The organism is Paenibacillus sp. MAHUQ-45, from assembly GCF_058133325.1.
This window is the reverse complement of the sequence record NZ_JBYUPV010000016.1, coordinates 1-55,734: the sequence shown is the minus strand read 5'-3', so window position 1 is coordinate 55,734 and position 55,734 is coordinate 1. Positions and strand designations below refer to the sequence as shown.

60 protein-coding genes and 1 riboswitch are annotated in these 55,734 nt (G+C 50.2%); of the genes, 49 read left to right on the top strand and 11 right to left on the bottom strand.

The window, feature by feature from the left end:
• The first annotated feature begins 171 nt into the window (after positions 1–171).
• A complete protein-coding gene (locus tag AC3Y23_RS25945) occupies positions 172–3,252 on the top strand; it encodes a DEAD/DEAH box helicase (protein WP_379204595.1) in 3,081 nt (1,026 codons plus the stop codon).
• Positions 3,253–3,279: 27 nt separating this feature from the next.
• A complete protein-coding gene (locus AC3Y23_RS25940) occupies positions 3,280–3,999 on the top strand; it encodes a hypothetical protein (RefSeq protein WP_379204593.1) in 720 nt (239 codons plus the stop codon).
• Between the two features lie 993 nt (positions 4,000–4,992).
• Here the strand turns inward: AC3Y23_RS25940 and AC3Y23_RS25935 are convergent.
• Together AC3Y23_RS25935 and AC3Y23_RS25930 are read right to left on the bottom strand one after the other, a co-directional pair.
• Positions 4,993–5,688, bottom strand: coding sequence for a GTP pyrophosphokinase (locus tag AC3Y23_RS25935; protein WP_379204674.1), 696 nt, complete (start codon positions 5,686–5,688; stop codon positions 4,993–4,995).
• 236 nt (positions 5,689–5,924) lie between these two features.
• Entirely contained in the window at positions 5,925–6,293 is a 369-nt protein-coding gene (locus tag AC3Y23_RS25930; RefSeq protein ID WP_379204591.1) for a hypothetical protein, read from the bottom strand.
• Between the two features lie 137 nt (positions 6,294–6,430).
• On the opposite strand from AC3Y23_RS25930, the gene AC3Y23_RS25925 reads away from it, so the two are divergent.
• Genes AC3Y23_RS25925 through AC3Y23_RS25910 form a run of 4 tightly spaced genes read left to right on the top strand, consistent with a single transcriptional unit; the run spans position 6,431 to position 9,037 of the window.
• Complete coding sequence (locus AC3Y23_RS25925) at positions 6,431–7,213, top strand: zinc ribbon domain-containing protein (RefSeq protein ID WP_379204589.1); 783 nt, start codon at positions 6,431–6,433, stop codon at positions 7,211–7,213.
• Positions 7,214–7,242: 29 nt separating this feature from the next.
• Positions 7,243–8,043 (top strand): TrmB family transcriptional regulator, encoded by an 801-nt coding sequence (locus AC3Y23_RS25920; protein WP_379204587.1) that lies wholly within the window; start codon positions 7,243–7,245, stop codon positions 8,041–8,043.
• A 40-nt stretch (positions 8,044–8,083) separates the two neighbouring features.
• Complete coding sequence (locus AC3Y23_RS25915; RefSeq protein ID WP_379204585.1) at positions 8,084–8,395, top strand: hypothetical protein; 312 nt, start codon at positions 8,084–8,086, stop codon at positions 8,393–8,395.
• Positions 8,396–8,443: 48 nt separating this feature from the next.
• Positions 8,444–9,037, top strand: a complete 594-nt coding sequence (locus AC3Y23_RS25910; protein ID WP_379204583.1) for a xanthine phosphoribosyltransferase — start codon at positions 8,444–8,446, stop codon at positions 9,035–9,037.
• A gap of 170 nt (positions 9,038–9,207) precedes the next feature.
• Here AC3Y23_RS25910 and AC3Y23_RS25905 read toward each other — a convergent pair whose 3' ends face one another.
• Genes AC3Y23_RS25905 through AC3Y23_RS25895 form a run of 3 tightly spaced genes read right to left on the bottom strand, consistent with a single transcriptional unit; the run spans position 9,208 to position 11,658 of the window.
• Positions 9,208–10,191, bottom strand: coding sequence for a diacylglycerol/lipid kinase family protein (locus AC3Y23_RS25905; protein ID WP_379204581.1), 984 nt, complete (start codon positions 10,189–10,191; stop codon positions 9,208–9,210).
• A gap of 52 nt (positions 10,192–10,243) precedes the next feature.
• Positions 10,244–10,582 (bottom strand): DUF4870 domain-containing protein, encoded by a 339-nt coding sequence (locus AC3Y23_RS25900; RefSeq protein ID WP_379204579.1) that lies wholly within the window; start codon positions 10,580–10,582, stop codon positions 10,244–10,246.
• Between the two features lie 59 nt (positions 10,583–10,641).
• Positions 10,642–11,658, bottom strand: a complete 1,017-nt coding sequence (locus AC3Y23_RS25895; RefSeq protein WP_379204577.1) for a serine hydrolase domain-containing protein — start codon at positions 11,656–11,658, stop codon at positions 10,642–10,644.
• Between the two features lie 463 nt (positions 11,659–12,121).
• On the opposite strand from AC3Y23_RS25895, the gene AC3Y23_RS25890 reads away from it, so the two are divergent.
• The 7 genes from AC3Y23_RS25890 (at position 12,122) to AC3Y23_RS25860 (ending at position 18,266) form a co-directional block, all read left to right on the top strand.
• Positions 12,122–12,310 (top strand): hypothetical protein, encoded by a 189-nt coding sequence (locus AC3Y23_RS25890; protein WP_042123803.1) that lies wholly within the window; start codon positions 12,122–12,124, stop codon positions 12,308–12,310.
• A gap of 459 nt (positions 12,311–12,769) precedes the next feature.
• Positions 12,770–13,819: a cytochrome c oxidase subunit II gene (coxB, locus tag AC3Y23_RS25885; RefSeq protein WP_379204574.1), complete on the top strand. Its 1,050-nt coding sequence runs from the start codon at positions 12,770–12,772 to the stop codon at positions 13,817–13,819.
• A gap of 128 nt (positions 13,820–13,947) precedes the next feature.
• Positions 13,948–15,786 carry a cytochrome c oxidase subunit I gene (ctaD, locus tag AC3Y23_RS25880; protein ID WP_379204672.1) on the top strand — a complete coding sequence of 613 codons (1,839 nt, stop codon included), beginning with the start codon at positions 13,948–13,950 and terminating at the stop codon, positions 15,784–15,786.
• A 7-nt stretch (positions 15,787–15,793) separates the two neighbouring features.
• The gene (locus AC3Y23_RS25875) at positions 15,794–16,420 is read left to right on the top strand and encodes a cytochrome c oxidase subunit 3 (protein ID WP_379204572.1); all 627 of its coding nucleotides are present in this window, start codon (positions 15,794–15,796) and stop codon (positions 16,418–16,420) included.
• 3 nt (positions 16,421–16,423) lie between these two features.
• Entirely contained in the window at positions 16,424–16,747 is a 324-nt protein-coding gene (locus AC3Y23_RS25870) for a cytochrome C oxidase subunit IV family protein (RefSeq protein ID WP_379204570.1), read from the top strand.
• A gap of 110 nt (positions 16,748–16,857) precedes the next feature.
• Positions 16,858–17,766: a cytochrome c oxidase assembly factor CtaG gene (ctaG, locus tag AC3Y23_RS25865; protein ID WP_379204568.1), complete on the top strand. Its 909-nt coding sequence runs from the start codon at positions 16,858–16,860 to the stop codon at positions 17,764–17,766.
• A gap of 35 nt (positions 17,767–17,801) precedes the next feature.
• A complete protein-coding gene (locus AC3Y23_RS25860) occupies positions 17,802–18,266 on the top strand; it encodes a DUF420 domain-containing protein (protein ID WP_379204566.1) in 465 nt (154 codons plus the stop codon).
• Positions 18,267–18,396: 130 nt separating this feature from the next.
• Here AC3Y23_RS25860 and AC3Y23_RS25855 read toward each other — a convergent pair whose 3' ends face one another.
• Positions 18,397–19,008, bottom strand: coding sequence for an HD-GYP domain-containing protein (locus AC3Y23_RS25855; RefSeq protein WP_379204564.1), 612 nt, complete (start codon positions 19,006–19,008; stop codon positions 18,397–18,399).
• A gap of 498 nt (positions 19,009–19,506) precedes the next feature.
• Here AC3Y23_RS25855 and AC3Y23_RS25850 point away from each other — a divergent pair, with 498 nt between their 5' ends.
• The 17 genes from AC3Y23_RS25850 (at position 19,507) to AC3Y23_RS25770 (ending at position 36,719) form a co-directional block, all read left to right on the top strand.
• A complete protein-coding gene (locus AC3Y23_RS25850) occupies positions 19,507–20,235 on the top strand; it encodes an ABC-2 transporter permease (RefSeq protein ID WP_379204562.1) in 729 nt (242 codons plus the stop codon).
• 60 nt (positions 20,236–20,295) lie between these two features.
• Complete coding sequence (locus AC3Y23_RS25845) at positions 20,296–20,691, top strand: GntR family transcriptional regulator (RefSeq protein ID WP_379204560.1); 396 nt, start codon at positions 20,296–20,298, stop codon at positions 20,689–20,691.
• A 17-nt stretch (positions 20,692–20,708) separates the two neighbouring features.
• Positions 20,709–21,638, top strand: coding sequence for an ATP-binding cassette domain-containing protein (locus AC3Y23_RS25840; RefSeq protein WP_379204558.1), 930 nt, complete (start codon positions 20,709–20,711; stop codon positions 21,636–21,638).
• A gap of 2 nt (positions 21,639–21,640) precedes the next feature.
• Complete coding sequence (locus AC3Y23_RS25835) at positions 21,641–22,543, top strand: ABC transporter ATP-binding protein (protein ID WP_379204556.1); 903 nt, start codon at positions 21,641–21,643, stop codon at positions 22,541–22,543.
• The gene (locus tag AC3Y23_RS25830; protein WP_379204554.1) at positions 22,536–23,825 is read left to right on the top strand and encodes an ABC transporter permease; all 1,290 of its coding nucleotides are present in this window, start codon (positions 22,536–22,538) and stop codon (positions 23,823–23,825) included. The genes AC3Y23_RS25835 and AC3Y23_RS25830 overlap by 8 nt, the downstream gene beginning before the upstream one ends.
• Positions 23,826–23,862: 37 nt before the next feature.
• Positions 23,863–24,081 carry a hypothetical protein gene (locus AC3Y23_RS25825; protein ID WP_379204552.1) on the top strand — a complete coding sequence of 73 codons (219 nt, stop codon included), beginning with the start codon at positions 23,863–23,865 and terminating at the stop codon, positions 24,079–24,081.
• A gap of 175 nt (positions 24,082–24,256) precedes the next feature.
• Positions 24,257–25,759, top strand: coding sequence for a spore germination protein (locus tag AC3Y23_RS25820; protein ID WP_379204550.1), 1,503 nt, complete (start codon positions 24,257–24,259; stop codon positions 25,757–25,759).
• Between the two features lie 23 nt (positions 25,760–25,782).
• A complete protein-coding gene (locus AC3Y23_RS25815; RefSeq protein WP_379204547.1) occupies positions 25,783–26,982 on the top strand; it encodes a Ger(x)C family spore germination protein in 1,200 nt (399 codons plus the stop codon).
• A gap of 2 nt (positions 26,983–26,984) precedes the next feature.
• Positions 26,985–27,233, top strand: coding sequence for a hypothetical protein (locus AC3Y23_RS25810; protein ID WP_379204545.1), 249 nt, complete (start codon positions 26,985–26,987; stop codon positions 27,231–27,233).
• A 3-nt stretch (positions 27,234–27,236) separates the two neighbouring features.
• On the top strand, positions 27,237–28,331 hold the full coding sequence (locus tag AC3Y23_RS25805; RefSeq protein WP_379204543.1) for a GerAB/ArcD/ProY family transporter: 1,095 nt from the start codon (positions 27,237–27,239) through the stop codon (positions 28,329–28,331).
• A gap of 210 nt (positions 28,332–28,541) precedes the next feature.
• On the top strand, positions 28,542–28,841 hold the full coding sequence (locus AC3Y23_RS25800) for a hypothetical protein (protein ID WP_379204540.1): 300 nt from the start codon (positions 28,542–28,544) through the stop codon (positions 28,839–28,841).
• Positions 28,838–29,026: riboswitch (cyclic di-AMP (ydaO/yuaA leader) on the top strand. It overlaps the preceding gene by 4 nt.
• A 205-nt stretch (positions 29,027–29,231) precedes the next feature.
• Entirely contained in the window at positions 29,232–29,651 is a 420-nt protein-coding gene (locus AC3Y23_RS25795) for a hypothetical protein (protein ID WP_379204538.1), read from the top strand.
• A gap of 125 nt (positions 29,652–29,776) precedes the next feature.
• On the top strand, positions 29,777–29,854 hold the full coding sequence (kdpF, locus tag AC3Y23_RS25790; RefSeq protein ID WP_379204670.1) for a K(+)-transporting ATPase subunit F: 78 nt from the start codon (positions 29,777–29,779) through the stop codon (positions 29,852–29,854).
• A gap of 58 nt (positions 29,855–29,912) precedes the next feature.
• On the top strand, positions 29,913–31,589 hold the full coding sequence (gene kdpA, locus AC3Y23_RS25785; protein WP_379204536.1) for a potassium-transporting ATPase subunit KdpA: 1,677 nt from the start codon (positions 29,913–29,915) through the stop codon (positions 31,587–31,589).
• A gap of 59 nt (positions 31,590–31,648) precedes the next feature.
• Positions 31,649–33,682, top strand: coding sequence for a potassium-transporting ATPase subunit KdpB (kdpB, locus tag AC3Y23_RS25780; protein WP_379204534.1), 2,034 nt, complete (start codon positions 31,649–31,651; stop codon positions 33,680–33,682).
• A 34-nt stretch (positions 33,683–33,716) separates the two neighbouring features.
• Complete coding sequence (gene kdpC / locus AC3Y23_RS25775; RefSeq protein ID WP_379204531.1) at positions 33,717–34,301, top strand: potassium-transporting ATPase subunit KdpC; 585 nt, start codon at positions 33,717–33,719, stop codon at positions 34,299–34,301.
• A 78-nt stretch (positions 34,302–34,379) separates the two neighbouring features.
• Positions 34,380–36,719, top strand: a complete 2,340-nt coding sequence (locus AC3Y23_RS25770; protein WP_379204529.1) for a universal stress protein — start codon at positions 34,380–34,382, stop codon at positions 36,717–36,719.
• Between the two features lie 77 nt (positions 36,720–36,796).
• Here AC3Y23_RS25770 and AC3Y23_RS25765 read toward each other — a convergent pair whose 3' ends face one another.
• Together AC3Y23_RS25765 and ytxJ are read right to left on the bottom strand one after the other, a co-directional pair.
• Positions 36,797–37,039, bottom strand: coding sequence for a glutaredoxin family protein (locus AC3Y23_RS25765; protein WP_379204527.1), 243 nt, complete (start codon positions 37,037–37,039; stop codon positions 36,797–36,799).
• A complete protein-coding gene (gene ytxJ / locus AC3Y23_RS25760; protein WP_379204524.1) occupies positions 37,036–37,362 on the bottom strand; it encodes a bacillithiol system redox-active protein YtxJ in 327 nt (108 codons plus the stop codon). The genes AC3Y23_RS25765 and ytxJ overlap by 4 nt, the downstream gene beginning before the upstream one ends.
• A 231-nt stretch (positions 37,363–37,593) precedes the next feature.
• Here ytxJ and AC3Y23_RS25755 point away from each other — a divergent pair, with 231 nt between their 5' ends.
• From AC3Y23_RS25755 to AC3Y23_RS25725, 7 genes are all read left to right on the top strand, one after another.
• A complete protein-coding gene (locus tag AC3Y23_RS25755; RefSeq protein ID WP_379204522.1) occupies positions 37,594–38,316 on the top strand; it encodes an SDR family NAD(P)-dependent oxidoreductase in 723 nt (240 codons plus the stop codon).
• Between the two features lie 44 nt (positions 38,317–38,360).
• The gene (locus AC3Y23_RS25750) at positions 38,361–38,996 is read left to right on the top strand and encodes a ThuA domain-containing protein (RefSeq protein ID WP_379204520.1); all 636 of its coding nucleotides are present in this window, start codon (positions 38,361–38,363) and stop codon (positions 38,994–38,996) included.
• Positions 38,997–39,142: 146 nt separating this feature from the next.
• Positions 39,143–40,915 carry a spore germination protein gene (locus tag AC3Y23_RS25745; RefSeq protein WP_379204518.1) on the top strand — a complete coding sequence of 591 codons (1,773 nt, stop codon included), beginning with the start codon at positions 39,143–39,145 and terminating at the stop codon, positions 40,913–40,915.
• Between the two features lie 39 nt (positions 40,916–40,954).
• Positions 40,955–42,037, top strand: coding sequence for a GerAB/ArcD/ProY family transporter (locus AC3Y23_RS25740; RefSeq protein WP_379204516.1), 1,083 nt, complete (start codon positions 40,955–40,957; stop codon positions 42,035–42,037).
• Positions 42,037–43,242, top strand: a complete 1,206-nt coding sequence (locus tag AC3Y23_RS25735) for a Ger(x)C family spore germination protein (RefSeq protein ID WP_379204514.1) — start codon at positions 42,037–42,039, stop codon at positions 43,240–43,242. Before AC3Y23_RS25740 ends, AC3Y23_RS25735 begins: the two co-directional genes overlap by 1 nt.
• A 94-nt stretch (positions 43,243–43,336) precedes the next feature.
• Entirely contained in the window at positions 43,337–43,729 is a 393-nt protein-coding gene (locus AC3Y23_RS25730; RefSeq protein ID WP_379204512.1) for a MerR family transcriptional regulator, read from the top strand.
• A 2-nt stretch (positions 43,730–43,731) separates the two neighbouring features.
• Positions 43,732–44,070 (top strand): thioredoxin family protein, encoded by a 339-nt coding sequence (locus AC3Y23_RS25725; protein WP_379204510.1) that lies wholly within the window; start codon positions 43,732–43,734, stop codon positions 44,068–44,070.
• Positions 44,071–44,145: 75 nt separating this feature from the next.
• Here the strand turns inward: AC3Y23_RS25725 and AC3Y23_RS25720 are convergent, their stop codons facing one another.
• Positions 44,146–45,030, bottom strand: a complete 885-nt coding sequence (locus AC3Y23_RS25720) for a CHAD domain-containing protein (RefSeq protein WP_379204508.1) — start codon at positions 45,028–45,030, stop codon at positions 44,146–44,148.
• 180 nt (positions 45,031–45,210) lie between these two features.
• Between AC3Y23_RS25720 and AC3Y23_RS25715 the strand changes: the two genes are divergently transcribed.
• Complete coding sequence (locus AC3Y23_RS25715) at positions 45,211–46,131, top strand: lipoate--protein ligase family protein (protein WP_379204506.1); 921 nt, start codon at positions 45,211–45,213, stop codon at positions 46,129–46,131.
• Positions 46,132–46,234: 103 nt separating this feature from the next.
• Here the strand turns inward: AC3Y23_RS25715 and AC3Y23_RS25710 are convergent, their stop codons facing one another.
• Positions 46,235–47,023 carry a carbon-nitrogen family hydrolase gene (locus AC3Y23_RS25710; protein ID WP_379204667.1) on the bottom strand — a complete coding sequence of 263 codons (789 nt, stop codon included), beginning with the start codon at positions 47,021–47,023 and terminating at the stop codon, positions 46,235–46,237.
• A 142-nt stretch (positions 47,024–47,165) separates the two neighbouring features.
• Between AC3Y23_RS25710 and AC3Y23_RS25705 the strand changes: the two genes are divergently transcribed.
• The 7 genes from AC3Y23_RS25705 to AC3Y23_RS25675 all read left to right on the top strand — a co-directional run bounded on the left by AC3Y23_RS25705 (position 47,166) and on the right by AC3Y23_RS25675 (position 52,279).
• Positions 47,166–47,609: a MarR family winged helix-turn-helix transcriptional regulator gene (locus tag AC3Y23_RS25705; protein ID WP_379204504.1), complete on the top strand. Its 444-nt coding sequence runs from the start codon at positions 47,166–47,168 to the stop codon at positions 47,607–47,609.
• A gap of 36 nt (positions 47,610–47,645) precedes the next feature.
• A complete protein-coding gene (locus AC3Y23_RS25700) occupies positions 47,646–48,284 on the top strand; it encodes a nitroreductase family protein (protein WP_379204502.1) in 639 nt (212 codons plus the stop codon).
• Between the two features lie 20 nt (positions 48,285–48,304).
• Positions 48,305–48,598, top strand: a complete 294-nt coding sequence (locus tag AC3Y23_RS25695) for a putative quinol monooxygenase (RefSeq protein WP_379204500.1) — start codon at positions 48,305–48,307, stop codon at positions 48,596–48,598.
• A gap of 131 nt (positions 48,599–48,729) precedes the next feature.
• Entirely contained in the window at positions 48,730–49,107 is a 378-nt protein-coding gene (locus AC3Y23_RS25690; protein WP_379204498.1) for a hypothetical protein, read from the top strand.
• A 114-nt stretch (positions 49,108–49,221) separates the two neighbouring features.
• On the top strand, positions 49,222–49,548 hold the full coding sequence (locus AC3Y23_RS25685; protein WP_175372188.1) for an ArsR/SmtB family transcription factor: 327 nt from the start codon (positions 49,222–49,224) through the stop codon (positions 49,546–49,548).
• 112 nt (positions 49,549–49,660) lie between these two features.
• On the top strand, positions 49,661–51,424 hold the full coding sequence (locus tag AC3Y23_RS25680; RefSeq protein ID WP_379204495.1) for a SulP family inorganic anion transporter: 1,764 nt from the start codon (positions 49,661–49,663) through the stop codon (positions 51,422–51,424).
• Positions 51,425–51,580: 156 nt separating this feature from the next.
• Entirely contained in the window at positions 51,581–52,279 is a 699-nt protein-coding gene (locus AC3Y23_RS25675; protein WP_379204493.1) for a DUF1361 domain-containing protein, read from the top strand.
• Here the strand turns inward: AC3Y23_RS25675 and AC3Y23_RS25670 are convergent.
• Positions 52,276–52,596 carry an MGMT family protein gene (locus AC3Y23_RS25670; protein WP_379204491.1) on the bottom strand — a complete coding sequence of 107 codons (321 nt, stop codon included), beginning with the start codon at positions 52,594–52,596 and terminating at the stop codon, positions 52,276–52,278. The genes AC3Y23_RS25675 and AC3Y23_RS25670 overlap by 4 nt on opposite strands.
• Positions 52,597–52,826: 230 nt before the next feature.
• Between AC3Y23_RS25670 and AC3Y23_RS25665 the strand changes: the two genes are divergently transcribed.
• Genes AC3Y23_RS25665 through AC3Y23_RS25650 form a run of 4 tightly spaced genes read left to right on the top strand, consistent with a single transcriptional unit; the run spans position 52,827 to position 55,457 of the window.
• Complete coding sequence (locus AC3Y23_RS25665; protein WP_379204489.1) at positions 52,827–53,372, top strand: DJ-1/PfpI family protein; 546 nt, start codon at positions 52,827–52,829, stop codon at positions 53,370–53,372.
• 31 nt (positions 53,373–53,403) lie between these two features.
• Entirely contained in the window at positions 53,404–54,030 is a 627-nt protein-coding gene (locus AC3Y23_RS25660; protein WP_379204487.1) for a hypothetical protein, read from the top strand.
• A gap of 43 nt (positions 54,031–54,073) precedes the next feature.
• The gene (locus tag AC3Y23_RS25655; protein ID WP_379204484.1) at positions 54,074–54,886 is read left to right on the top strand and encodes a phosphotransferase family protein; all 813 of its coding nucleotides are present in this window, start codon (positions 54,074–54,076) and stop codon (positions 54,884–54,886) included.
• Between the two features lie 28 nt (positions 54,887–54,914).
• On the top strand, positions 54,915–55,457 hold the full coding sequence (locus AC3Y23_RS25650; protein ID WP_379204482.1) for a DUF1697 domain-containing protein: 543 nt from the start codon (positions 54,915–54,917) through the stop codon (positions 55,455–55,457).
• The last annotated feature ends 277 nt before the right edge of the window (positions 55,458–55,734 follow it).

Below are 55,734 nucleotides of genomic sequence, written 5' to 3'. Positions count from 1 at the left end.
ATACGGGCGGAATTGTCTACGGTTGCAGGGGAGGTTCCTTGGAAATCTGCAGAAAAAAAGCAGAAAGGTTTTTAAATCGACGCTTTTTCGTATATGATGAAGAGATGAAGTTCTTTACTTCAAGGATATCTGATCCTTTATATATTTGAATTATTTATTAGGAGATCATCAATGAATAAGCATCTGTATGCAATATGGTTAGGAGACGTTTTATTTTGCTTCTCCGGCGAGACATCTGAGCCGAAGGTAGATGCGTGGACCCGGGTGGTCAAGCGTCTGGAGCTGCAGGGAGGACTGCGTCCTTTTGCGAGTGCAGCGCTGCGCTTGGCGGAAGTGAAATATCCAGTCTTGCCTGTGGAAGGGAAGCCGGTTCGCCGTGCGCTGCCGGGTCGTACCTTTGAGGGGCTGGCCTTGGCGCCCAAAGATGCTTTTGAATTGCTGCTCGCGTGGGACGCGGAGCAGTGTCTGAGCCAGGGCGTAGAGTCTGGAGGCGAGCTGCGCTACTGGGCAGCCGCGGCCCGGTTCGCCCTGGAGCTAATGGGCACGGGCGGGTTCGTTCCCGGTGCTCAGCCGCTGCGCCCGGTTGGCTCACGCCGCCGGGGCGGCGAACAGGCAGCTGCGGCCTGCTGGTCGCCTGCTTTTCGCAAACCGGAGGATAGAGAGTATTTTCTTCAGCTCGCAGCTTCAATGCCGGTATTGGCACTCGGAACGCACACAGCTGAAGCGAGTGAGATAACGTCCCGCGAGGATGCCGGGGCGTACGTGCTGTATTCTTTTTTGCAGGCGATCATGACAACCGAGATCAAGCGGATTATCGCCGGGATGGAGGGGGAATTGTCTCCCTTCAAAGCTAATTATCGGCGCGGCACCTCTCCACTGACGGAACTGTGGTGGAACAGTCTACTGACTGGCAGCCGTGACATTCCGGTGCAGGGGACCCAGGCTGAGGTTGATGAGTTGCTGGTCGGTGTGAATGAAACTGCGGGAAGCGGAGTCCCACATACCAAGGCAGAAGAGGAGCAGAGCGGGCAGATTGGCCTGGGTCTGCGTCTGGAGCCGCCCGGTGAAGACGCGGAAGTTTGGCGATTGTCTTTTTGGGCAGAGAATCGGGAAGAAGGGGAGTTCTGGCTTCCTGCTGGGGTCATCTGGGGTAGCAATGAACAGGAATTTACGCTGTGGGGCAGGCGCTACCGCAACATCCAGCAGCAGTTTCTGGCGGCGTTAGGAAGTGCGGGTAAGGTATCGCCAGATATTCAGGCTGGACTTAATCATCCAGCTCCTGAAGGCGTAGATTTGGAGCCGCATCGTCTGCATTTCTTCCTGAAGGAGACGGTGCAGCAACTGACGGCCCGGGGAATAACGGTGCAGATGCCTTCGCGCTGGAGCCGTGAGGGGCGTCGGCGTGTCGGCATGAAGATGAAGATGCAGCCGCCGGGAGGATTAGATGGTCCACCAGCCGTTGCGCTTGGCATGGAGGAGCTGATCTCCTTCCGCATTGAGGCATCGCTAGGCGAGACCTCGATCACAGAAGAGGAATTGCAGGCACTTGTAGAGGCAGGGGTTCCTTTTGTCCGTTTCCGGGGTGAGTGGGTCGAGGTGGACCCGAAGGAAATTCGCCAAGTCCTCAGATATATGAAGCGTCATGAGAGCGGTGAAATGACTGCTGCGGACTGGATGAGGCTGGAGGCAGAGGATGGCGAAGAGCGGCTCTGGAAAGGGATGTCCGTTACGGGCATGGAAACTTCCGGTCTGCTGGCTTCGATCATGCACGGTGATGTGCTGCGGGGTGAGAACCATCCTGTCCCGCACGACCTTCACGGCACGCTGCGGCCTTATCAAGAGCGGGGCTATCAATGGCTGGCTGCACTGGGCAATCTCGGTTTTGGAGTCTGTCTGGCCGACGATATGGGTCTTGGAAAGACGGTGCAGGTGATTACCTGCCTACTGGACCGCGCACTCACAATTCCTCAGGGAGAAAAGAAGGGGCCGGTACTGATTCTGTGCCCGACCTCGCTTCTGGGCAACTGGCAGCGTGAACTGCAGCGGTTTGCACCTTCTCTGTCGCTACACATCCATCATGGCAGTCGGCGGGTCCGCGGCGAGGGCTTTTTGGAGCTGGCGGTCAGCCACGATATTGTGCTGACAACATATCACCTGGCGGGCCGTGACAGTGAGGATCTTGCAGGCGTGCAGTGGTCAACGGTTGTACTTGATGAAGCGCAGTATATCAAGAACCACCGCACCAAACAGGCGCAGAGTGTCATGAAGCTCTCGGCACCGCATCGGATTGCGATGACGGGGACACCAGTCGAGAATAGGCTTGGTGAGCTATGGTCTATTTTCCACTTTTTAAATCCTGGTTATCTCGGCACCTATCACGCCTTCCGTCAGCGGTATGTATCTGGCGAAGGCGGAGAGCGACTGCGTGAACTGCATCGTCTGGTGTCGCCTTTCCTGCTTAGAAGGCTTAAGAGCGACCCGGATATTTCTAAAGATCTTCCGGAGAAGCTGGAACTCAAATCGTATTGTCCGCTTACGGACACGCAGGCAGCGCTCTATCAAGGGGTCGTGGATGAAATGCTTGGGGTTATCGGAGATCATTCTGGTATGGCCCGGCGTGGTCTCGTACTGTCCTCCCTTACGAAGTTGAAGCAGATCTGCAATCATCCGCAGTTGTTCCGACGGGATGAAGGTAGGGGCCTACGGAGTGAGCCATCCGGTAAAATGGAGGTCATGTTCGAGGTGCTGGACAGTATTGCCGAGCTTGGCGAGTCTGCGCTGATCTTTACTCAGTATGTCGCGATGGGTGAACTGCTTGTCAGCAGGCTGTCACGTCGTTACGGAAAGGCGCCGCTGTTCCTGCATGGTGGGATTTCGAAGCGGGAGCGTGACGAGATGGTACATGATTTTCAGAATGGAGACGAGCCGACATTCTTCGTGCTTTCTTTAAAGGCCGGCGGGGTTGGACTCAATCTGACGCGGGCGAACCATGTGGTGCATTATGATCGTTGGTGGAACCCGGCTGTGGAAAATCAGGCAACAGACCGTGCCTTCCGCATCGGCCAGCACAAAAATGTACAGGTTCACAAGTTAATCTGCCAGGGAACGCTGGAAGAACGAATAGATGAATTGATTGAACGCAAAAAAAGCCTCTCGGAGCAGGTAGTTGGCTCTGGTGAAACGTGGTTGACTGAAATGTCCAACCATGAATTGAAGGAGCTTATTGAGCTGCAGGGGCAGGACTGGATGTAGAGTGGGTAGGGGAACAGGAGGGATCACATGAGGGAGTTATCAGAGCCAAAGCTGAAGCTGGAAGTCTCCCCTGGCAAAATAAATGCGGTATGGGACGCTGATCACCGGGTCAGTCTGGAGGTTCCACTATGGAAGGCGGATGCCAAGAGAGGCATTATACGCATGCTGGCGGATCAAGCCAGTGAAGTGTATGGGCTGCTTCAGGGGCGGATAGCTGATGCGATTCTTGAGACATATCTTTTGCCGTCTGCGGCTGAATTGGAGAAGGGGGATTTTACCCGTCTCCATGAAAGCGAGAAGACCGAACTGCTGAAGCAGTTGAGAGACCAGTTGGCTCATGATCCATGGCTAGCTTTTGGACTACGGGGGATGAGCCAGACGGAGCTGTTGAACGGAGCATTCGCAATTTGGGCAGAGGCGAAGCAGTTGAACGCTGCGGAGGAAGACTCGGCAAAGCCGGACGATCTGGCATCCTTATTGTCCCGGCTTGAGCGGAAAGGACCACCGGTCACCTCCGGGGAGTGGCTGGCCGAGGCGGCGGCCGAAGGTTCCCTGCATCAGCCCGGTACGCTATTCCATGAAATCCCTGACCGTGCTCTCCCCTCCGCACCGGTGACTATGGAAACGGAGGAAGAGTGGGAGCGTCTGTTGCCCCAGACTCCCAAAGCCCGCGAGGGACTGCATCTAGTCATGCGACGGGTGTCCGAAGCTGCTGTTAAGCGGGCGCAGAATATACGCAAGGCATGATATTGCGTTCTGAAAAGGTGTTAGGACTTGTTCTATCGGGGAAAACAGTACATTAGTGTGTGGTAAAGTGCGTTATGTAGTGAATTGCAGTGCGTTGTAGTGAATTGCAGTGCGTTGTAGTGAATTGTAGTGCGTTGTAGTGAATTGCAGTGCGTTGCAGTGAATTATAATGCGCTGCAGTGAATTGTAGTGCGTTGTAGTGAATCGTAGTGCATTACAGTGTATAACACTGCATCGCAGTCTATTGCAGTAATGAACGGCCGCCGCCTTTCAAGCTAAGGCATGTTTTACTGTATTAGATACATTTTTGCCTGCGGAGTAGGTGAGGCGGGGGTTAACAGGAATTTCTCACGTTATTTTGCAGAGTTTGCGAGTTATCCGCTAATTAACAGGAAAATCTCCTGTTAATCATGTAGTTTGGCCGGATGATGGGGAATATTGGGCAAATTAACTGGAGAATTTCTAGTTATATGAATGGAAATAGAGTTTCAATTCTGAATAACGGGAGAAAATCCCGTTATTTTTGGTGTAGGGATAACGAGTGATGAGTAAGGTGCAGACCAGAAGCAAAAAGTAGAAAGTAAGCAGTTAGTTAGAAGTAATAAGCAGTTAGTTAGCGGCAATAAGCAGTAGTTAGCAGTAAAAAGCAGTGGTTAGCGGTAAAAAGCAGTGGTTAGTGGTAATGAGTAGTAGTTAGCGGTAATCAGCAGCGGTTAGCAGTAATAAGTAATGATTAGCGGTAGCAGGCAATCGTTAGCAGTAGCAATGAGAAGCAAGAAGTAGAAATAAGCTGTTAGCAGTCGCAGTCAATATAAAAGAACCTTCGACGCCACTAAGCAAGCTTGGGCATGAAGGTTCTTTTTAGATAACGAAGAGGTTGTTCAATCAACAATTATATAGGAGGCAGCCTATCGAGTCATAGACTCATTACCAAGGCTTAAGATTCTGTTCAATGACTAGGAATGGTGTCAGTCTGCTCAAACAGAACAGGCCTTAAGTCTTACGCAAACTGCTACCGTTGCTGTCGCCTTCGGTGAGTTCCAGGATCTCTCTACGCAGGCGGAGCATTTTTTGATCGAGCTCATCTGCGGCGCGGGCGGCTTCTTTGAGTTCGTCCGCAACATGTGCCGGAAGCTGTTTATCGAATTTATAATACAGAATGTGTTCCATGCTGGCCCAAAAATCCATAGCAAGGGTGCGGAGCTGTATCTCTACTTTTACCCAGCGTGTCCCTTCGAGGAGGATCAGCGGGATAGCGATGATAACATGTAGACTTTGATAGCCGTTCGGCTTGGGATGGGCGATATAGTCCTTGATCTCCAGAACGCGCATATCTTCGCGTACAGTTAAATGATCTACTAAACGGTAGATATCTTTGACAAATGCACAAACTATTCGCATACCGGCGATATCATGAATATAGTTCTCCATGTTCTCAAGGCAAAGATCGTACCCCTTGCGCTCCATTTTTTGAATGATGCTCTTGGGTTCCTTAATTCGGGATTTGACATGCTCGATCGGACTAAATCCGTCCCGAACCTGCCATTCTGTCTTGATGATATCAATTTTATTCTGAAGCTCATTAAGAGCATGACGGTAAAGGGCCGGTAATGCCCTGAATTCCTCAATCTGTCTGGCAAAATCCTCATTGGACTTCCATTGCTGAAGATCCTTTACGTGTACCTGCAACTGACTCAGCGTAAGCTGGCGGCTTTCTTGTTCGTCTTCCACTGCTTCTCTCCCGATTTCGTTATATGTGACTGACTCCATTTTAACCGATCTATATCCCCGGAAGCAAAAAAACGAACACCCAAGGATTCCCTCGGGTGTCCGGGCAGGCGGCTGTTCAAGGATTCTTCACAAACGTTCTGGGCTAAATTACGTATTACTGCACATACAGGCGTTGCCTCCTGCGTATCTATTGTTCAGGGGTGCGCTTTGCCATAACCTTCATCTTGATAAGCGGTGTTCTCCAGCTTGGTTAACACATTAAGGGACTTGATCATTTGTTGGGTGTCGTTGCTGCCATGCTCGTACAAATATCGGTATAAGGCAATGGTCTGGTCATCAAACTCCTGGGCGGCGTCATCGTGATCGGCAGATTTAAACGGAACAAAGGCGCGGAGGAATGTATAGTCATCGTCACTCTCCAGACCCGTTAACAGGTCCTTCAGGATCGTAAGCTCCTCATTATTCAGGTAGACTTCAAATTCATTGGACTCGTTGCGGATATTCTGGATTACGCCATGGGCTGCAGAGACAAAATAACGTTTTTTTGGGTCATTGGCCGGCATTGTGAATCCCTCCATTTTCCGTTATGTTGCCCTGAGTTTCATTTTTTACTATTATACACAGAACGGTAAATAATGAATCTGTGCGGCACATTTGGTATGATAGAAGCACGTTTCACTGTGGAGAAGGAGGAGCATCGATGAACTTATTGCAGCGTATCAAGGACGGTGCCAGCCGGGTTACCGAAAAAGCTCAAGGTTCTGTGGAGATCGGTAAGCTAAATAACCAGATTTCAGATATCGAGCGTGAGATGGAAGTTGAATTTATGAAAATGGGTCGGCTTTTCTACGAAGGATATCGTTTGAGAGATATGTCGGAGGCCGAAGGGAAAATGGTCGAGCTGTCTCGCGTCTGCACAAGACATCAAGAGAGAATCGACGTATTGCGCTCCCGCATAGCCCAGCTGAAGAATGAGCGGCTATGCGCCTGTGGTCAGGTTGTGGCCCTGGACGCCAATTTTTGCCCGCATTGCGGGCGCAAGCAGGAAGAACCGGCTTTTACGTATAAAGCGTCTACCCCGGCAGAGCCGGTGTACACCGTGAACGAGGAAGAGGATGATCATCAATACTATGGTGCTGAAGACTTGACCGATGAGGAGCGGGAGATCGCGCTGAAGATGAGTCCGGCTGTTGTGTATTCTGAAGCAGGACCTGCTGAGGATGAGCTGCCGCTGGATGAGTATGATGAGAGCAGCTCGGACGTTGACCAGGAGCGTCGTCATGCCGATGAGTTGGAGCGTGAGCGAATGCGGCAGCTTGAGCTGGATCGGCGCATCCGTGATTGGAAATCGGGAGAACAGCAAGATCCGGCAGCAACCAGCGAGGAACACGGCGGTCGGGACATGGTGAAATGCCAGATCTGCCGCACGGACCTTCCAAAAGGCTCCATGTGGTGCCCGCGCTGCGGTTCGGAGCAAATTTAGTTTTACAGTCAGCTTAGGGGGACATAAGAATGGAACAGTTGCTGCTGCATCTGCGCAATCTGGGCTTCACAGAGATGGAGTCCAAAATTATGGTGGAGCTGGCGACCAAAGGTCAAGCTTCGGGCTATGAAGTAGCCAAACAGCTCGGAGTATCGAGGTCTAACGTATATGCTGCGCTGCAGCGCCTGACACAACAGGGATATGTGCGATGCGGAGAAGGAGAGCCTGCGCGGTACAGTGTGCTGAATCCGGAGGAACTGTCGACGATGATCTCCGGGCGGATCCAGACCTCTCTCGCTTATATGGAGAATGAAATGCCACGCGGCGGACCGGTAACTCCGTCATTCTATAATGTTGAGGGTGACCGCAACGTGCTTGGTGCACTGATGCATCAGCTGAATCTGGCTGAGCAGGAGATTGTGGTCGATGTTTGGCGGGAGGAAGCAACGCTGCTGCGCAGCGAGCTGGAACAAGCCGAGCTGCGGGGAGTTAGGCTGCTGTGGGCGTTCGACGGCGACAATGCTGCCGGTGCTCCGCCAGCCTGGACGCCGCTTGGCGGGAAGCCGCCGCGCAGTGACGGCCGCAAATTCTCGTTCGTGATCGACCGGAGCTGGTGCATGCTGGGCATGCGTTACAGTGACGGTACGGCACAGGCCGTGGTCACCGAGCATCCGGTGATGGTGGAGCTATTGCTGAATCATTTTACACAAGAAATGGTACTGTTCGAGCTGGAGCAGGATATGGGCGCCGAGTTGGAACAGCGGTACGGTGATCGCTACAGCCACATCTATAGCAAATATGTAATGCATAGCGAGGATGGGCAAGAATAAGGCTGAGCTAAAACGAAATCATGTCAGGGAGGTGAAATGTATGGAATGTATCGTTCATTTTGAAGTTGTGCATCCGGAAGGTCCGAAGCCACTACGCGGGCTGTTGTTTTTGGATGAAGGCGCCATTCCTGGCGAGGCTGAGCTGATTGGCATGTTCAAGGACATGAAATTTGAGGTGCGGCTGGAGGACAGGGAGAAGCTGATTTTTAAACCGGTTAATGCAGGAGCTAACTATTCGGAGATCCGGATTACCGGGTATGACACAGGTAGCGCCAAGGATGAACATAAGGAAGACCATGATTTGAAATCCATTGTGGGCAACCTTATGCCTCAGAAGCCATCCGGGCTGTAGTCTGAGAGGAAGAATGGGTCCACTGCTGTGGGAGAAGGAGGGGTACATATGGAGCTGTTGAGGCGAAAAGTAATCGACGAAGGCATCGTTCTCGGCCAAGGTGTGCTCAAGGTAGATTCTTTCTTGAATCACCAGATGGATCCGGTTCTGATGCGGGAGATCGGGCGCGAGTTTACCCGCCGATTTGCAGGGGAAGAGATCACGAAGGTGCTGACCATTGAGTCTTCCGGCATTGCGCCGGGTATCATGACGGCTTTGGAGCTGGATGTGCCGCTGATTTTTGCCCGCAAGCAGAAGTCATTGACGCTGACGGAGGATATTTATGTGGAGAAGGTGTACTCTTTTACGAAAAAAGAGAGCAATGAAATTACCGTCTCCAAGAAATTCATCGCTCCGGGCGAGCGTGTGCTGATCGTCGATGATTTCCTGGCGAACGGTGAAGCCGCCTTCGGGCTTGCAAGGATTGTGGAGCAGGCCGGTGGCAGCGTGGCCGGGATCGGTATTGTGATCGAAAAATCCTTCCAGCCGGGTTACCGGCTGCTGCAGGAAGCGGGCTACCGCGTGGAATCGCTCGTGCGAATTGCTGCATTGTCGGACGGGCAAATTGCATTTGTAGAAGACGACGAGTTGCTGCCGGGTTAGACGGCAGCAACTCGTCGTAACAAGCCGGAAACCCGGGCAGCTGCCCATGGTTTCCGGCTTGTTCTGCTGCGGCTATTCTGCGCAGCAGCAGAAAGGCCAGCACGCGCTCTATCGCGCGTGCTGGCCTTCTTGTCGTGCCGTCCTATCCGGCACGACGGTGAATCTCCTGCCTAGCCGCTGGCTTGGCAGGATCTCTGCGCCGCGGCTGTGCCCTGCGGCGACAGCACGCGCAGCGCGCCAGGCTCGCAGCGCACGGCGAGCGGCGCGAGGCCGAGGCTCTCGCCGTCGCCAATGGCCTGCCGCGGCTGCTCGAAGGTCACAGCTACGCTGCGTCCGCGCAGCATGGTGACGAAGGGCAGGGTCACATGCCTGCCCTTCAGCACCGTAGGGAACAGCCGCAGGAGCTGCCCGCGACTGCACCCGTGCACGACGCAGACGTCGAGCTGGCCGTCCCCGGCCTCCGCCTGCGGACAGATCTGTAGCCCGCCGCCATAGCCCGGCAGGTTGCAGATCGAGACTAGCCAGGCTGTCTCGAAGGAATGCTTCTTGCCATCGCAGGCTACGCTGACTCGGCAAGGCTTGAAGGTCAGCAGCGTATGCAGGATGCCGATAATATACGCCAATTGCCCGGCTCCGATGGTGTTGCAGAAGCGCTTATAGCGGCTGCTATTCACATTGACCGCCACCTGAGCGTCAAAGCCGCTGGCGACAGCCGTCAAGGTGAACCCATCCTTGCTGGAGAGCAGGTCACTCTCCAGCCAGCGTCCACCAGTGGCGGTCGCTAGCGCCGTCTCCGGGTCCAGCGGAATGCCGAACCCGCGGGCCGTATCATTACCAGAACCGGCCGGAATTATGGCAAGCTGGGTTCTGCTCTGATGAAGAGCACCGAGCACGCTATGAATCGTGCCATCTCCCCCGACAACGACAGCAGCCTCCCAATGCTCCCGCCGGGCTAAGGCCGCAAGCACGGCATGTTCTGCGCTTGCAGCATCCTTGGTGAACAGGGCCTCGTAAGAGATGAGCCGCTGCTTCAGCAGCTTCTCTACGATTCGCCATGTTCGCTGCCCTGTGCCTCCCCCGGAACGCGGATTTATGATAAATAAGTACATTTCTTTTCCCCCAGCTTCAAAGATCCAGTGTAGTCTATTCTCCATTGTAAGGAGTGGAAGAGTGAAAGGGAATCTTTTTTACGCAAGAGGATGGAGATTAAATGTGGCGAAGCTGTTGTTCCGCGAAGGCTCCCGCCCAAGGCAGCCGATACCACCTGCCGCCCAGCGCGTGGTAAACCATCAGGAGCCAAATCACCAGGCCACAGAGGGAGAGAATGGCGGCAATGAACGGGCCGATGAGCGGCAGCAGGCTGCTAAGTACATGCCCAACCATCAACGTGCCGAAGGCGATCAACGATTGCAAGGCATGGAAAAGTACGAAGCGGCTCTTTTTCTCCAGGGCCAGAAAGACGATACCACCTGCAAAAGGGAAGAAATAGCATAGCGCACCCGCGATATTGTCGGGCAGGCCTGTAGATGATCTGAAAGGGGACAAAGGGATCACACTCCTTCTCCCCATCATTCTATGAGAGTGGTGGACAAAGTATGTGATCCTCAGCTCATGGCAGGGATAAGATATTGCTCCATCAGTCTGCGAGGATTCTTCCACTGTCTGACTTTGGTTTCTGCGGTGAAAATCACAGCGGCATCCAGACGTGGCAGCAACAAAATCTGCTGTCCGCCATGGCCATGGGCAAGCTGGAAGGGCTGTCCACTCATCGTCCCGCTCCAGAACTGGTATCCATATGCACCGAAGGCGGGATAGCCGGATGTCTGGGGTTTCAATGCTTCCTGCAGCCATGCCTGCGGGACGATCTCTTCACCGGCCCAGAAGCCGCCGTTCAGCAGGCAAAGGGCTGTCTTGGCCATATCTCTGGCGGTAAGGTATAGGCCGATATGGCCCATGCTATGTCCTTCGGGACTTGAGCTCCAGGCAACATGGGTAATTCCCAAGGGAGTGAAGAAATGCTGGCGGGCATAGCTGAAAGTATCTACACCTGTAGACTCTGAAAGCATCAAGGAGATTAGATGGGAGTCGGTACTCCGATACTGGAAGGTCCCGATACTGTCAGGAAGAATTGGCAGACTCAGAGCAAAGTTCCCCCAGCGGCGGCTGTTGTGAAACTTGCGGATCAGTGGCTCGCCCAGCTTCTTGCCTGTGATCCAGCTGAAGCCAGCGGTCATAGTAAGCAAATGGCGGAGAGTGAGGAATTTGAGCTGGGGAGAAGGCTGGGAGGGAAGATGACGATGCAGCACCTCGCAGAATGGGGTTTCAACACAGGGCATGTCTCCACGCTTGATTGCAATTCCGGTCATTAGGGAGATGAAGCTTTTGGTGACTGAACGCAGATCATTTAGTGACCCGGCCTGATAATGGCCATAATAACGCTCAAAGATGAGCTTTCCTTGACGTACCAATAACAAACTGTGCATTTTGGGATAACTCCGCAGGATGGTCTGATGTGCTTGCTCCAACAGGACACTGTTGGTGTCTCTTTCCTCAGGGAGTGCGGTTTCGATGAAAGGGATTGGGTGTTGGGGTGCATGCAGTATAGGCTGTGGCTGATCCATGGCGGCCCTCTTTTCTTAATCCAGACAGGCTGGCTTACCGAGTAGAAAGATGAATGTATTTTACCCGGAAACAGGCAGGATCACCCTAGCAGAATGACATAAAATAAAAATATTTCCCATAAGCACATTTTACAAGGAAAGGTGGAAGTTACGCTGGAATATGATACAATATAACGATAAGGCCCGAAAGGAGTGATTCAGTAAGTGGCTCTTCGGGTAATTAAAGTGTCGAGGTGCTTTCATTACAGGCATCTCAAGCTCTCAGCCCAAATCACGACGAACCTGCTTCTCCTGCAAGATGATGCATCCAAGGGTAGTAAGTAATGGAGTAGCGTCAAGCGGATAGTGCGAGCTACGTATGTGTAACGGATACTGACTTGCATTTCGGAGTTACGGCGGACTTTTCATCATGCATTCTCTACAACGGAGCATTCATTTTCAATGTTTTGGGAGGGAACTGATCATGGCAAGTAAAGGTCATAACGAAGTTAAGGAAAGTCTACGGGAAATGACACGTATTTTCCGGCCCAAAGATCCCAAGAAATTCGTAAAGGAGTACGTCCGAAAGTATCGGATCACGGGAGGCTATGAAGAAGAGCTGACCATGGTCGTGGAGCATGAACTGGTAAAGATGAATTCATCCGTCTCCTAAATTCAAGAGATTGATCATCACCAGACGTTCTTACGACAACATTCTGAGTAACTACATCCATGAGGATTCTCATAAACCGTGTCCGGCGGCGTGCCGCTTCAGGAAGCGGTTTTTTTTGCGTCCAAACGCTGGTGAAAAGTGGAAGAAAAACCGTTGAAAGCAAGCCCAGCAATGAATACGCGAATTTTCTATTAAACAATTAGACGTATAAATAGTCAAATGAATTAATAGACACAATTTTAATTGTAATCGCTTACACTATAAAATAATGTTTGTATCCGTTTTCATAAAACGTCAATAAATTCAGTAATGACAAGCTTTTCAGGCCTCTGAAAAGACTTTGTGAACTAGCTGTGAACGATTGACAAAACACACCCTTAAACTTATATTAATAGTGATTGTTATAATTGACAGGGAAAATACGGAAAATTATGAAATCGGGAAAAGCGGGGTAGATCAATGATGAAAACGTGGCAGGCTGTAAGGCGACTCCTTCCCATGATCGCAGTTTTTGGACTTATTCTTCTTACCGGTTGCGGACGCGCGGACTTGTCGGCACTCAGGCCGCAGGGACCAGCGGCGGACACCTCGTTTGGACTCATGAAACTGTCGATTACCATTATGATCATCGTGCTGCTGATCGTCTTCTCTATTGCGGCGTTTGTGATGATCCGGTTTCATAGAAAGCCAGGGCAGAACGAGATCCCTGAACAGGTAGAGGGTAGTATCAAGCTGGAAATTCTCTGGACCGTAATTCCGCTGATTCTCGTAGTTGTTCTGGCGGTTCCAACGGTAAAAGCGGTGTTTGCAGCCGGTAATGATCATTGGAATGACAAAAATGCAATTAAGGTAAAGGTAACAGGACACCAATACTGGTGGGAGTTTGAGTACCCTGATTATGGTGTAACTACGGCGCAGGATCTGGTGATTCCCAAGGGAAAGGATATCGCCTTTGAACTGAAGACTGCCGATGTACTGCACTCCTTCTGGGTGCCATCATTATCCGGTAAACTTGATACGAACCCGGCGGGAACGGTTAACCGCTTCAGCTTCAGTGCGCCAAATGAAGGCGTTTACCGAGGCAAGTGCGCGGAGCTCTGCGGACCTTCCCACGGCCTGATGGAATTTAAGGTCAAGTCCGTTAGCGAAGAGGCTTTTCAGAAGTGGATTGATGGCATGAAGAAGCCGGCAGCGGTACTTCCTGAAGATCCAGCGCTGGCCAAGACCTTCAAGGACCAATGTCTGAAATGCCATGCGGTAGGCGATCAGGGGCTTTCAGTTGGACCGAACCTGACCGGTATCGGCTCACGGGAAGCTATAGCAGGGATCTTGATCAATGATGATTCAGGGGTTGAAGGTGCTTCTGTCGAAGAGAATCTGAAGACCTGGCTGCATGATCCAAAGAGCGTGAAGCCGAATAATCTGATGCCAAACCCCAAGGACTTGGGACTGACCGATGAAGAGATTGACGGCATTGCCCATTACCTGGCTAATTACAAACTGAACTAGTCCTTTCACTCATTAAACCAAGCAGCAATTTTGAAAAGGGGGTACGAATCTTGGCTCAAGCAGCTCCTGTCCTGAACCATTCCAAGCCGTTGAAGCATGGTCACACCGTCAAGCGGCACACCGGACTGATGGATTGGATCACCACCGTCGATCACAAGAAAATTGCAATTCTGTATTTATGGGCCGGAGGTTTGTTTTTTGGCATCGGTGGCTTGGAAGCAATCCTGATCCGAATTCAGCTCATCAAGCCGATGAACACCTTTCTGAACGCCCAGCTCTTCAATGAGCTGATTACGATGCACGGAACTACAATGATCTTCCTTGGCGTTATGCCGATTATCTTCGCCCTGATGAATGCGGTTATTCCGCTCCAGATTGGGGCACGCGACGTTGCTTTTCCTTTTCTGAATGCGCTTGGCTTCTGGACTTTCTTGTTCGGGGGCTTGCTGCTCAATCTAAGTTGGGTCATGGGCGGTGCGCCTGATGCTGGCTGGACGGCTTATGCACCATTGTCTACCAGCACGTATAGTACGACACACGGGGTAGACTTTTACACCATTGGCTTGCAAATCGCGGGTCTGGGCACCTTAATTGGGGGCATTAACTTCCTAGCGACGATTATCACAATGCGTGCGCCAGGGATGTCCTACATGCGGATGCCGATGTTCGCTTGGACTACATTTATTACTTCCGCTATTATACTCTTCGCTTTTCCGGCCATTACGGTGGGCCTGGTACTGCTGACCTTTGACCGAATTCTTGGAGCCAACTTCTTCGAGGTGGGTGCAGGCGGTAACCCGGTGCTCTGGCAGCATATCTTCTGGATTTTTGGACACCCCGAAGTGTACATCCTGATCCTGCCTGCGTTCGGGATTATCTCCGAGATCATACCGACCTTCTCGCGCAAGCGTCTGTTCGGTTACAGCTCGATGGTCTTCGCTACGATTCTGATCGCCTTCCTCGGCTTCATGGTTTGGGCGCATCATATGTTCACTACAGGTCTTGGACCGGTCGCGAACGCACTGTTCTCGGTCTCAACGATGCTTATTGCCGTACCTACCGGAATCAAAATCTTCAACTGGCTCTTCACGATGTGGGGTGGTCAGGTGCGTTTTACCACGCCTAATCTATTCGCAGCCGGCTTCATTCCAACCTTTACAATGGGCGGTGTCACCGGGGTCATGTTGGCCTCTGCACCCGCTGATTTTCAGTTCCATGACACATATTTTGTCGTCGCCCACTTTCACTATGTTATCGTAGGCGGTCTGGTGCTCGGCCTGTTCGGTGGGCTGCATTACTGGTGGCCGAAGATGTTCGGACGCATGCTAAGCGAGAGACTCGGCAAGTGGACGTTCTGGACCTTCATCCTTGGGTTCCACATGACGTTCTTTGTGCAGCATTTCCTTGGACTAATGGGCATGCAGCGTCGGGTCTTTACATACCTGCCGAACCAGCAGTTCGATCTTCTGAACCTGATCAGTACGATCGGTGCGGGTCTGATGGGTGTGGGAACGATTATCTTCCTGACCAATGTATTCCTGACTTCCAGAAAGCCTGTGGGTGCTCCAGATGATCCGTGGGAAGACGGTCGTACGTTGGAGTGGAGCATTCCTTCTCCGCCACCAGAGTATAACTTCAAACAAACGCCACTAGTACGCGGTATTGATGCCCTGTGGAAAGAAAAAACAGCCGGACATAAAGGGATGACGCCTGCGGAGCCGGTCGGTTCCATTCACATGCCTTCCGCAACGGTATTGCCGTTCGTCATGTCCGTGGGAATCTTCATTGCGGGACTTGGGTTTATGTTCAGCAAGGATGATTTCGGCAACGCGTTTATGAGCTTTATTTTCAATAATTATATTGTAACGGCAATCGGGCTTCTCATTACATTCGGGTCGATGGTGCTGCGTTCCGTGTTCGATGATCACGGCTGGCATATTGAACCTGAAGAGCTGGAAGAGGGGTGAGGATGGTATGACAACGGCACACGCAGAGGCGGCTAACGGCACGCTTCCGCACGAACCGGAAAAAGCGACCCTGGAGGGACGCAATAAAGTGCTCGCCTTCTGGTTATTCCTGGGCGGGGAAGCGGTACTCTTCGGTACCTTGTTCGCCACCTTCCTGGCCCTGCGCAATCAGACCAATGAAGGCCCGACGGCGAATGAGCTGTTTCATCTGCCACTGGTTGCAGCGGCCACGTTCATCCTGCTAGTGAGCAGTCTGACGAGTGTATTCGCCATTCAGGCGATGCACCGGAATCGTCCGGCTGTGCTGCGGAACTGGCTACTGCTGACCGTCTTGCTGGGACTCGGTTTTTTGGGGTTGGAAATTTATGAGTTCAGCGAATACGTTAGACATGAAAAGTTCGGAATGACCACGAGCGCATTCAGTTCTGCCTTCTATACCTTGGTTGGGTTCCACGGTGCACACGTTGCCTTTGGGATTGTCTGGATCGGAATTTTGATTGCTCAACTGGCTCGCAAGGGACTGAATGTGATCACTGCGCCGAAGATTTATGTATCCGCCATGTACTGGCACTTTATCGACGTGGTCTGGGTATTCATCTTCACAGTGGTATATCTGCTCGGAAAGGTGGGCTAGCTCATGACGACAGATCAACATACACCGCAAGGCGGAGTCAAGCACCGCTACCGGCATGAAGGGCCACAAAAGCATATTGTGGTATTCATCTTCTCGATTGTACTGACCTTGATTGCTTTCGCAGCAGTGGCTGCAGGAGGGGTCAATCCGGCGTTTGCGGTGATTCTCCTGTTGATAATGGCAGTGCTGCAAGTGTTTGTGCAGATGGGGTACTGGATGCACTTGAAGGACAAAGGGCATATGCTGCCCATCCTGTTCATGATCGGTGGTTTTTTTGTAGCGGGTACTTGTATTATCATGTCACTCTACTGGGTATGGTGGGACTAAAGGGAAGTTGCGGAAGAGGCGGGCAGTTCATGCCCCCTCTTTTTGGCATTATGGACACGCGAACGATTACCTTATACCCGCTTTCCCTGCCAAGGAGGCATAAATAAGAGATGCTAGGATTACAGTATTTTAGCTTTGCTGATTTATGGAGCCCGTTGTTTTTGGCGGGGATGCTGCTGGTTACAGCAGCCTATTTTGTGTTGATTGGACCGCTGTCGTCACGGTTTCCGGGTGCTGCGCCGGTATCCTTCTTCCGTAGAACACTGTTTGTATGCGGGATGGTGGCGCTGTACTTGGCTCAGGGAGGACCGGTTAGCTTACTGGGGCATATCATGTTTTCTTTTCATATGTTAAGTATGGCTTTGTCTTATCTGGTTGCAGTTCCCCTGATCATGCTAGGGATTCCCGTCTGGATTTGGCGGGCTGCCCTGAAGGTCAACCCTTTGCGGGGGCTGTCGTTTCTGGCGCATCCGGTGGTGGCGGCGCTGCTGTTCAACGGATTATTCTCGCTGTACCACGTGCCGGTGATTCACGACTATGTGATGCTGCATTTTACGGTTCACCGTCTCTATTATATAATTCTCTTTCTGACAGCTGCCTTGATGTGGTGGACCTTGATTAACCCATTACCGGAACACAAGATGGCCTCGGGACTCGGAAAAATCGGCTTTATCTTTCTTAATATGGTGCTCTTGACGCCGGCTTGTGGACTGATTATTTTTGCGGACCAGCCGCTCTATGCCACGTACAGTGATCCTGATGCTTGGGCCAAGGCTATGGGCTACTGTGTATCCGGTGATTCTGCTACGCTCTTGAAGGCATTTGGGGGTCCAACGTTCTTCGGATGGCTGTCGCCTAAGGTGGATCAGCAGGTAGGCGGCATTGCCATGAAGTTCATTCAGGAATTTATTTTTGCCTCTATGCTTGCTTATGTGTTCTATCATTGGTATAAAAAAGAGAACGGGAAAGACGATGGGGAAACATCCGAGACCTCCTCCAAGCTGGAAGGGGCCGTTTGAACCGTGCATAGCTGGCATTGCCAAGGAGGATAATCATGGATATTTTTACGTTGTTTCCAACGATCAGTACATCGTTCATCGTAATTAGTGCGGTGCTGGTGGCGATTGGCTGGGGACTCATCATTAAGGGCAAACGCGAGGCGCACAAGAACACAATGATTGCTGCCGCTGTCGCTGCTCTGCTGTTCTTTATCGTGTATGTATCAAGAACGCTGTTTGTGGGAAACACCTCATGGGGTGGACCGGACGAACTGAAGACCATTTATCAAGTGTTTCTGATCTTCCATATTGTGCTCGCCACTGTGGCTGCCGTATTCGGGTTAACTACGCTTACGCTGGGGTTCAAGGCGAAGTATGCCAAGCATCGCAAATGGGGAAGAGTAACATCAGTAATCTGGTTCATTACCGCCATTACGGGCGTAACGGTGTATGTACTGCTGTACATGCTGTATCCGGGCGGTCATACGAAGCCGGTATGGGAAGTCATTATGGGCGCATAGACGCCAGCGGAACAGGCCTAGCGGATTTGTATGTTTCCTGCCCGGAAGCATGCAGCCCCAGGCCTGTTTTTTATCAGGCAGAGATTATGTACACTCTTTATGAGACCGCTCTCCTACTGAATGGTCCTAGCTATACAGTCAATTGCAGATCTGTGAGTAGCAGGAACTGATCTACGATCTGACTGTCAAACTGTGTTCCGGCGTGAGCGCGGAGTTCATCCTTAGCCTGTTGGATGGAGGTTCGTTCCCGATAAGGGCGAAAGGATTGCATGGCGTCATAGGCATCAATAACCGAACAGACCCGAGCAAGAAAGGGGATGTCCTCACCTTTCAGTCCGTAGGGGTAACCCTTGCCATCCCATCGTTCATGGTGATACCGAATTACGTCGGTCACACTGCTGTCTATACCGGGGAAATCCTTGGCAAGCTCGGCTCCGAGCAACGGGTGCAGCTTCAAGACATTCCACTGTTCCTCCGTTAAGGGTTCTTGCTGGTCAAGAATCTCCACGGGAATAAGAGACTTGCCGATGTCATGCAGAAAGCATCCTCTTATCAGAATGTTTTTCTCTTTCTCTATTAGTTGCATGGAGCCCGCTAGTTCCTCTGCCATCATGGCTACTCTAATGGAATGCCTGTGCGTTTCCGGATGTTTGTCCCGCAAAGAATTCATCCAAATGCTCACATGGGCCTCTTCTGTTAGAGCAATTTGCACCTTTTTGACTAGTGCGGCTAATTCCCCCAACTTATTCTCCCTCCTCAACCTCTTGGCAACCCCTCACCTGATCAGTAGTAAGTGTGCCAACTGTACGAAAACAAAACAAATACAGCAGAAAAAAAGTCGTACAATATGGCTTATGCGACATTTTTAGTGCCAAATATAGGTCTGTTTCGCATTTATGCATACAAATGATACTATGTAAGTATTATAGGTCATTTGTATATTACTGTATAGTAATTATAAGAGAATTATTCGATTTTTTGTCTAAATTTGTCACATCATATAACAACCGTAGACTTTAACAATTCAGATTTATCAAATAATAAAGGTGCGAACCGGACATGGGAGTGTCCGGTTTTTTATATGGTCAGGAGGATGGGCTGTAAATTATTTAGAAATAAAGGTTGACGATGGAAAATAAAGGACATATACTGTGTATATAGATATATACAGTAAGCACAGGCAACACAGTGCATAACTCATTGCTCTTCAAATTGAGATGCTAAAGCGAGGTAACTGTTTATGAGGACATTTAAGCAGTCTTGGTTCATTATCCGGGGCGATTTTCGTGGGGCTAAGTTAAAGATCTTGTTCCCGGTAGCATTTTCGCTTCTTTTTATGGGATATCTGGGCGGTTTGGCAACACTGGTTCTGAATGACTCGCTGGGTGGGAGGGATCGGAATGTCATATCAGATTTCATACTGCTGACTTTAGTTCCGATACTAGGATTCACATATTCCCGCAGATCCATGAAATATTGGAGCGAGGATTCCTACACCAAGATGCTCATGTATCTGAAGAGTCTCCCTATCCCGCTGGAGGTTATTGTGAACAAAAGAAAGATCCAGTCCTTCCTGTCCTTCGGCATGAATGGCATCCTGTTCTTCGGACTTATCTACGCCTTTGGTGAACATGTTCAAGCGAACTTGAACTGGATTCAATATCTTTCCTTCGCCTTTACCTGGATTGGTTATGGTTTGATGATTGCAAGCGTGTATATCTACATTGAGTTCTTGTTCAGTGGAAAAGCCTACAGCTGGCTAACCATGCTCATCATGGGCCTCTCGCTGGCGACAGCGGTGATCATCAGGATATCGGGTGGCAATTTATTCATCTTTACCATAGAAAGCTCGAAGGAATGGGGCTTGTTATCTCCGGTGATGTGGGTGATGCTGCTGGTGGGGTTGGTCGCCCTACAGGTAATCTCTAAATGGACGCTACACCGGCTGAAAAGGCGGAACTTCATATGAAAAGGCTAAAATTGCAAGGAAGCATTTCGGCTTGCCGGAATGAAAAGCGGGGTGTAAATCGTGTGGATACCGGTGCAAATTGATGAGAACAGCGCAGAGCCGCTGTATCACCAGATAGAGACACAGCTAAGGTCGCTGATTATTAGCGGGGTGATCGCAGAGGGAACATTGCTTCCCTCGATACGTGAATTTGCCGGAGATTTGAAATGTAGTGTCATTACTGTTCGCAGGGTCTATCAGGACTTGGAAAATGAAGGGCTGCTGCGGACGCGGCAGGGTACAGGTACCTTCGTCTCTAATGTCGGGGAAGGTGCGAGAGAGAATTATAAGCGGGATGCTGTGACAAAAGCGCTGGAGACCGCGGTGGATGTTGCGCATTCGGTCCAATGCACGAGGGAAGAGCTTGTCGAGCTGTTTAAGGAAATCGTGGAGCGTAAATATAAAAGTCAGGAATGAAAGGTGGAAGGACTGAAATGGCACAATTGGCAATTGAGCTGCGAAATGTAAGCAAAAAAAGGCGCAATAAAACGATTGGACCGCTTAATCTGGGCCTGCCGCAGGGACATATCATCGCGCTTGTCGGTCAAAATGGCTCCGGTAAAAGCACTTTGCTGCAAATGCTCCTCCAACTGACGCATCCCGAGGAGGGTGAAATTCTCTGGTTCGACAAAACCCATAGCGAAGGTATACCGCTGGAGGTGCGCCAGACTATAGCTTATGTGCCAGAGAACTCACTAACCGAAGAGAATCACTGGAGTGCCGAGGAGGCCGCAGCCTTCCGCAGTCACTGGTACCCACAGTGGGATCAGCTTTACTTTCAGGAACTGATGAATACCTTTGAGGTTCCACGGAATATCAAGCTGGGCAAAATGTCCAAGGGGGAGCGCCGTAAGTTCGAGATTGCTGCAGTTCTGGCTGCAAAGCCTCAGTTGCTATTGCTCGATGAGCCTTCTTCCGGACTGGACCCTTTTGCCTGGAAAGCTATGATAGAGGCCTTGCGCAAATATATGGATCAGCATAACGCGACGATCCTGATCTCCACTCACATTGTCGATGAGGTAAGAAGGCTGGCCGATTATATTGTGCTTATGCACAGAGGCCAACTGCTAGGCATGGCAGATAAAGATAGCCTGTTTGGGGCTTGGAGCGAGGTATGGGTGAACGTGGCGGATGCAGAGGAACTTGCGGAACTGTCTGCCGAGCTGCCAGGAACACTGAATCATGCAATGGATGCCAAAGGGGTGGCCTCGTTCATTACCGGACAATTTGAGCAAATCGAGGAACGCTTGCACCATATGGGCGTAAAGGTACTTAAGAACCGCGTGCTGGAGTTGGATGAGATTTTGGGCTTATGGACACAGGGATATCGTCCAATTCTGGTTGATGACAAGAAAGGGGACTGAAAATGGAAGCTTTGAAGCTGGAGCAAGTAGTGAAGCAGTATGGAGAGAAAACCGCTGTAAATCAAATTAGCCTGAAGGTAAGTGAAGGGGAAATTTATGGATTGCTTGGCGCCAATGGTGCGGGCAAGACAACAACCATGCGTATGGTGCTGGGCCTGATTTATCCCGATGAAGGCAAGATTCTCTACAATGGAAAATCATTTAACAGTGAGCTTCAGCGCATCATGGGCTATCTGCCGGAGGAGCGTGGATTGTATCCAAAGGTGAAGGTTAGTGACCAGATTACTTATCTCGCCCAGCTTCGTGGTATGTCAAGGAGTGAGGCCGACAAGAGCCTACGCTACTGGCTGGACCGCTTCGAAGTCCCTGAATATTACAACAAGAAGATTGAAGAGCTTTCCAAAGGAAATCAGCAAAAGATGGGCTTTATCGCTGCGGTTGTCCATAAACCTCAAATCCTCATTCTCGATGAGGCTTTCAGTGGCCTGGACCCTGTAAATGTCGAACTGCTCAAAGATACCGTTAAGGAATTACGTGATCAAGGTACGAGTATCCTGTTCTCCACACACCGAATGGAGCATGTTGAAGAGCTTTGTCGCAATATCACCATTCTCGATCGCTCCAATACCGTGGTGCAAGGTGAGATCCGTGAGATCAAGAAGGGTTATCCACGCGAGCAAGTGCTGCTTCGCACCCCTGGTGAAGTTTCCGGTCTGGAGTCTATTGCAGGCGTAACGGCTGTGAAACGGCAGGAACGGGGTTATCTGCTAACGATCAGCGAGATTGACGCCGCACAGCGTATTTTGCAGCAGGCCATCGGGCAGGGCGAAGTAGAGCATTTTGAAATCAAGGAACCGACATTAAACCAAATCTTTATCCGGGCGGTGGGTGAATCCAATGAATAAGATGGGGACAATTATCGGCTTTACCTTTAGGAATAAAGTAAGAACGAAATCATTCATGATTACTACGTTGATTATCGTATTGCTGCTCAGTATCGGGATGAATATCCCGTACATGATTAAATTGTTCAAGGGTGATGATAGCGCTAGTGGTACGGCAGGAAGCGCCGCAGTGATTGGACTCGTAGCCGAGGGCGGAAATCCGGCAGCAGAACTGCTTAAGGCTTATAATCCTCCGGCAGGGATTCCGAAAATTACACTGAATTCTTATGCTGCTAGTGATGATCCGGAGCTAAAAAAAGCGCTGGACGATGAGAAGGTGCAGGGTTACCTCTCTCTGGGAACAGCATCCGCTTCAGGTCTGCAAGAAGTAACTTACTTCAGCCGTGATGGCAAGCTGAAAGGGGAAGTGCAGTCCTATCTGCAAGGGGCATTGCAGCAGGTTAACGCACAGCTTATCGCCGGAGATAAACTGACGCCAGAGCAGATCAGCGCGATGAATACGCCGGTAGCGATTGGAACCAAGCAGATTAGCACTACAGGTGAGGTAGAAGCGGAACCATCCCATCCCGCTATCAATTACGTGATAGTATATGTGCTTTTAATCCTGTTCTTTATGTCTATCATGATGACAGGCAATATGATTGCCGCAGAAGTTACCTCGGAAAAAAGCTCTCGTATTATGGAGATTCTGATCACAAGCGCTTCACCATTGGCGCAGATGTTCGGAAAGGTTATCGGGATTTTCCTGGTTGGATTAACGCAAATTGTAATTATCGCCGCGGCAATTGCCGCCAATCTGAAACTGCCGCATAATGCGACAATTATGAGCGACTTTGATTTAAATTTCAGTCAGTTTAATGTTGGTTTACTGACATATGGCATCATCTTGTATATTCTAGGCTACTTCCTCTTCGCCTTAATGTACGCAGCTGTTGGTTCCATTGTCAGCCGTACTGAGGATCTTGGTCAGGCGGTTATGCCGATTATGATGCTGGGCTTTGCAGCTTTCTACATCCCGTTGTTCAGCATCGCTAGTCCTGATACCCTGCTAGTCAAGGTAGCGAGCTTTGTACCGTTCACCTCTCCATTGACGCTGTTGCTGCGAATTGGTGTGGGGAGTATAGCATTGTGGGAAATTATCGTCTCGCTGGCAATTCTCCTGGTCACGACGTTCTTCTTTGGCTGGCTGGCCGCGAAGATCTACCGCACCGGTGTCCTGATGTACGGTAAGCGTCCTAGCATTAAGGAAATCAGAAAAGCAATGAAAGCTTACAAAATTTGATTTGGTTTCACCCATATCCGAAAGGGGATTGATGATAATGAATGCAAAAAACGTTCAGAAGACCAATGAAGAGAAATACCAGATCGGTACGTTCCTGTTCTTTTCCTCCATGCTCTGTTTTTTAAGTGTTCAGATGGACCCCGGAGATTCCGGGCTGCGGCTGGGATTCAAGATCGGAATGGGAATTTTGGGTGCAGTGGGCGCGGTATATGGGCTGTATCAGTACGGAAAGTTGCGTCAGAAAGAGAAACAATAATGATATTTGCTGAATGGATATGAATAGTACGATCCGGAGCCTACTATAATGTGGCTCCGTTTTTTTTACCCTAAAAGCCTCTACTATCGGATCATCCCATGCATTGACGTATACTCCCTTGCCACGCGGGTCACAATAAGGGCAACCTAATTTTGCTAAATGAGAGGTGGCTTCCATGCAACTGGTATCGGATTCCGGGAAATTGCTGGACGCTGATCTGCACAACAATATTCGCTCGATACGGGAAGCATTGGGGGACAGTCCGGATCTAATTGTTCGAGAGATGGTGTTGGCTGACCATTGGGGAGTGGCCTTGCTATACATGAACGGTCTGGCTGATCGCACGATGATCCAGACAGCTGTGCTGAAATCGCTGACGAATCTGGGGGCGTTAAAACCGGAGCAGGAGTCATCCTTCAGGGACGCCCCGCTGATCTATTTGAAGGAAAAAGCCCTTACCGTGGGTGACATTAGCTATCTCAATGGGATAGACACGCTGTTCACACATCTCTTGTCAGGAGATGCCATTCTTTTGCTCGACGGATATGCGGAAGGGCTCCGCATCGGGGTGACCGGACGCGAAGACCGGACCGTGGGCGAACCGACCTCCCAGCCGAGCATTCGTGGACCGATGGATGCTTTTACCGAGAATATTCAAACTAATATCTCACTGATCCGCCGGAGGATCAAGGACCCGCAGTTATGGCTTGAAATCCATCCGATTGGCACAATAACCAAGACCAGTGTCGCTATTATGTATCAGAAAAATATTGTGAGCGGGCAAATTCTTCAGGAAGTACGTAACCGACTGGATGCTATCGATATCGACGGTATTCTGGAGAGCGGCTATATCGAGGAATTTATTCAGGACAAGACCGCCACTCCATTCCCTACGGTATACAACAGTGAGCGCCCCGATACGATCGTGGCGGGAATACTGGAGGGGAAAGTAGCGATAATCATAGATGGTACGCCGTTTGTCCTGCTCGTTCCAGCACTCTTTGTTCATTTCTTGCAGACACCGGAAGACTACTATCAGCGCTCCGACATTAGCACCCTGATTCGGATGATTCGCTTTATGTCGTTTCTGATTGTCTTGCTCGCCCCGTCATTCTACATCGCTATTACAACCTTTCATCAGGAGATGTTGCCCACGAATCTACTGCTGAATCTGGCCGCGCAGCGGGAAGGTGTCCCCTTTCCGGCTTTTATTGAGGCGCTAATGATGGAGATCGTCTATGAAATTCTGCGGGAAGCCGGTATACGGATGCCAAGAACGGTGGGTCAGGCCGTATCCATTGTCGGCACACTCGTCATTGGGCAATCTGCGGTAGAAGCGGGTATTATCTCCGCGGCGATGGTCATTATCGTGTCTATTACGGCGATTTCGAGTTATGTCATTCCGGCGAATACAATGTCCATTTCTGTGCGAATGATCCGGTTCGTATTAATGGGGCTGGCTGCTTCATTTGGGCTATTCGGGATTCTGGTGGGGGTTATTATCCTGGTGCTGCACCTGAATACGCTCCGTTCCTTTGGCGTTCCTTATCTGAGTCCGCTGGCTCCGTTTAATCTGGATGCTCAGAAAGACTCGCTGTTCCGGTTGCCTTGGCCAGCTATGCGCAAACGGCCGAAGATGTACAATCGCAAGAACCTGGTGCGGCAATCACGCAAATAAATAGCTATCGTTGAGGTGCATCCATGAAGCGTATTACAGGGGGGATTTTAGCGGCAGTAATGATCCTTGTGCTGTTGACAGGGTGCTGGAGCCGCCGGGAATTGAATGAACTAGGCATTGTGTCGGGCATCGCAATCGATAAATCTAATGATCAGTACCAATTGACCGTACAGGTGGTTATACCGGATCAGGTGAATGGCCGTACAGGTAAGCAAAATACTCCGGTGGCGGTTTATAAGACGGTGGCACCGACCCTCTTTGAGGCCTTCCGCAAGCTGACAGAAACGAGCCCCCGAAAGATCTATACTGCCCACATCAGGACACTGGTTCTAAGTGAGGAGGTGGCTCGGGACGGCATTGCCAAAGTGATAGATATTCTGGTGCGTAATCCGGAGACAAGACCGGATTATTATGTATTAATCGCTAGGGATGCCTCTGCGGAAAATATTCTGAAAGTCCTGACACCGCTGGAGAAAATCCCCGCGGAGGCGTTATTCTACTCACTGGATACTTCAAACAAGGTTTGGGCACCGGTAGCTGCGGTGACTGTTGACACGTTGATTGACCAACTCATGACTACGGGAATGAGTCCTGTGCTGCCAGGGATTTCCCTTTTGGAGAATGACAGTAGGGATACTAAATCTGAGGATATGAGACTTATCGATCATCCGGTAAAACTGGGGTATTCAGGCATGGCAGTCTTCCGCAATGACAAGCTGATTGGATGGATGACCAAAGATGAAGGTAAAGGCTATAACTATATTAGGAACACGGTTAGCAGCACAGCAGGGCATTTGAAATGTCCGGATGGCAAGTATATCAGTCTTGAAATTATCCGTTCACACACGGAAATGAAAAGCCGCCTGGAGGCGGGTAAACCTGTCATTGAGATCAGCGCCAAAGTGGAAAGCAACATCGGGGAATTGGAGTGCAGTCTGAACATCAATGATCCAATGGTGCTAGAACAGCTGCAAGTTGCTGGAGAACAGGATCTTGAGGATTTGATGAGGCAATCGGTTGAAGCAGTCCAGCGCCGTTATAAAGTCGATGTTTTCGGTTTTGGACAGGTGATTTATAATGCCTACCCCAAGCTGTGGAAGAAGTTAGAGTCACAGTGGGATGATGAATTCCCCCATCTAAAAGTGGTGTACAAGGTGGATGCTCATATTCGTAACACTGGCATGATTGCTAATTCGATTGAGCGCCGGATGAAGGAGAAATAGACATGACTCTTACGACCATTGTCGTCGGTTTTTGTTCCCTTGCCATCGCTGCTTTCGAGCTCCCTCCCTTGATTAAGAAAGGCTGGGCGCGTGAAACATTAATTTTCATAGTCATGCTGGTTGCCGGGGCAATCGTCAGTATTGTGGCTTTAAAAGGAATCCAGACACCTAGTCCGATGCGGGTTCCTGAGCTGATCTACAAACCTTTGTATCGATGGATGGAGTACATTCTACAGGTAAAGGATGATTGAGGCATGGAAAATGGGAGAATCAGCTCCAGACAACTTGCTGTGCTGGTCATCTACTTTATTATTGGCGATATGTTGTTGATTCTGCCCTCACTCACGATATCCGCGGCTAAACAAGATGGATGGATCTCCGGAGGAATAGGCCTCTTGATCGGATGGCCGATTGCCTGGTTTCTGTACCGGTTCAGCCGCCTGTTTCCCAAGCTGACGATTATTCAATACAACCGGCGCCTCTTGGGGAGATGGATTGGGGGGTTGATTTCTTTATTTTACCTGTACTACTATTTGGTCACTACCGCGATGCTGCTTCGGGAAGCCGGTGATTTTCTCACTACGCAGATTTTTACGGAGACGCCCATCAATGCGATTCACTTCATGATGATCATTACGTTGGTGTGGGGGACCAAGAGTGGACTGGAAGCTATTGCCCGGTCGGGAGAGACTTTTTTCCCACTGTATATCTTTTTGTTTCTGGCCCTGTTCTTTCTGCTGCTTCCCCAGGCCGAATTATCCAGACTCCAACCTATAATGGGTGAGGGACTTCGGGCCATTACACATGGTTCATTATACAGCAGTACCTTCACGTTCTGTGAACTGAATGCTGTGCTGATGTTTCTTCCCTATGTAGTTACCAGCAAGACTACGGAAAGAGATTATTTGATCGGGGTTTTCCTTGGAGGGATGGCTATCTGCTCTATTATTCTGCTGGCCCTGCTGGTGATTGGACCGAATCTGGCCTCCAGCTATCTCTATACTACCTATGCTGCCGCACAAAAAATCAACGTGGGGAATTTTCTACAGCGAGTGGAGGCCATACTGGCTATCAATTGGATTTTATCGACATTTTTCAAGACTATTCTGGACTTCTATGCTTTCCTGCTCGGGACCGCTCAGCTCTTCAAGTTGCGTGATTATCGTCCGTTGTCGATTCCTGGCGGCATGCTCGTCTTTGGTTTGGCGTTTGCGATCACGACCAATACCGTATATTTCGATTATATTGTCGACTATTATATCTTCTGGGATTTCACCTGTGCGCTAGTCCTTCCGCTGATGCTTTATATGGTGTACAAATTCAGAAGTAAGGAGATGTTCCAACAGTAAGCTGGGCTGTATTTCTATTCACGGTTTACAGAATGGAATAATAGGCGCTGGGCGTTCCAGTTCTGAACCTGTTGTCGTTCCCGGATACATGTGTAATCGTAATCCGAATCATACGCCGCACGACTTCCTTTTGTAAAAAGAGAAATTATTTCATAGTACCGTCTATCCACGGAATTCCGGCAACCAAGGGAAAGAAAGTGGACTAAAAGCATGTTTATTAGCCGTTATGAGGCATTTATCTTCCTCAAGCCCCTCTTTTCGTATTTGAGCGGAAGACGTGTCAAAATCTTGGAGTTCCGCGCTTTTGGGAAAAACAACCCCGAAATATATAAAAAATTCGATAATCGTGACAAAAACGTGAAAATAGGAGAAATAGAGAGATTGAACATTAAGAAAACGCTACCCAATATGAAAAGGGTTTTCTTTATGCATTATTTTGGCATCCTTGGCGTTTTACAAGAATTCCTGCATGAGAGTATGATTACATCTGTTTCAACCACAACCGAATAGTTGATCCGCTTAATTTCCGTCAAGGAAAGCGGGGGAACCAACAATCGGCAGCCGATGTGAGAGTCGGAAGCCGGTTATGGGGTGAATCCTGTATGGATGCAGCTAGTCATGCATCTGTATGGGTAGGGCGACTCTCACCGCCCGAATCCGTCAGCTAACCTCGTAAGCGTATGGAGAGAGGATGAGTGCAATGTGACCGTTAGCGAGCCACAGAGGAGATCCTTTGTGGTTTTTTGCTGTGCTTTTATAAGCAAAACGCTTGTAAGGCAGCGTCTGGTGACGTGACACAGCCACACACGGCTGTGCCCGAAAATGACGATAGGTCACGTTCCTTTCGGAGATTTTCGTTGCCTCCTTGTTGTTGTGCAAGAGCAGGAGGGGATAAGAGATATGGCGGATCAGATGGAATATGTGCTGGTATGCGCACCTACAAAGGCTGGCGAGCATTTTATCAAGATATTGAAATTCAGAGGCATTCAGGTAGCTGGACTAACGAACAATCAAGAGGAAAAGACCCGTTTAGAGGAATTGGGAGTTGAGAACACTGTTTTAGTAGATACTCGCCATCAGAAAACGTGGTTTCGTCCATCCTTTCCTGTAGGCAAGGTGTATTTGTTCGAGAGCAGTTTCCCGCTGTGTTGTCGTTACATCCAAATGTGCCGGGCCTGGACAACACAGCCCATCTTTGTAATTACCACTTCCTTGAACCCCAGATTGGTCTATACAAGACTGGGCGCAAGTTATGTCATCTATTCCCACAGCGGGGATGCCGTTTTTTTAGTGGACCAAACTTCCTGTGATCAGGGATAACAAAAGGGGCTGGAAACGATGCTGGATCTGTATATGATCGCCGCACTGGCCGTTACGTACGGCTTGTTCTATGGATTTGTACAATGGTGTTCAGGTGTAGTCGAGGATGCAGGGGGGAATGAGCGGTGATTGTGATTATTGCTGTGACCTTGCTGCTGTTCATCTATCTGGTCTATGCGCTGATTAACCCGGAGAAATTTTAGCTATATCTAACGCGAGAAATAAGAACAGAAATAGAAGCCTTGCTAAGGAGGGACATTCATGGGCATTCTGCAAATGGTCGTTGTGATCGTAATCCTGCTGCTTCTGGTGAAGCCAGTGGGCACCTATGTATATCATGTATTTTCAGGTGAGCCTAACCGTACGGATAAATGGTTTGGTCGTACAGAGAATGGCATCTATCGCCTCATTGGGCTGAAGAAGCGCGAAGGAATGTCCTGGAAGAAATATGCGCTCAGCTTTATTTTAACAAATATCGTGCTGGTAGCCTTCAGTTATATCATTTTGCGGGTGCAGCAGGGACTGCCGCTTAACCCGAATGGAATCGCAGATATGGAGCAGACGCTTACGTTCAATACGGTCATCAGCTTTATGACGAACACGAATCTGCAGCATTACAGCGGAGAGACCGGCCTGTCGTATTTCTCGCAAATGGCTGTGATTACGATGATGATGTTCACCTCTGCTGCCAGCGGCTTCTCTGTGGCGATCGCTTTTGTCAGAGGGATCACGGGGCGGGAGTTGGTGGGGAACTTTTTTGAAGACTTTGTAAAAGCACATGTGCGGATCTTTCTGCCTCTCGCATTGCTGGTATCGCTGATTCTGGTCGGCCTGCATGTGCCGCAGACGCTGAAGCCGACGCTTGAGGTCACTACACTTGAGGGCCAGGTGCAGCATATTGCGATAGGGCCTGTGGCTTCGCTGGAATCGATCAAACATCTTGGGACGAACGGTGGTGGCTTCTTCGGGGCCAACTCCTCTCATCCTTTCGAGAATCCAAGTCCGCTTACGAACGTGCTGGAAATTCTCTCGATGTGGATGCTGCCTGCGGCTCTGCCATATACGTATGGCTTGTTTGCCAAAAACAAACGTCAGGGCTGGGTGATTTTTACCGCGATGATGACGCTCTTCGTGCTGCTGCTGGGACTGAACTATTATGCTGAGACCCGTGGGAATCCGGCGATTAACGCCTTCGGTATCGATTCCTCGCAGGGCAGTATGGAAGGCAAGGAGGTTCGTTTTGGTATACCGCAATCCTCCCTGTTCACTACGGTGACAACCGCGGCGACCACAGGCAGTGTTAACAATATGCATGACACGCTGACACCGCTCGGCGGAATTACACCGCTGGCGCTCATGATGCTGAATAATGTGTTTGGCGGCAAGGGTGTCGGGCTGATTAATATGCTGATGTATGCGATTATGGGTGTTTTCCTGAGTGGACTTATGGTCGGCAGAACTCCGGAATTCCTCGGAAGGAAGATCGAAGCCAGGGAGATGAAGCTAATCGCTATCGCGATCCTGATTCACCCGCTCATAATCCTGGTACCGACCGCGGGGGCCTTCCTGACCGAGCTGGGCAAAGGCTCAATTACCAATCCGGGCTTTCATGGCCTGACCCAGGTGTTATATGAATATGTCTCTTCGGCCGCGAATAATGGATCTGGATTTGAGGGACTGGTGGACAATACCTCCTTCTGGAATATAACGACCGGGATCGTTATGCTGCTGGGCCGATACGTCTCTGTGATCGCTATGCTGGCGGTTGCCGGGTCCCTGCTGCGCAAGAACACTGTACCAGAGACGACCGGAACCTTCCGGACAGATAATGGCTTGTTCACCGGCATCCTGATTGGTACGGTTCTGATCATCGGTGCGTTGACCTTTTTACCAGTCATTGTGCTTGGCCCGATTGCTGAGTACTTGACCTTGCGGTAAGCAGTGGCTGTCCATAGCTAGCTTTGCTAGGCAAAGCTTTGAAAGAGAGGGAGAACAAGATGAGTACTGCCAAAAGAAAAAAGCTGCTGACCGGACCGATACTCCTCAGCGCTGTAAAAGATAGTTTTGTGAAATTGAACCCGGTGACGCTGATGAAGAATCCAGTCATGTTCGTCGTCGAGATCGGTACCATCATCGTTCTGTTTATGGTGCTGGTACCCGGATACTTTCATGCTGAGCAGTCGATGGGCTTCAACATTACGGTATTCTGCATTTTGCTGTTTACCGTTCTGTTCGCCAACTTCGCAGAAGCCCTCGCTGAAGGCCGCGGAAAGGCCCAGGCAGATTCACTGAAGAAGACCAAACAGGATATTACGGCCAATAAACTGGTGGGAACAGCGACCAAGACGGTTTCTTCCTCTGAGCTGCGCAAAGGCGATATCGTGGTCGTCAGCCAAGGGGAACTTATCCCGGGTGACGGTGAGGTCATTGAGGGACTGGCTTCAGTAGATGAATCGGCCATTACCGGTGAGTCAGCACCTGTCATCAAAGAAGCGGGCGGCGATTTTGGTTCTGTTACCGGCGGTACACGTGTCGTGAGCGATGAGATTAAGGTGCGGATTACAAGTGATCCGGGGGAATCGTTTCTGGACCGGATGATCTCCTTGGTGGAAGGGGCCAAACGTCAGAAGACGCCGAACGAAATTGCGCTGAACACACTCTTGATCAGTCTGACGATTATCTTTCTGATTGTCGTCGTTACCCTGCGGCCGATAGCGGGATACTTGAACATTGAGCTTGATATTCCGGTCATGATTGCCCTGCTGGTCTGCCTGATCCCGACAACAATCGGCGGACTGCTCTCGGCGATCGGCATAGCGGGTATGGACCGGGTCACCCAGTTCAACGTGCTCGCTATGTCCGGGAAAGCGGTGGAAGCTGCCGGAGACATCAATACGATGATCCTGGATAAGACCGGAACCATTACCTTCGGGAACCGGATGGCGAGTGAATTTGTGCCGGTGGGCCAAGAGACGGAAGTCGATCTAACGGCCTGGGCGGCGATAAGCTCTCTGAAGGACGAGACGCCTGAAGGGCGGTCCGTCATTGAACTTGCCAAGAAGCTGGAACGCAGCTATGACAGCAGTCTTGGAGACGGCGGCGAATTTGTGGAATTCAAGGCCGAGACCCGGATGAGTGGCATCGACCTTCGTGACGGACGCAGTGTGCGTAAGGGAGCCGTTGATTCCGTGAAAAAATGGGTATTGTCAAAGGGTGGACAGATTCCGGGTGACCTGGATAGCCGTTCTGATGACATTGCCCGGTTGGGAGGTACTCCGCTTGCAGTTGCCGTAGACAACCGCATCTATGGACTCATCTATCTGAAGGATACCGTCAAGCCCGGTATGAAGGAGCGGTTCGAAGAGCTGCGGCAGATGGGAATCAAGACGATTATGTGTACCGGTGATAATCCGCTGACTGCTGCTACCATTGCTCGCGAAGCGGGAGTCGATGATTTCATTGCCGAAAGCACCCCAGAGGATAAAATTGAAGTCATTCGCCGTGAACAGTCACAAGGTAAATTGGTGGCTATGACCGGTGACGGTACGAATGATGCACCCGCACTGGCTCAAGCAGATGTTGGGCTGGCGATGAATAGTGGTACTACAGCCGCCAAGGAAGCGGCCAATATGGTCGATCTGGACTCAGATCCTTCGAAGATTATTGAGGTGGTCGCAATCGGGAAGCAGTTGCTAATGACGCGCGGTGCGTTGACGACATTTAGTATCGCGAACGACATCGCCAAGTATTTTGCTATTATTCCGGCCATGTTCACCCTGGCGATTCCGGAGATGGGGGTTCTTAATGTCATGGGACTTGGCTCGCCAAGCTCGGCCATCATCTCTGCGCTGATTTTCAATGCGATCATCATTCCGCTGTTGATTCCTCTCGCTATGCGGGGCGTGTCCTACAAGCCGATGAGCTCGTCCAGACTACTCGGCCGCAACCTTTTTATCTATGGCTTTGGCGGCGTGGTTGTACCGTTCGTAGGCATTAAGCTGATTGATATGATTGTAAGTGTGTGGATCTAGCAGCTGATTATATCAGGAAGAGGATGAGGATGTTATGAAAAACGCTAATGTTTTTATCGTTGTGCGGCTTGCTCTGGTTTTCATTGTTCTGTGCGGTGTGGTCTATCCACTAGCTACGACAGCTATTGCCCAGGTGCTCATGCCTTCCCAAGCTAATGGCAGTCTACTTAAAAATGAAGCTGGTGACGTTGTTGGCTCGAAACTGATTGGTCAGAACTTTACAGATCCGCGTCTGTTCCACAGCCGGGTATCTAGCATCGAGTATAAAGCCGAGGCTTCTGGCTCTAACAACTATGGACCTTCCAATCCAGATATGCTAAAGCGTACGAAGGATTTTATCGCGCAGTGGCAGAAAGACAACCCCGATGTTGCCTTGAATAAGCTGCCCGTGGATCTAGTGACCAACTCGGGATCAGGGCTTGACCCCCATATCTCCCTGGCTGCGGCGGCTGTGCAGATTCCACGAATCAGCAAGCTGACGGGAATTCCGGCTGCAGAGCTGGAGCGGCTTGTAGCAGCGCATACCCAAGGGCGCGATTTGGGCTTGTTCGGCGAAGAGCGTGTGAATGTACTGGAACTGAATCTGGATGTGCAGAAAAGCGATGAAGCCATAGAATAAAGTCAGAGGTCAGCATCCCTGCACGGGGCGTCTGTGAACGGGCAGGGATGCATGAGCCATGCAAGGGAGAGGGTCTGCATGGGAACATACCGGCGAAAAACACCAGAGGAACTGCTGCTGTCCTTATATGAATTGCACCGCGGCCGTCTGAAGATTTACATCGGCCCGGCAAGCGGGTCGGGCAAGACGTACCAGATGCTGCGCGAGGGGCAGATGCTGAGAGCACAGGGGATTGATGTGGTGACCTGTGCGGTTTCCACCCACCAAAGCCCGGAAACGCTGGATCAGCTCCGTGATCTGGAGCGGATCCCCAGCATTCACTGGCACAAGAAGGGGATAGAGAAGAAGGATCTCGATATGGAAGCCATCTTGCAGCGCAATCCGGAGGTTGTGCTCACGGATGGCGCAGCACATCTGAACCGTGAGGGAGCCGAGCGGGTAGGTCGGCTTGAGGACATCCAGTATTTGCTGAGCCATGGCATCAGTGTCATTACCACAGTGAATGTCTACGAAGTGGAAGGAGCGGCGGAACTGGCCCGGCAATGGACGGGGATGAAGGTGGAGCATTCTGTTCCAGTAAATGTGCTTGCCTTGGCCGATGAGCTGGTCCTGGTGGATGTGACCCCAGAGAAGATTCTTCAGCGCTTGTCCGAGGGTCATGTCGGCGGAGAAGCCAACACTCATCTGTTCAATAAAGGTAACCTGGGCAAGCTGCGTGAGTTGGCGCTCCGCCTTGTAGCCGAAGATGTGAATGACTCCCTGGAGAAGCACCAGAAGGAGCAGGGACTTCAGGGCAGGGTCCGCATTGCTGAGAAAGTGCTGGTCTCCGCGCAGTATTACTGGAATGGCTCTATTCATATTCGCCGTGGACAGCAGATTGCCAAGCGACTGAACGCAGAGCTTGAAGTAGTGTCGTTCTGGAAGCAGGGACTTACGATGCCCTCTAATGCTGCTACCTTTAAGACCTCATTATGGAAGCTGGCAGAAAAAATCGGTGCCTCGATAAAGGAGATCCCCTTCCGGTCCAGGAGGGAAATCCCTCTTCTGCTGGTGCAGTACGCGACGGATCATAAGGTCACCCGAATCGTTATGGGTCACTCCAAACAGACAGCGTGGCAGGACTTTTGGAAAGGGTCGATCGCGGGCACGCTGTTGAAGCAGATTCGTAATGTGGATGTATTCTTCGTAGCAGATCGTGCGGAAGTAGAGGGAGAACGGGTGCTTCCAACCCGGCAGAGCCGCGATAGTGATCAGGAGACGAACGCTTACCATAGACTGAGCAATCAGGAAGTGATGGAGAAAATAGAGGATTTTCGGCGGGGCACCTTCAAGGTCTACATTGGCGCTGCTCCCGGGGTTGGGAAGACCTACAAGATGCTGCGCGAGGGCAATGACCTCCTGAAAAGAGGGATCGATGCCGTCATTGGGCTACTAGAAACCCATGGTCGTAAGGAAACGCTGGCACAGGTAGCCGATCTTGATACCGTTCCCCGCCTGCAAATGGATTACCGGGGAACGGTGTTGGAAGAAATGGATACGGAAGCGATCATTCGCCGCAACCCTGAGGTGGTACTGGTGGATGAACTTGCGCATACCAACGTACCGGGAAGCAAGCACAAAAAGCGGTATATGGACGTAATAGAATTGCTGGATGCAGGGATTTCGGTAATTTCGACCGTGAATGTGCAGCATCTAGAAAGCTTGAATGATGCGATTGAGCAGATCACCGGTGTCAGAGTAAGGGAGACCGTGCCGGACAGCATCTTGCAGCAGGCCAGTGAGGTTGAACTGATTGATGTAACACCCGAGGCACTGCAAGAGCGGATGAAGGAGGGCAAAATTTATGACATGGCCAAGGTGGATCAGGCGCTGGGGAATTTCTTCAAAATCGGCAACCTGATTGCACTCCGGGAGCTGGCCCTGCGGGAGATTGCTGACGATGTAGATGAGCGTCTGGAAGCCTGGGAGCGCGACGGATCACTGCGAGGGCCCTGGCGGCGCAAGGAAGCGATCTATGTCTGCATCACGCTCGGGCATCAGGCCGAGCGGCTCATCCGCCGCGGCTTCCGAATTGCTTACAGACTTAAGGCTTGCTGGTACGTTACGTATGTCCAGGAATTCAAGCAAGTGAGCGCAGCTCAGGAGGAGCGCATCCGTAAACTCAAGGAATTGACAGAAAGTCTCGGGGGTATTTTCAAAATTATACCTAGTACGGCTCCGGGCCGCGTGGCCGCGCTGCTGCTAGAGAGGTCGCAAGCCCTTCAGAGCACTCAGATCATTATCGGGCAGTCCCAACGTTCCTGGCTTCGCCGCTGGCTGCGGGGCGATGTGACCAAACAAATCCTGCGTTCCGCCCGGCATGTCGATGTGCTGGTTGCGGCCGATTACAGGCCCGAAGCTTCTCGTCCGGTAAAATAGAAAGGGGATCTCCACAGCCTGATGACGGCTTGCGAGATCCCCTTTTGTATAAAGAGCATACTGCTTAATGTATTGAATTATTTAGCAGATGATTCAATCAGGGACTTTAGTTCCTGGTGGTTGAACCCTTTGACTGCATGGTTACCGGATACGGTCACTGGAATGCCCATGAAGCCCAGTTTCTCAACTTCTTCTTGATAAGCAGTGTTGGTCATGATGTCTCTTACTTCAAAGGCAACACCTTGTTCAGTAAGGAATTGTTTGACCAGATTGCAGTCGCTGCAGCCTGTTGTGGAATAGACAATCACTTGTTCGCTCATTGGTTTACAGCCTCATTGATAGCGTCTTTAGTGATCTTCCAATGGGATGTATTCCAGCGGACTTCGCTGTCTTCAAGCAGGAAGAGCTGTGGAGACTCATGCTTAATGCCGAAATCTTCAGCAATTTGATTGGATACCGGGCGGTCTTCAATAACATGAACGATGGCTGCCGTAGTGTCCGAGTCCTTAAGGAAGGCTTGGAATTCTTCATGCGCTTTGGCGCTGATCGGGCAGGTTGTGCTGTGCTTGAAGAGCAGCTTCTTGCCTGGCTGCCCAACATATTGTTGTAGATCATCCAGTGTATGCAGTTGTTGAATAGACAAATGAATCACCTTCCTGTATGTTTTTTTGTTTAAATTTAAGGCATTATCAGGGTGATTAGCAACCTGTAATCATGATTGTAACATAGTTAAAAATTAAAGCAAAAAAATTATTATCCGTGCTGGTAATGGCCGCTTTACCGAATGGCCCTGCGGGTATTGAAAAAACCATGACTGCATGCTAAGGTGAGGGGGTTAATGAAATAATTACCACGAATGGGAGTGACCAAAGCAATGAATAAGGTTGCTTGTATTACCGGTGCGGACCGGGGACTTGGACTGTTTCTTACCCGCTGGCTGCTAGAGAATCAATATCTGGTATTTGCCGGTCAATACCTGGAAGATTCGGATTTTCTGAAAGCGCTTAAGGATCAATACCCGGATCAGCTGAGACTGGTCCCGCTTGATATTGGAGACAGCGACAGTGTTAAGAGAGCGGCAAGGATGATTGCCAGCAGCACAAGGCATGTTGATATCATCATTAATAATGCAGGTATTATTCAATCCTCTGATTATGCTTCGATGCTTGTGGATATGGACATTGAAGCGATGCAGAAAATCTATAATGTCAATACGCTAGGATCACTGAGAGTCAGCAATGCGCTGATGGGGCTGCTACTCCAGAGCGAACAGAAATTAATCGTTAACATTTCGTCGGAGGCTGGCAGCGTTGGTCGCAACAAGCGCACCAACATGTACGGATACTGCATGTCCAAGTCGGCGCTCAATATGCAGTCCTCTCTTCTGCATAATCATCTGAAGGAGCTGGGCGGACAGGTGATGATCTTCCATCCTGGCTGGCTTCAAACCTATATGGGTGGGAAGATCGATGAGTTTGCGACTACGACTCCAGAAGAGTCGGCCTACAAGATTATGGCGCTGGTACAGAATCATAAGCAGTATTTGGGCGAAGAGCCTGCATACCTGGATCTGGATGGAAATCACTGGCCTTGGTAGGCTCTAGTTAAGGAGTAAATATTCTAACTTAAGGATGTGTACACATGACTACTATAAAAGCGCTTGCCCTGGGCAGCTACTCTAACGTGAAATATCACCCGTTCAAGGATGTGGATCGTGAATTCGAGAATATTTTCAAAGATGAAGTAGAGGTACATTGCACGGAGGACCTGGATACATTGAATCCTGAAACGCTGGCTGGTTATGAACTCATTATTTCCTATACCGAATTTTCGGATGAGCCGCTTACTCCACAACAAACCGCAGCTCTGATTTCCTTTGTCGCCGGAGGAGGAGGACTCCTTGTCGTACATAACGGAATCTCCATGCAGCGCACGCAGGAGCTCGGCACGGTGCTGGGCGGGTATTTCACCCACCATCCGGAATATACGTCACTCCAAATCGAATTCCCGCAGCCAGAGCATCCGATTGTGCAGGGCATCGCAGCTTTCACGATTGATGACGAGCCGTATTATTTTGAAATGCAGCCGCATTTCAAGACGACGGTGCTGGCTCATTATCTCCATGAAGGCGCAATGAGAGAAGCGGCTTGGTGTCATGAATTCGGCCAAGGCCGTGTGGTCTACCTGATGCCTGGGCATCATCTGCCATCTTTCTCGGTTGAGCCGTTCCGTCAATTGATTCTGCGGAGTGGATTATGGGCGGCGGCCCGGCTATAGCTATCATATGGATATAAGATAGTACGACCTTGGAAAGAGTCCGGCTGCGGAACCCCCCGCAGACTGGGCTCTTTTTGCATGTGTGCATGAATAATCCTGCTTCGGTAAAAATATGGCTACAGCTGTTAAGTGGGAGGTCGTAATTCATGTGGAATATGATTGCGGGATGGCTCCCTGGTTGGAGCGTCCTGTTTCAGGGACTTATTCTTCTGATTGTCCCCATAGTCATCACACAGACAGTGAACTGGATCAGAACCTCCGAGGGGGATGTCAGCAAACGGGGCCAGAAAGCTAAAGCAGCCTTAAACAAGGATGGTGGAGTAACCCCCATAAAAGGCACAAAAGGTGCAGAAGGTACGAAGTCGAACAAAACTACATTCATTGCGGGAAAGGAAGACAGTGGTGAATCTGGCAACAATGATGGACAAGAGACGCCATACCACTCCTATACAGGCAATATAGATGAGGACCTTCAGTTGTTCAAGAAGATTAGTAGCGATATGGCGGATGTGAACATCAGGTTGCTGCGTATCGGAGCTCTGCAGATCAAGGCTGTGCTGCTTTTCGTGGATGGCTTGACGGATAAGGACAGCATGGACCGCAACATTTTGAGGCCATTGATGAATGCAGTTCTACCCTTTGAAGGGATGAACGAGGCGCCCGAAGCAGGGGAACTGAAGCGGATTATTGTTGAACGAATCCTTCTGGTCTCGGAGATTGAGTACACTACTGATCCGGCAAAATCACTAAAAAAGGTACTGTTCGGTTCTGCTGTGCTGATGGTGGACGGCATGAAGGAATTGTTCGTGCTGGGCACGCCCAAAGGCAGAACAAGAGGCGGGGAAGAGCCGGTATCCGAAGCGCTTTTGCGCGGTTCGCGCATTGGCTTTAATGAGACGCTCAGTGACAATACGGCCATGCTGAGAAGGCATGGACAGAACACCGAACTGGTGATGGTTTCTTTTACTGTGGGCAAAAGGGTGGAGAAGGAGCTTGTCCTTACCTATATCCGGGATATAGCGAATGAGGAACTGGTGGAGGAAATTAAACGCAGAATTCTAACGATAGATATTGATGATGTTCAGGAGTCGGGTTTTGTGGAACAACTGATCGAGGACGACTTTCTCAGTCCCTTTCAACAGATTCAGAATACCGAACGACCTGACCGTGTCATGGCTGCCATGCTGGAGGGGAGAGCTGCGATCCTGCTGGATGGGACCCCATTTGCCCTGATTATGCCGGTGACGTTTGGGATGCTGCTGCAATCGCCCGAAGATTATTTTGACCGCTGGATAGCAGGGTCTCTACTGCGGGCATTGCGCTTCTTCGCGGCAATGGTTTCACTCTTCGCTCCGGCTCTGTATATATCCTTTCTTTCTTTTCATCCAGGGCTAATTCCAACCAAGCTGGTGATATCCATTGTCAGTTCCCGTCAGGGCGTTCCTTTTCCCTCGTTGATTGAGGCGCTGATCATGGAAGTATCCATTGAAATCCTGCGGGAGGCTGGCTTACGGCTACCGAAGCCGATCGGCCCTGCAATGGGAATCGTCGGAGGTCTGATTATCGGCCAGGCCGCGGTAGAGGCGGGAATTGTCAGTCCTATTCTCGTTATCGTCGTTGCTGTTACAGCCATTTCTTCTTTCGCCATGCCGATGTACAGTGCGGGTATCACCTTACGACTGCTACGCTTCGTAGCGATGTTCTTCGCAGCGGTGTTCGGGATGTACGGTGTCATCTTGTTCTTCCTGCTACTGAGCAGCCATTTAATCAAGCTGAAGAGCTTTGGAGTACCTTATCTGGGCTTAGCAGTACCCTCTCATGTAAAGGACTGGAAGGATTTTATTATCCGGCTGCCCCTGCAGTTGCTTAAACGCCGCCCGGCGATATTGAAATCGAAAGGCCCGATCCGAAAAGGATAAGCAAAGCAAATCAAGGCAAGAGAGGTGAAAGGCTGAAATATGGAAACGAGGGATCGAATAACAACAACCGAGGTAATCATTATTGTGGTTAACTATGTTCTTGCAGCAGGTGTGTTCACCCTTCCTCGGACTACTGTTGAACAGGCAGGAACCCCTGATGTCTGGATTTCTGTGATCCTTGGCGGTCTCCTCTCCATGATTACAGGACTGATCATTGCCAAACTCAGCCAGCGCTTCCCTGGACAGACGATTTATCAATACAGTGGAAAAATAATCGGGCGGCCGTTGGCAATCCTGCTGGGCGTGGTGCTCATTGGTTATTTTGTGTGCATTGCCAGTTATGAGATACGTACCGTGCAGGAAGTGACCGTCTTTTTTCTACTGGAGGGAACACCCAACTGGGCGATTACTGGGATCTTTATGTGGGTCGCCCTTTATCTATGCAGGGGTGGGATCAATGCGATCTCTCGCATGTGCCGATTGCTGTTTCCCATTACCTGGACTGTGTTTTTTGGCGTGTGCCTGCTTAGTCTGCAGATCGTCGATATCAACAATTTGCGTCCTGTACTGGGTCAGGGCATGGGTCCAGTCTGGCGGTCTATCAAGCCAACAGCTTTGACCTTTACCTCCGGGGAAGCCCTGCTTTTTCTGGTTGCTTTTATGGATAAGCCGAAAAAGACGATGAAGGTGGTTGTTTCTGCAACACTAATCGCTATGGTTTTTTACATTGTGGCAGTTGTGCTTTGCATCGGGGCCTTTTCTGTAGATGGTGTGGTTACCCGGACGTGGCCTTTCATTGACCTCATTCGGAGTTTTGAAGTGAACTATCTGGTGTTCGAGCGTTTCGAATCCTTATGGCTGACCATTTGGATCATGCAGATTTTTTGCACCTTCTGTATTGCTTTCTATGGAGCCGCACTCGGGTTGTCACAATTGACAAAGATCCCTCTGAACCATTGTTTATTTGTGTTGCTGCCCGTTATATATATCGTGACAGAGAGTCCTCGTAATCTGAATGGTTTATTTGTCTTTGGCAGTGGAATTGGCAATTGGTCGATGATTTTATTCGGGGCACTGCCGCTGCCGCTGTTGATCATTGCCCGTTTGAGGGGGGCGCGCTAGTGAAGCAAATTTTGAAGCAAGGCTGTAGCCTGAGTCTGCTGCTGGCTGTTTGTCTGCTGCTCTCTTCCTGCTGGAGCAGTTCGCCGATCGAGGATGTCAACATGGAAGCGGGGGTCGCTCTAGATATCGCGGATGAGACGGAGACCGAGCAGGACTTTGCACAGAAAGGTGGAGAATATCCGAAGAGAAATAAAGTCTCCTGTACCTATCAATTTCTCATTCCCCAGGGTGCAATCGGTTCTAAGAAGGAGGGAGCCCAGTCCAAAAACTATTATAATGCCACGCAGACCGGCGATTCCATCTTTGAGGCAGTGCGTGAGCTCTCTCTGCGTTCCAACCGCCTTCCCATCGGCCATCATCTGAAGACTATCGTCATTGGAGAAGAGCTTGCACGGACAACGAAGCTCTCCGAACTCATCGAATTCTTCAGCAGAGATAATGATATCAGGCCAAGCGTGCTGCTGCTCATCAGTAAAGGTAAGGCGCGAGAGGTCTTTCGCGATTCGCTCCCGGGTCAGACCCCTGCTTTTGTACTTAATGGAACCTTCAATAACCGAAAGCGAATCACAAGGATATGGGAGCCTGTATCCATGGCGAAGGTGGTAGGTCCACTGCACGGTCATACCAGCTTTGTCCTGCAAAATGTGATTGTATCGGGCAAGGAAACCAAGTTCTCGGGAGTGGCCGTTATCAAGGGAACTACCGGAAAGCTCGGCGGTTTCCTGGACGAGGGGGAGCTGGATGGGTTGATCTGGATAACGGGAAAGGGGAAAGGTGGTGCGGTCAAAACCTACAATCCTGACAATAACAAGCTCGTCACGTATGAGATTACAGACATGGATAGCAAGATCAAACCTAGCGTAAAGGGGGACAAGATTTCTTTTCACGTCTCCATGGAATCGGAAGGTAGAATTGCGGAGGCTTACATTGCCGGTGGAGAGAGACTGCAGGACGGAACCTTAAAACAAGTAAGAAAGGCAATAGAGAAGAAGGTGCAGGATATAGCCGAGAGTACTGTACATAAACTACAGTATGAACTTCAGGCAGATGTAGCCGGATTCGGCAAGAGTCTACAGATTCAGTACCCATCCGTATGGAACAAAGTGAAAGGTGATTGGGATGAGGTCTTTAGCAATGTACCTGTTACTTATGAGGTGAAGCTGAATATTGAAGATTACGGGGCCTCAAGCACAACAGTGGAGTAGGCGATCTCTTTTCAAAAAAATAGGTTGACCCTCACACTAATGTGAGGGTTTATACTATGTGTAGACCATTTCTCATGAACCCGGGGAGAATGCCATGAAAATAGGTGAGCTTGCACGCCAGACGGGCGTTAGTGTCCGTTCATTGCGTTATTATGAAAGTCAGGGCTTAATTACACCGGTCCGTCAGGCCAACGGTTACCGGGAATATTCGCCGCTTGCTATAGAGACTGTGGAGAGCATTAAGTTGTATTTGAATCTTGGATTGTCCACGGAGGAGATCGCCGGTTTCCTGAATTGTGTACTGAAGAACAAAGAGTCCTTCTGTGCGGAAGTGATGCCGATATACCAAAGTAAACTGGAAGAGATTGAAAAGCAGATCCTGCAACTGAACCAGATCAAGCTGAATCTGGAGGAGCGGATATCTTCGATTTTAGAAGAACAGCATGATCAGGATATCCTTATAGATAAGGAACATAGGAGGGATTAAGTATGGCTATTCTCGAGGTAGAGCAAGCTGATAGTCTGCGGTCAAAATTGAGCGGTGAGGGCACAGTGCTGGTGGATTACGGAGCACCGTGGTGCCCGCCTTGCAAGGTTTTGCTGCCATTGCTGGAAGAACTGGACGGAGAGTATGGGGAAGAGGTAACCATCGCCAAGGTTAACTGTGATAATCTGCCGGAGCTGGCTTCCGAAGCAAGCGTGATGGGACTGCCGACGGTGATTGTCTATAAGGATGGTCAGCCGATGGAAAAGCTGGTCGGCCTTCAGCCGAAAGCTGTCTACCAAGGCGTTTTGAATAAATATTGCGGTGCGAAAGCAACGCATTAAGCTATGTTAGAGGCGTGAAGGGCAGGATTATAATCTGTCCTTCACGCCTTTTTTGAAATACTGTTGCTGAGTTTATTATCTATTATCCCCGATAGGAAGCACATGGTTATGCTGCAATGCCTCCAGTACTTCTACCCGCAGTTCAGCAGTGAAGGCCTCCCATGTTTTTTTACCGACATCAAGCTTTTTTCGGCCAATAGCATTCAGGGTCTGCAGCCAGATCCGTTTATCATTGATCTCCCCCAGCTGTGTCTGAACGTCTTTATAGATGGCCTCATCGGCCTGAAACTTCTGGTTTAGCGCAAAAGCAGCCGCCCCCGCAGTGTATCGCAGCTCCTTAGCAGCAATCCGCAGCTTGTGCAGTGTCTCGAAATCCTCCTCCGATGGCGAAGACAGGTCTTTGAAGAGGGCTTTACAGGCTTGTTTCTTCTGCTCAAAAGCTTCCTCCAGCTCACGCATCACCACATTGGCATCTCTTCTTGCGATCATGTCCTCTAATTGCGTGCTCAGGAAAAGTGACCATCTCTCATCCAGCGCGGAATTGGCCAGCTTCGGCAGATCCTGAGCGAGTTGCTCACGATACTTTTTCCGTATGCTTTTCTGATGCTTAATGACAGCTGTTAGCAGTCTGACTGTCTTGGGATTACCTTCGGCCTCGGCTTGCTGTCTTCTTTCCTTGAAGGACTGAATCAGCACGTCGGCATCCCTGACCTTACCTAGACGCTTTTGGGCTTTTTTGAATATAGGATATAGGCCGGAGGAATGTTCTGGATCAAGTATGGCTAGGAGAGTCAGCAGTTTGCGGCAGTTCACTCTGGCCTGATGGATATCCTCGTCGCCAAATTTGCGTACGGCTTCCTTACTGTAATCTCGAAAGTTGAGATACAGTAGATTCAGCGCATGCTCCCACTGCTCTTTTTTGCTTGCCGGTCTGCCCTTCGGAGCCTGTTCGGCGGTCATGCAGCACCACTCCTGAATGTTATTAGTTGTTTGTTATAGTATTACCCAAAAGCCTTCTTAATCAAATTCCTGCGGCTGAATAGCTATACGGATGTCCGGCTTCGCGGGAACAGGCAGATGGGTTACAATGAGATTATGATACGGCAGTATATAGAATATAACTGCGCTCGGGGGTTATTCATGAACATGACACCATTGTATGAGAATACGGAAGGGGAAGAAAGTTCACTGCCGTCAGTTATGGGGCTGTTTGAGCATTTACTCGAAGAAGAGAATAACGGAGAAGGCGGATTACCGGTCTCCGCGCAGAGTGGCGATTTGTTGATTCCGTTCGCCTTTGAAGAGACGTTGTGCCGGGATGTGGGCGCGGGTCTGGTCCTTCCCTCTTTGCATCTCTGGAGCCATCCCGGTGGGGTAGCTCTGGGGCTGCGGGACAGCAAGCTGCCTGGGGCTGCCCTGGCGATGGACAAGCTGGAGAGCCGTGGTATCCGCACGGTGGTCCGGCATTCCGGCGGTGCTGCTGTGCCACTAGACGCCGGAATTGTGAATGTGTCGCTGATCCTGCCCAAACGTCGCGGCAAGCTGGACTTTCATGACGACTTCCGGCTGCTGGCGGCTGTAATTAGAGATGCTGTAGCCGTCAGTCATCCTGCGGCCGCGGCGCAGATTGTGGCGAAGGAGGTCGTAGGCTCCTATTGTCCGGGAGATTTCGACCTCTCCATTGGAGGCCGCAAATTCTGCGGGATTGCTCAACGCAGACAGAGTCAGGCCTACTTTGTGCATGCCTTTGTCGTAGTCTCCGGCTCTGGACAGGCGCGCGGTGAACTGATTCGCAGCTTTTATGAAGAAGCTGCCGCAGGTGAACACGGCTTGTCTTATCCACAAGTGCGCCCGGAGACGATCGCTGGACTTGGCGAGCTGGGCGGACCAAGCACTACCGCGGCTTTCTGTAGCGGGATCAGGGAGGCCTTCACCCGCAGGGCGATAGAGCTAATCCCTTCCGGCAGGCTCCAACAGGAGACGGGATATCAGTTGGAATACAGCGACCCGCGTGTCAAAGCTGCCGCAGGGGTACTACGAGAACGTTATTCTCAGCTGTAAATGGCAATTACAGAGCACTTAAAAAGGGCGTTACGTAGGACTGGTTAGAATCCAGTATTCGTAACGCCCTTTCTGTATGTTGCCACATCGATCACTTCAAAATTTAGACGTATAGATCAGGTCGTCTGTCCGAGAACACCGGAATCTGTGCCCTTACCTCACGCACCTTCTGCCAATCGATCACGCCGCTGACAATCTCCTCGCCCTCCGAAGCTTCGCAGACGATCTCACCCCAAGGATCAATGATCATGGAATGTCCTGCAAAGGTATTGGCTGGATCACTTCCGGCCCGATTGCAGGCCACAACATAACACTGGTTCTCGATCGCGCGACTAATCAATAGCGTGCGCCAGTGGGACAAGCGCGGCAATGGCCATTCAGCGCTGATGAAGAGTACCTCGGCGCCTTGTACGGTGTGGGCGCGAATCCATTCGGGAAAGCGAATATCATAGCAGATCAGTCCGGCACAGGACGCGCCATCCAGCATGAACAACCCCTTGGCTTCCCCTGGCTGAAGATAGAGATGCTCATCCATCAGCCGGAACAGATGAAGCTTGCTGTATTCGCCGACAAGTTCCCCCTGGCGGTTGAATATGAACATACTATTGGTGACCCCGCCGCCGGGATGTCTGTTAGCTACGGAACCCGCCACAATGTTAATGCTGTATTGTTTCGCCAATGCGGATATGAAAGCCTTGGTAGTGCGTCCTTCCGGATCGGCAATTTCTCCAAGCCGGGTCAGGTCATATCCCGTCGTCCACAGCTCAGGGAGAATCAGGCAGTCAGGTCTGTCCGCTGCTGCTTCCCTGATTTTACGTTCCGCCGCAGCATAATTAGCCTCCGGATTGCCAAAAGCTATATCGAGCTGAATAAGGGCTATTTTCATTCGCAGATCCTCCTCCTTAGTTCAAGACTATAGGATTCTCTGTCCATAAAAGCAACCCTATTTTTAGGGTGTGATCATATTAGTTGACAGGTCAATTATTTATGAGTAAGATGATTACTGTCATATTGATTGTGCACAATTAAATGATATGAGGAGGTATATCTTGTCCCAACAATACTCCGAGGAAGAGCAGATTTTCGAACTGCTGCAAAGCCTCAGCAAAGCTATTAATCCAAAGTTTGAGCGATCGGTGAACATTAGTCCGACCCGGCTTCGCCTTCTTCATGAGCTGTATTATGGCGATGAGATTAGTCAGTCTTTCCTGCAAAAGGAAGTTGATATAGATGCAGCAGCCGTTACCCGCCACCTGAAAGGGCTGGAGGATTGTGGTATGATTACCCGCCGCAACAATCCTGAAGACAACAGGGTAACCCTGGTCTCCCTTACAGAAGAAGGACGGGGGCGAATTGCTTCGTTTTGTGAAGAAAAGAAGAATTTTATCAGCGACTTGCTCAGCAGCATCACACCCGGGGAGCGAACCGTGCTTATCGACATGCTGACCCGGATGCAGCAGAATATCAAACAGCTATAGATCACATCCTATACCAATCAAAGGAGAGTCATTCCCATGAACAATACACAACAACTTAAAGATTTCACATCCGTTATCACAGGACGCCGTTCCATCCGCAAGTATGATCCTACAGTTAAGATTAGCAAGGAAAAAATGACACAAATTTTGACGGAAGCTACGCTTGCCCCATCTTCGATCAATTTGCAGCCTTGGCGTTTTCTTGTAATTGAAAGCGAAGAAGCCAAAGCCACCCTGGCACCGCTGGCTAAATTCAATCAAACACAGGTGGAGACTTCAGCAGCTGTGATTGCCGTTTTCGGAGATTTGGACAACTTTGATTATGCTGAGGAGATTTTCAGTGCGGCAGTGGAACGCGGCTTTATGCCAGCGGAAGTAAAGGAAAGACAAATGAGTGTTCTGGCTCCCCGTTTTGCAACTCTGCCGCGTGAAGTCAAAAAGGATATCGTGCTTATTGATGCCGGGCTTGTATCCATGCAATTGATGCTGGTAGCTCATGCACACGGCTACGACACCAATCCTATCGGCGGTTATGAGAAAGAACAAATTGCTGAAGCTTTCGGACTTGATAAAGAACGTTATGTACCGGTTATGCTGATCTCCATCGGTAAAGCTGCGGATGAAGGTTATGCTTCGGTCCGTCTGCCGATTGAAAAAGTTGCCCAGTGGAAATAAGAAGGAGCTGACAGCAGACGATGATTATTATCCATGCTATTATCCAAGTGAAGCCGGAGCGCCGCGAGCAGTTCCTGACAGTGGTTAAGCCTTTGATTGCCTCATCACAGTCAGAAGAGGGCAACCTCTCCTACGAGCTGTACGAGCAGTCCGGACAAGACAATGTATTCATCATGGTGGAGAACTGGCGTGATGCCGAGGCGGTAACTGCCCACAATGCCAGCAGTCATTTCACAGGCTTTGCTGGTCAGGCTGGCGAATTCCTGGCTGCACCGCTGGACGTTAAGGTCTACAATGCGGAGCAGGTAAAATAAATAAAGCTGTACCTTAAGGGATGTCTCATGCTGCCAAGGCTGGGACATCCCTTTTCTGTGCCCGGAATCCCTTTCCCGCCAAGGCTCATGTATAATAAATGCTGAATACTTATACGGATGGAGATTATGAAATGAGAATAACAGTGACCCGGAATGGGCTCAGGAAGAATGAGATTTTCTTCACTTCGGCATACGGGGAAGGCCGGGGGATATGGCATGGCACTCATGTAACACCGCTGGAAGAGATCGACGTGGAGTTCGAGCTGACCCAGCTCTTTATGCGATGGGTGGATATCATTCCTGCCGACAACGGAGAGGCGGGGATTGCGATGGAAGGGGACAGGGTTATCTTTACCGGTGTTCTGGAGGATATTGACGAGGATGGAACGGGCTATCTGCGGCTTGGTGAAAGTGTGCTGATGTTCGAGAGCCTGGGTGAGCCGATGGCCTTGGGGATATTCGCCAGTATTTCAGTGAAAGAACCGGGCATTTATCCGATTGTCGTTTAGCTGAGAGAGGGAGATAGAATAATCTGCAATTCGGGCTGGAGTTTATGACCTGATGAGGCTATGCTATGATAGCATTAGATTTCAGAAGTAATGCTATTCGAGGAGAAAATGTCTATGAACTACGAAATTCAGCAATTTAAGACGGAGTTTTTCAAGGCGCTGGCCCATCCGATGCGTATCCGCATTCTGGAGCTTCTGAGTGAAGGCGAGAAGAATGTGAACGAATTGCAGGCCATTCTGGGTTCGGAGGGTTCTGCTGTATCCCAGCAGCTGGCCGTTCTGCGTGCGAAGAATGTAGTTGTCAGTGTGAAGGAAGGCACCTCCGTGATTTACTCTCTTCGTGACCCCCTGATAAAGGATCTTTTGGCTGTAGCCAGGCAAATTTTCGATAACCATCTGGTAAATGCGATCTCCCTTCTGGAAGGCATGCGCGGTGAATAGCAACAGAGTACACTGAACATTATTTTTGCGTTGACAAGAGCGTCGCGCAGGGGTAATGTTTCTTTATATTCAAATAATCAGATATTCAGATAAATGAAAAGAAGGTTGAATCATGATTGGATGGGGTAGATTCGAGGGCTACAGCCTTGCTTCTCTGCGTAAAGATGTCACTTCGGGAATCATTGTAGGTGTTATAGCCATTCCGCTCGGAATGGCTTTTGCTATTGCTTCGGGTGTCAAACCAGAATACGGAATCTATACTACGATTATAGCGGGTATTCTGATCTCTCTGCTGGGAGGCTCCAAGTTCCAGATTGGCGGTCCAACGGGGGCCTTTATCCCCATTTTATTCGCTATCGGGATGCAGTATGGCTACGAGAATCTGTTGATTGCCGGAATGATGGCAGGCGTTATTCTGGTCCTAATGGGAATTCTCCGGTTGGGTGTTCTGATCAAGTTCATTCCGAAGCCGGTAACAATCGGTTTTACGGCAGGTATTGCCGTCATTATCTTCAGCGGGCAGATTGGCAGCTTCTTGGGGTTGCAAGGTATGAGGCGGCATGAAGGCTTTGTAGACAATATGAGAGAGATCGGCCAGCATCTCTCGACGGCTAACATGTACAGTATTTTGACTGCAGTCGTATGTCTTGCAGCGGTTCTTCTGACTCTCCGTTTTGCTCCGAAGGTTCCGGGCTCTTTGATCGGCCTCCTGTGCGCAACGGTTATGGCTGTTCTTTTTTTCAGCGGCAAGGTGGCAACAATCGGCTCGGCGTACGGAGAGATCCCGGGTACATTACCGAGCTTCCACATCCCCCTTATAACCTGGGAGCGCATCAAGTCGCTGCTCCGTCCAGCGTTCGTTATCGCCATGCTTGGCGCCATCGAATCGCTGCTATCAGCGGTGGTAGCGGATGGGATGACGGGGGAACGCCATAATAGTAACCGAGAGTTGATTGGACAGGGGATTGCGAATATCGCAGCGCCGCTGTTCGGAGGCATCCCAGCAACCGGGGCCATTGCCAGAACGGCAACCAATATTAAGAATGGCGCCGTCTCTCCTGTGTCGGGTATTGTCCACGGTGTGGTCGTATTTCTGATTCTGCTGCTGCTGGCGCCATATGCTTCTACCATTCCGCTTGCGGCTATGGCTCCGATCCTGATGGTTGTGGCCTGGAACATGAGTGAGCGTAAAGAATTCCTGCATTTGCTGAAGACTAGAACGGGGGACTCACTCGTTCTGGTCACTACCTTTCTATTGACCGTGTTTGCCGACTTGACCCTCGCCGTAGAGGTGGGGCTGATGCTGGCTGTGGTTCTCTTCGTGAAGCGGATGGGTGAGGTTCATCGGGTCTCCAAGGTATTACCTGATCCGTCTTCGGTAAAGGTAGAAGCTCATATGGTATCGGAGCACCATGACTGTCCGCAGATCGGCATCTACAATGTGGAAGGGCCGTTGTTTTTTGGCGCAGCATACCGATTTGACGATACCCTGCCGGGCCCCGGTGCGGGACAGCCCGGAATTATTCTGCTGCGGATGGGCAAGGTTCCTTTGATGGACACGACGGGAGAATCGAACCTCGTAGCGCTAGTGAAACAGCTTCACGCTTCGGGAGGGACCCTAATGATTTCCGGCATCCAGTCCCAGCCTCTCGAGCTGCTGAAGCGAACCGGACTTTATGATCAGATCGGTGAGGAGCAGTTCTATGAACATACAGGAGAAGCCATCAATCAAGCACTTGGGGCGATCGATTATGGCAAATGCGCCGGCTGTCGGCATGCAGCTTTCAGGGAATGCAGCGCATTCTCTCTTCCGATAGAAATTCGGCAGCAGCGGGTAGTCGCCGGACCAATAAAGCCCGGTGCGCTTGAAGTCTGACAGGTAAGAGTGTCCCTAATAACATACAAAAAGGACTGTTACAGGCCGCTCTGGCTTAGCGAACAGTCCTTTTTGGCATAGACTACTTCGTTACAAATTTGTACAATGTAGGGTAATTGAACGTTTAGAACCCAGAAGATGAGGAGGCTGTGCCTTATGAAGGAACTGAACTATTCAAAAGTATTCTTGCTGCTGGCCGGTCTGTCAGTCGCTACGCTTGGGGTATACCGTGTTGTATCGCTTCAGACCGACTCGTTCTATGCTTTTCTGATCTGGAATCTATTTCTGGCCTGGATTCCCTTTCTGTTCTCAATGGCCGCCCATGAGCTGGATAAGCGGAGGATCGGGGGAATATGGATGCTTCCGCTGGGAGTGGCCTGGCTGCTGTTTTTCCCGAACGCGCCGTATCTGATGACTGATCTTGTACACTTGACGGCCCAGAAGGGGAGATATATTGTCCACGGAGTGATTCAGAACCGGTACTGGTACGATATGGTCATGCTGCTGCTGTTCACTTGGAGTGGCTGGCTGACAGGGTTTTTCTCGCTATATCAATTTCAGGCCGTGATCTACCGTAAAAGTAATTTGCTACTGTCATGGATATTCGTCCTGGCGGCCTGTGTGTTGGGTGGATACGGGGTTCTGCTTGGCAGGGTGTACCGGCTCAACAGTTGGGATGTGCTTACCGACAGGCACCAGCTTTATCAACTCGTGCTAGACAGCCTGAACCGACAATCGGTCTTTTTCAGTCTGTTCATAGCGCTGGTGCTGCTGGTGATTTATGCGACAATGTATTGTCTGCTGAATGTGCTGGGGCATGGAGCAGGACAACAGCGCTCCAGAGGCAGGGGTTAATCGTGATTTGCCACAGGCTGATATTGAAACTGCTCAAGGTTGATGGCACCCTTCAAGTCGAACAGGATACCTTCATCCTCCAGGTAGAGTCTCTGCATTGTGCCAGCTTCATCTTCGGTGAGGGCAATCATGCCCTTAGCATTGATCACCCGGTGCCAGGGAAGCTTATATTTGCGGCTCATGGAATGAAGGATGCGGACGACCTGTCTCGCGGCTCTGGGGCTGCCAGCGGCCCGGGCGACCCCTCCATAGGTCATGACCTTGCCCGCAGGGATAGACTGAATCACGTCGATTACTTTTTGGGTGAATGGTGTCATGGCAAATCTCCTTACTATAATCAAACGATTTCTACGTTTAGGCGGAAAATCCGGGAAGTGACTGATCCCAACGGAATTTTCCGTTTTTTTATTATACAACGAATCAGGCGTTTAGAATCCGCAGCCTCAGAGGGCTTTTTTGTCATTTCCAATGTTTATGTAAAATAGCTATACTTATAGACAAGTGTGATGTAAAAGATTTCTACAGAATGGAAGGGAGTCTTAACATATTGAATACATATATTCTTATCTATAACAGCTTCGTACAGTTTGAGGTGGTGCTGGCTGCCTATTTTATGAAAACGCAAGGCGAGGTATACACGTTAGGTCTTGGGTCTTCACCTGTGAATTCCAGCGAGAGCTTCTCCGTGAATCCGGCAAAGACGCTTTCGGAGGTAAATGTTCAGGAGATTGATCTTCTAATTATCCCTGGGGGCGAGACGGAGGAGATCATCAAGGATGAATCCCTGCTGAAGCTACTTCGTGAGCTGGATACAGCCGGGAAGGTTATCGGTGGCATTTGTGGTGGTGTATCCGTACTCAAGGCTGCAGGTATTTTGAACAACAGGAAATTTGTTGAGGTTGCTGCTGCGGAGGAGGGAGTCTCTGCGGCGACTTCGGGAGTCAATGTAATGGTCGATGGGAATATAGTGACAGCCCTGCCTAATGGATATGTGGATTTTGCCCTAGAATTGGGTACGCTCATGAACATCTACAAGGACAAGGCGGATTATCAGGAGACGATAGATTTCTTTAAGTATTTCAAAACAGTGTGAGCACATTGCCGACAGGAGGGGAGCTTCATCTATGAGTGTTAACAGCGTTGTACTGCCTTCACATTGGGGCAGGGAGGTACGGCACAAGCATATCACGCGAGGGTCTAAGGTGCTGGCAGTTATTTTTCCCGGCAAAAATTATTCGACAGAACGTCCGCTATTGGAATATGCGGCCAAGGTAGCTGCGGAGTATAACTGTGACATCCTTCAGCTCGAATATGGCTATCAGAGCGCGAGAGTTGAAATGAAGCGTGAAGACATTGGCATCATTGTGGAAGAGTGTACGAATGCCATTACCTCTGTGCCCAAGTACGAGAAAATCCTATTCATTAGCAAAAGCATTGGCACCGTTATTGCCGGGAAAGTCGCCGCAACGCTGAAGGCCAGCCAACAGATTGAGCACCTGTATCTAACCCCGATCCCGGACGCAATACCACTAATTGAACAAAGTCGGGGCAGTGTGATCTATGGCAGCGCCGATCCGCTGTTCAGTGAGCCACATTCCCGTGAGCTGGCCGGACTGCGTAATATCAAGGTGTACCGAATAGATGACGCTAATCACTCTCTGGAAGTGGGGAATGTCAAAGAGTCATTGGCAATATTAATTGTCATTATTAATATGTATCATGAATTTTTCCAACGTTGTTTAAAGCGGTAGTCCAAGGTCATGTGCTGAACCATTCGGAAATGGGGGAAACCAGATGAAGGGAAAGCTGATTGGAGAGGGCAGAACAGCGGAGATTTGGGAGTATGGCCATCGCAGGGTGCTGAAATTGTACCGGGAAGGGATTCCGGTAGATCAGGTAACGAGGGAATATAATATCAGCCTGTACGCGCATGCCCAAGGGATTCGTACTCCACAGCCATTTGAGCTGACAGAGGTCGAGGGGCGGAGTGGAATTGTGTTTCAACAGATTGAAGGTTCATCATTATTGACCTTGCTTGGCAAAAGCCCATGGAAGGTCGGCCAATATGCCAGCAGGCTAGCCAAGCTGCACTATGATCTACATACGCTAGATGCAGGTAACGATCTCGAAGTGCAGCAGGAGAGGCTGAAATGGGGCATACATGAAGCCCCTCTGTTGAATGAGTCGGAGAAACAGGCCATTCTCTCCTACCTGGATACACTTCCGGTCGGCGGCAAGCTGTGTCATGGTGATTTTCACCCGGATAATATACTTATGGATGAACAGGTATGGATCATCGACTGGATGACCGGTCTGGCCGGAGATCCGGCTGGCGATGCTGCAAGGTCTGTCGTCATGTTCAGCATGGGGGAAGTGCCTGAAGGGACAACTGGCATTGCCAAATGGGTGATCGGTTTTATTAGAAAGCGCCTGACAAAGGGGTATCTACGGGAATATCTGAGACTCTCGGGGCAAACTAGAGAAGAGATCGAGCGCTGGATTCTTCCAGTCGCCGCAGCCCGGCTAACAGAGTGGCTTCCAGAGGCTGAGAAAGAGCAGCTGGTACAGGAAATCCATAAACGTCTGGCAACGCTCAGCGCTGGTTAACTTCATATTCAGTAAGGAAGTGTAAGAGATGCCAACCTATGTTGCTTTGCTCCGCGGGATTAATGTCGGGGGCAACAAAATCATCAAGATGCAGGATTTGAAGGCGATGTTTCAATCCCTTGGCTATGAGAATGTCAGAACGTATATTCAGAGCGGCAACGTTGTTTTTGAGAGTAGCGAAACCTCATATAGTGCAGTGGGCAAAGACATCGAGCAGCAGATTGAGACCGTATTCGGCTTTGAGGTCTCCGTGATTATACGGACACAAGAGGAGCTGGAGCGGGTTATCGCAGATAATCCGTTTGACCTGAGCGAGCCGGAGGACTTCAAGCGGCTGTATGTTTCTTTTCTGGCAGCGGAGCCTTCGGCAGAGGCGCTGGAGAAGCTACTTCCTTATGGAGATGGCCCTGACAAAATCCGTTTTGTTGGCAGGGAAATGTACACATTATATGAGATCAGTGTGAGCAAGTCGGAGCTTTTTAAAGTTCCTGTGGATAAAATCCTTGGCATGCCTATCACGGCACGCAACTGGAATACAGTCAACAAGCTGGCTGCGCTATGCAGGGCCTGAACTGTTTTAATAGGGTTCCGGGAAGAACGGCTTCGATCTCTGAATGCGATTCAGTACTATCGATCATGGAAACTAAACTGAACAGTATAAATAAAAAGTATCGAAGTGTAATTAGCGGCATTTTTGTACCTTAAATCCTCTGCAGCTAAGGGTTTGAGGAGATTAAGTGCAATATTGTACTGCAATTAGAATAAATAGTGGACACCCGTTAACGGACAGACCGATAATGAAATCAGTGGAGGTGTGTTCACTTGGGAGAACAAAGACAACGATATAA

What these genes read in the sequence shown, in the direction of transcription:
- AC3Y23_RS25945 (WP_379204595.1), top strand. Translation starts at nt 172, where the DNA reads ATGAATAAGCATCTGTATGCAATATGGTTAGGAGACGTTTTATTTTGC.
- AC3Y23_RS25940 (WP_379204593.1), top strand. Translation starts at nt 3,280, where the DNA reads ATGAGGGAGTTATCAGAGCCAAAGCTGAAGCTGGAAGTCTCCCCTGGC.
- AC3Y23_RS25930 (WP_379204591.1), bottom strand. Translation starts at nt 6,293, where the DNA reads ATGCCGGCCAATGACCCAAAAAAACGTTATTTTGTCTCTGCAGCCCAT.
- AC3Y23_RS25925 (WP_379204589.1), top strand. Translation starts at nt 6,431, where the DNA reads ATGAACTTATTGCAGCGTATCAAGGACGGTGCCAGCCGGGTTACCGAA.
- AC3Y23_RS25920 (WP_379204587.1), top strand. Translation starts at nt 7,243, where the DNA reads ATGGAACAGTTGCTGCTGCATCTGCGCAATCTGGGCTTCACAGAGATG.
- AC3Y23_RS25915 (WP_379204585.1), top strand. Translation starts at nt 8,084, where the DNA reads ATGGAATGTATCGTTCATTTTGAAGTTGTGCATCCGGAAGGTCCGAAG.
- AC3Y23_RS25910 (WP_379204583.1), top strand. Translation starts at nt 8,444, where the DNA reads ATGGAGCTGTTGAGGCGAAAAGTAATCGACGAAGGCATCGTTCTCGGC.
- AC3Y23_RS25905 (WP_379204581.1), bottom strand. Translation starts at nt 10,191, where the DNA reads ATGGAGAATAGACTACACTGGATCTTTGAAGCTGGGGGAAAAGAAATG.
- AC3Y23_RS25895 (WP_379204577.1), bottom strand. Translation starts at nt 11,658, where the DNA reads ATGGATCAGCCACAGCCTATACTGCATGCACCCCAACACCCAATCCCT.
- AC3Y23_RS25890 (WP_042123803.1), top strand. Translation starts at nt 12,122, where the DNA reads ATGGCAAGTAAAGGTCATAACGAAGTTAAGGAAAGTCTACGGGAAATG.
- coxB (WP_379204574.1), top strand. Translation starts at nt 12,770, where the DNA reads ATGATGAAAACGTGGCAGGCTGTAAGGCGACTCCTTCCCATGATCGCA.
- ctaD (WP_379204672.1), top strand. Translation starts at nt 13,948, where the DNA reads ATGGATTGGATCACCACCGTCGATCACAAGAAAATTGCAATTCTGTAT.
- AC3Y23_RS25875 (WP_379204572.1), top strand. Translation starts at nt 15,794, where the DNA reads ATGACAACGGCACACGCAGAGGCGGCTAACGGCACGCTTCCGCACGAA.
- AC3Y23_RS25870 (WP_379204570.1), top strand. Translation starts at nt 16,424, where the DNA reads ATGACGACAGATCAACATACACCGCAAGGCGGAGTCAAGCACCGCTAC.
- ctaG (WP_379204568.1), top strand. Translation starts at nt 16,858, where the DNA reads ATGCTAGGATTACAGTATTTTAGCTTTGCTGATTTATGGAGCCCGTTG.
- AC3Y23_RS25860 (WP_379204566.1), top strand. Translation starts at nt 17,802, where the DNA reads ATGGATATTTTTACGTTGTTTCCAACGATCAGTACATCGTTCATCGTA.
- AC3Y23_RS25850 (WP_379204562.1), top strand. Translation starts at nt 19,507, where the DNA reads ATGAGGACATTTAAGCAGTCTTGGTTCATTATCCGGGGCGATTTTCGT.
- AC3Y23_RS25840 (WP_379204558.1), top strand. Translation starts at nt 20,709, where the DNA reads ATGGCACAATTGGCAATTGAGCTGCGAAATGTAAGCAAAAAAAGGCGC.
- AC3Y23_RS25835 (WP_379204556.1), top strand. Translation starts at nt 21,641, where the DNA reads ATGGAAGCTTTGAAGCTGGAGCAAGTAGTGAAGCAGTATGGAGAGAAA.
- AC3Y23_RS25830 (WP_379204554.1), top strand. Translation starts at nt 22,536, where the DNA reads ATGAATAAGATGGGGACAATTATCGGCTTTACCTTTAGGAATAAAGTA.
- AC3Y23_RS25825 (WP_379204552.1), top strand. Translation starts at nt 23,863, where the DNA reads ATGAATGCAAAAAACGTTCAGAAGACCAATGAAGAGAAATACCAGATC.
- AC3Y23_RS25820 (WP_379204550.1), top strand. Translation starts at nt 24,257, where the DNA reads ATGCAACTGGTATCGGATTCCGGGAAATTGCTGGACGCTGATCTGCAC.
- AC3Y23_RS25815 (WP_379204547.1), top strand. Translation starts at nt 25,783, where the DNA reads ATGAAGCGTATTACAGGGGGGATTTTAGCGGCAGTAATGATCCTTGTG.
- AC3Y23_RS25810 (WP_379204545.1), top strand. Translation starts at nt 26,985, where the DNA reads ATGACTCTTACGACCATTGTCGTCGGTTTTTGTTCCCTTGCCATCGCT.
- AC3Y23_RS25805 (WP_379204543.1), top strand. Translation starts at nt 27,237, where the DNA reads ATGGAAAATGGGAGAATCAGCTCCAGACAACTTGCTGTGCTGGTCATC.
- AC3Y23_RS25800 (WP_379204540.1), top strand. Translation starts at nt 28,542, where the DNA reads ATGTTTATTAGCCGTTATGAGGCATTTATCTTCCTCAAGCCCCTCTTT.
- AC3Y23_RS25795 (WP_379204538.1), top strand. Translation starts at nt 29,232, where the DNA reads ATGGCGGATCAGATGGAATATGTGCTGGTATGCGCACCTACAAAGGCT.
- kdpA (WP_379204536.1), top strand. Translation starts at nt 29,913, where the DNA reads ATGGGCATTCTGCAAATGGTCGTTGTGATCGTAATCCTGCTGCTTCTG.
- kdpB (WP_379204534.1), top strand. Translation starts at nt 31,649, where the DNA reads ATGAGTACTGCCAAAAGAAAAAAGCTGCTGACCGGACCGATACTCCTC.
- kdpC (WP_379204531.1), top strand. Translation starts at nt 33,717, where the DNA reads ATGAAAAACGCTAATGTTTTTATCGTTGTGCGGCTTGCTCTGGTTTTC.
- AC3Y23_RS25770 (WP_379204529.1), top strand. Translation starts at nt 34,380, where the DNA reads ATGGGAACATACCGGCGAAAAACACCAGAGGAACTGCTGCTGTCCTTA.
- AC3Y23_RS25765 (WP_379204527.1), bottom strand. Translation starts at nt 37,039, where the DNA reads ATGAGCGAACAAGTGATTGTCTATTCCACAACAGGCTGCAGCGACTGC.
- AC3Y23_RS25755 (WP_379204522.1), top strand. Translation starts at nt 37,594, where the DNA reads ATGAATAAGGTTGCTTGTATTACCGGTGCGGACCGGGGACTTGGACTG.
- AC3Y23_RS25750 (WP_379204520.1), top strand. Translation starts at nt 38,361, where the DNA reads ATGACTACTATAAAAGCGCTTGCCCTGGGCAGCTACTCTAACGTGAAA.
- AC3Y23_RS25745 (WP_379204518.1), top strand. Translation starts at nt 39,143, where the DNA reads ATGTGGAATATGATTGCGGGATGGCTCCCTGGTTGGAGCGTCCTGTTT.
- AC3Y23_RS25740 (WP_379204516.1), top strand. Translation starts at nt 40,955, where the DNA reads ATGGAAACGAGGGATCGAATAACAACAACCGAGGTAATCATTATTGTG.
- AC3Y23_RS25730 (WP_379204512.1), top strand. Translation starts at nt 43,337, where the DNA reads ATGAAAATAGGTGAGCTTGCACGCCAGACGGGCGTTAGTGTCCGTTCA.
- AC3Y23_RS25725 (WP_379204510.1), top strand. Translation starts at nt 43,732, where the DNA reads ATGGCTATTCTCGAGGTAGAGCAAGCTGATAGTCTGCGGTCAAAATTG.
- AC3Y23_RS25720 (WP_379204508.1), bottom strand. Translation starts at nt 45,030, where the DNA reads ATGACCGCCGAACAGGCTCCGAAGGGCAGACCGGCAAGCAAAAAAGAG.
- AC3Y23_RS25715 (WP_379204506.1), top strand. Translation starts at nt 45,211, where the DNA reads ATGAACATGACACCATTGTATGAGAATACGGAAGGGGAAGAAAGTTCA.
- AC3Y23_RS25705 (WP_379204504.1), top strand. Translation starts at nt 47,166, where the DNA reads ATGAGGAGGTATATCTTGTCCCAACAATACTCCGAGGAAGAGCAGATT.
- AC3Y23_RS25700 (WP_379204502.1), top strand. Translation starts at nt 47,646, where the DNA reads ATGAACAATACACAACAACTTAAAGATTTCACATCCGTTATCACAGGA.
- AC3Y23_RS25695 (WP_379204500.1), top strand. Translation starts at nt 48,305, where the DNA reads ATGATTATTATCCATGCTATTATCCAAGTGAAGCCGGAGCGCCGCGAG.
- AC3Y23_RS25690 (WP_379204498.1), top strand. Translation starts at nt 48,730, where the DNA reads ATGAGAATAACAGTGACCCGGAATGGGCTCAGGAAGAATGAGATTTTC.
- AC3Y23_RS25685 (WP_175372188.1), top strand. Translation starts at nt 49,222, where the DNA reads ATGAACTACGAAATTCAGCAATTTAAGACGGAGTTTTTCAAGGCGCTG.
- AC3Y23_RS25680 (WP_379204495.1), top strand. Translation starts at nt 49,661, where the DNA reads ATGATTGGATGGGGTAGATTCGAGGGCTACAGCCTTGCTTCTCTGCGT.
- AC3Y23_RS25675 (WP_379204493.1), top strand. Translation starts at nt 51,581, where the DNA reads ATGAAGGAACTGAACTATTCAAAAGTATTCTTGCTGCTGGCCGGTCTG.
- AC3Y23_RS25670 (WP_379204491.1), bottom strand. Translation starts at nt 52,596, where the DNA reads ATGACACCATTCACCCAAAAAGTAATCGACGTGATTCAGTCTATCCCT.
- AC3Y23_RS25660 (WP_379204487.1), top strand. Translation starts at nt 53,404, where the DNA reads ATGAGTGTTAACAGCGTTGTACTGCCTTCACATTGGGGCAGGGAGGTA.
- AC3Y23_RS25655 (WP_379204484.1), top strand. Translation starts at nt 54,074, where the DNA reads ATGAAGGGAAAGCTGATTGGAGAGGGCAGAACAGCGGAGATTTGGGAG.
- AC3Y23_RS25650 (WP_379204482.1), top strand. Translation starts at nt 54,915, where the DNA reads ATGCCAACCTATGTTGCTTTGCTCCGCGGGATTAATGTCGGGGGCAAC.